Annotated in this window: 37 protein-coding genes; 33 read left to right on the plus strand and 4 right to left on the minus strand. The window is 68.1% G+C overall.

Translation table 11 applies throughout. The features are described 5' to 3' along the window. Nucleotides 1–255 precede the first annotated feature (255 nt). From I9P22_RS08280 to I9P22_RS08305, 6 genes are all read left to right on the plus strand, one after another. Nucleotides 256–984, plus strand: coding sequence for a PIG-L deacetylase family protein (locus tag I9P22_RS08280; protein WP_199259040.1), 729 nt, complete (start codon nt 256–258; stop codon nt 982–984). After that, a complete protein-coding gene (locus I9P22_RS08285; RefSeq protein WP_199259042.1) occupies nt 984–1,937 on the plus strand; it encodes a VOC family protein in 954 nt (317 codons plus the stop codon). Before I9P22_RS08280 ends, I9P22_RS08285 begins: the two co-directional genes overlap by 1 nt. Before the next feature lie 3 nt (nt 1,938–1,940). Then, a complete protein-coding gene (locus tag I9P22_RS08290; protein ID WP_199259044.1) occupies nt 1,941–2,612 on the plus strand; it encodes a 4-carboxy-4-hydroxy-2-oxoadipate aldolase/oxaloacetate decarboxylase in 672 nt (223 codons plus the stop codon). Beyond that, on the plus strand, nt 2,605–3,660 hold the full coding sequence (locus I9P22_RS08295; protein ID WP_199259046.1) for a 4-oxalomesaconate tautomerase: 1,056 nt from the start codon (nt 2,605–2,607) through the stop codon (nt 3,658–3,660). Before I9P22_RS08290 ends, I9P22_RS08295 begins: the two co-directional genes overlap by 8 nt. 184 nt (nt 3,661–3,844) lie before the next feature. Next, the gene (locus I9P22_RS08300) at nt 3,845–5,188 is read left to right on the plus strand and encodes an MFS transporter (protein WP_199259048.1); all 1,344 of its coding nucleotides are present in this window, start codon (nt 3,845–3,847) and stop codon (nt 5,186–5,188) included. 553 nt (nt 5,189–5,741) lie between these two features. After that, entirely contained in the window at nt 5,742–6,635 is an 894-nt protein-coding gene (locus tag I9P22_RS08305; RefSeq protein ID WP_199259050.1) for a helix-turn-helix domain-containing protein, read from the plus strand. 36 nt (nt 6,636–6,671) lie between these two features. Here the strand turns inward: I9P22_RS08305 and I9P22_RS08310 are convergent, their stop codons facing one another. Next, on the minus strand, nt 6,672–8,810 hold the full coding sequence (locus I9P22_RS08310) for a TonB-dependent siderophore receptor (RefSeq protein ID WP_199259052.1): 2,139 nt from the start codon (nt 8,808–8,810) through the stop codon (nt 6,672–6,674). Nucleotides 8,811–9,098: 288 nt separating this feature from the next. Between I9P22_RS08310 and I9P22_RS08315 the strand changes: the two genes are divergently transcribed. The 6 genes from I9P22_RS08315 (at nt 9,099) to I9P22_RS08340 (ending at nt 14,021) form a co-directional block, all read left to right on the plus strand. Further along, nucleotides 9,099–10,082: an iron-siderophore ABC transporter substrate-binding protein gene (locus I9P22_RS08315; protein ID WP_199259053.1), complete on the plus strand. Its 984-nt coding sequence runs from the start codon at nt 9,099–9,101 to the stop codon at nt 10,080–10,082. Beyond that, nucleotides 10,079–11,104, plus strand: a complete 1,026-nt coding sequence (locus tag I9P22_RS08320; RefSeq protein WP_199259055.1) for a FecCD family ABC transporter permease — start codon at nt 10,079–10,081, stop codon at nt 11,102–11,104. Before I9P22_RS08315 ends, I9P22_RS08320 begins: the two co-directional genes overlap by 4 nt. After that, nucleotides 11,101–12,126: a FecCD family ABC transporter permease gene (locus I9P22_RS08325; protein ID WP_199259057.1), complete on the plus strand. Its 1,026-nt coding sequence runs from the start codon at nt 11,101–11,103 to the stop codon at nt 12,124–12,126. The genes I9P22_RS08320 and I9P22_RS08325 overlap by 4 nt, the downstream gene beginning before the upstream one ends. After that, nucleotides 12,123–12,926: an ABC transporter ATP-binding protein gene (locus tag I9P22_RS08330; RefSeq protein ID WP_199259058.1), complete on the plus strand. Its 804-nt coding sequence runs from the start codon at nt 12,123–12,125 to the stop codon at nt 12,924–12,926. Before I9P22_RS08325 ends, I9P22_RS08330 begins: the two co-directional genes overlap by 4 nt. A gap of 277 nt (nt 12,927–13,203) precedes the next feature. Next, the gene (locus I9P22_RS08335; RefSeq protein WP_199259059.1) at nt 13,204–13,467 is read left to right on the plus strand and encodes a response regulator; all 264 of its coding nucleotides are present in this window, start codon (nt 13,204–13,206) and stop codon (nt 13,465–13,467) included. A gap of 215 nt (nt 13,468–13,682) precedes the next feature. Further along, nucleotides 13,683–14,021, plus strand: a complete 339-nt coding sequence (locus I9P22_RS08340) for a helix-turn-helix domain-containing protein (RefSeq protein ID WP_199259060.1) — start codon at nt 13,683–13,685, stop codon at nt 14,019–14,021. Nucleotides 14,022–14,184: 163 nt separating this feature from the next. Here the strand turns inward: I9P22_RS08340 and rhaI are convergent, their stop codons facing one another. Both rhaI and I9P22_RS08350 read right to left on the minus strand, forming a co-directional pair. After that, a complete protein-coding gene (gene rhaI, locus I9P22_RS08345; RefSeq protein WP_199259061.1) occupies nt 14,185–15,459 on the minus strand; it encodes an L-rhamnose catabolism isomerase in 1,275 nt (424 codons plus the stop codon). Between the two features lie 5 nt (nt 15,460–15,464). Further along, complete coding sequence (locus I9P22_RS08350; RefSeq protein ID WP_408635172.1) at nt 15,465–17,567, minus strand: bifunctional rhamnulose-1-phosphate aldolase/short-chain dehydrogenase; 2,103 nt, start codon at nt 17,565–17,567, stop codon at nt 15,465–15,467. Nucleotides 17,568–17,752: 185 nt separating this feature from the next. Between I9P22_RS08350 and I9P22_RS08355 the strand changes: the two genes are divergently transcribed. From I9P22_RS08355 to I9P22_RS08430, 16 genes are all read left to right on the plus strand, one after another. Further along, nucleotides 17,753–18,562, plus strand: a complete 810-nt coding sequence (locus I9P22_RS08355) for a DeoR/GlpR family DNA-binding transcription regulator (protein WP_199259062.1) — start codon at nt 17,753–17,755, stop codon at nt 18,560–18,562. 39 nt (nt 18,563–18,601) lie between these two features. Continuing rightward, complete coding sequence (rhaS, locus tag I9P22_RS08360) at nt 18,602–19,588, plus strand: rhamnose ABC transporter substrate-binding protein (RefSeq protein WP_408635173.1); 987 nt, start codon at nt 18,602–18,604, stop codon at nt 19,586–19,588. A gap of 61 nt (nt 19,589–19,649) precedes the next feature. Beyond that, a complete protein-coding gene (locus I9P22_RS08365; protein ID WP_199259064.1) occupies nt 19,650–21,203 on the plus strand; it encodes a sugar ABC transporter ATP-binding protein in 1,554 nt (517 codons plus the stop codon). Then, nucleotides 21,200–22,171 carry an ABC transporter permease gene (locus I9P22_RS08370; protein WP_199259065.1) on the plus strand — a complete coding sequence of 324 codons (972 nt, stop codon included), beginning with the start codon at nt 21,200–21,202 and terminating at the stop codon, nt 22,169–22,171. The genes I9P22_RS08365 and I9P22_RS08370 overlap by 4 nt, the downstream gene beginning before the upstream one ends. Further along, complete coding sequence (locus I9P22_RS08375; protein ID WP_199259066.1) at nt 22,168–23,160, plus strand: ABC transporter permease; 993 nt, start codon at nt 22,168–22,170, stop codon at nt 23,158–23,160. Before I9P22_RS08370 ends, I9P22_RS08375 begins: the two co-directional genes overlap by 4 nt. Further along, nucleotides 23,160–23,474 carry an L-rhamnose mutarotase gene (locus I9P22_RS08380; RefSeq protein ID WP_199259067.1) on the plus strand — a complete coding sequence of 105 codons (315 nt, stop codon included), beginning with the start codon at nt 23,160–23,162 and terminating at the stop codon, nt 23,472–23,474. Before I9P22_RS08375 ends, I9P22_RS08380 begins: the two co-directional genes overlap by 1 nt. Then, nucleotides 23,471–24,856 carry an FGGY-family carbohydrate kinase gene (locus I9P22_RS08385; protein WP_199259068.1) on the plus strand — a complete coding sequence of 462 codons (1,386 nt, stop codon included), beginning with the start codon at nt 23,471–23,473 and terminating at the stop codon, nt 24,854–24,856. The genes I9P22_RS08380 and I9P22_RS08385 overlap by 4 nt, the downstream gene beginning before the upstream one ends. Before the next feature lie 555 nt (nt 24,857–25,411). Then, nucleotides 25,412–26,389 (plus strand): Bug family tripartite tricarboxylate transporter substrate binding protein, encoded by a 978-nt coding sequence (locus tag I9P22_RS08390; protein WP_199259069.1) that lies wholly within the window; start codon nt 25,412–25,414, stop codon nt 26,387–26,389. 62 nt (nt 26,390–26,451) lie between these two features. Further along, nucleotides 26,452–26,910 carry a tripartite tricarboxylate transporter TctB family protein gene (locus tag I9P22_RS08395; protein ID WP_199259070.1) on the plus strand — a complete coding sequence of 153 codons (459 nt, stop codon included), beginning with the start codon at nt 26,452–26,454 and terminating at the stop codon, nt 26,908–26,910. A gap of 3 nt (nt 26,911–26,913) precedes the next feature. After that, the gene (locus tag I9P22_RS08400; RefSeq protein WP_199259071.1) at nt 26,914–28,419 is read left to right on the plus strand and encodes a tripartite tricarboxylate transporter permease; all 1,506 of its coding nucleotides are present in this window, start codon (nt 26,914–26,916) and stop codon (nt 28,417–28,419) included. Nucleotide 28,420: 1 nt separating this feature from the next. After that, on the plus strand, nt 28,421–29,188 hold the full coding sequence (locus I9P22_RS08405; protein WP_199259072.1) for an HpcH/HpaI aldolase family protein: 768 nt from the start codon (nt 28,421–28,423) through the stop codon (nt 29,186–29,188). Then, nucleotides 29,173–30,036 (plus strand): DMT family transporter, encoded by an 864-nt coding sequence (locus I9P22_RS08410; RefSeq protein ID WP_332909014.1) that lies wholly within the window; start codon nt 29,173–29,175, stop codon nt 30,034–30,036. Before I9P22_RS08405 ends, I9P22_RS08410 begins: the two co-directional genes overlap by 16 nt. 148 nt (nt 30,037–30,184) lie before the next feature. Then, nucleotides 30,185–31,099: an ABC transporter permease gene (locus tag I9P22_RS08415; protein WP_199259073.1), complete on the plus strand. Its 915-nt coding sequence runs from the start codon at nt 30,185–30,187 to the stop codon at nt 31,097–31,099. Between the two features lie 7 nt (nt 31,100–31,106). Next, nucleotides 31,107–32,027 carry an ABC transporter permease gene (locus I9P22_RS08420; protein WP_199259074.1) on the plus strand — a complete coding sequence of 307 codons (921 nt, stop codon included), beginning with the start codon at nt 31,107–31,109 and terminating at the stop codon, nt 32,025–32,027. Beyond that, nucleotides 32,020–33,651 carry an ABC transporter ATP-binding protein gene (locus I9P22_RS08425; RefSeq protein WP_199259075.1) on the plus strand — a complete coding sequence of 544 codons (1,632 nt, stop codon included), beginning with the start codon at nt 32,020–32,022 and terminating at the stop codon, nt 33,649–33,651. Before I9P22_RS08420 ends, I9P22_RS08425 begins: the two co-directional genes overlap by 8 nt. Then, nucleotides 33,648–34,595, plus strand: coding sequence for a 2-hydroxyacid dehydrogenase (locus I9P22_RS08430; protein ID WP_199259076.1), 948 nt, complete (start codon nt 33,648–33,650; stop codon nt 34,593–34,595). Before I9P22_RS08425 ends, I9P22_RS08430 begins: the two co-directional genes overlap by 4 nt. A gap of 224 nt (nt 34,596–34,819) precedes the next feature. On the opposite strand, the gene I9P22_RS08435 is transcribed toward I9P22_RS08430, so the two are convergent. Next, nucleotides 34,820–35,533: a GntR family transcriptional regulator gene (locus tag I9P22_RS08435; protein WP_199259077.1), complete on the minus strand. Its 714-nt coding sequence runs from the start codon at nt 35,531–35,533 to the stop codon at nt 34,820–34,822. A gap of 144 nt (nt 35,534–35,677) precedes the next feature. On the opposite strand from I9P22_RS08435, the gene araD reads away from it, so the two are divergent. The 5 genes from araD to I9P22_RS08460 all read left to right on the plus strand — a co-directional run. Further along, complete coding sequence (gene araD, locus I9P22_RS08440; RefSeq protein WP_199259078.1) at nt 35,678–37,411, plus strand: L-arabinonate dehydratase; 1,734 nt, start codon at nt 35,678–35,680, stop codon at nt 37,409–37,411. Nucleotides 37,412–37,420: 9 nt separating this feature from the next. After that, nucleotides 37,421–38,137: a ribonuclease activity regulator RraA gene (locus tag I9P22_RS08445; RefSeq protein WP_199259079.1), complete on the plus strand. Its 717-nt coding sequence runs from the start codon at nt 37,421–37,423 to the stop codon at nt 38,135–38,137. Nucleotides 38,138–38,328: 191 nt separating this feature from the next. Next, nucleotides 38,329–39,849 (plus strand): aldehyde dehydrogenase (NADP(+)), encoded by a 1,521-nt coding sequence (locus tag I9P22_RS08450; protein WP_199259080.1) that lies wholly within the window; start codon nt 38,329–38,331, stop codon nt 39,847–39,849. 7 nt (nt 39,850–39,856) lie between these two features. After that, complete coding sequence (locus tag I9P22_RS08455; RefSeq protein WP_199259084.1) at nt 39,857–40,759, plus strand: 5-dehydro-4-deoxyglucarate dehydratase; 903 nt, start codon at nt 39,857–39,859, stop codon at nt 40,757–40,759. Continuing rightward, nucleotides 40,756–41,072: dihydrodipicolinate synthase family protein (locus I9P22_RS08460; protein ID WP_199259081.1), on the plus strand; the 317-nt coding region annotated here is incomplete at its 3' end. The genes I9P22_RS08455 and I9P22_RS08460, both read left to right, overlap by 4 nt.

Here is a 41,072-nt window from a genome sequence, read left to right on the forward strand (position 1 = left end):
CGTGAGGTCATGGGCGGCCAGCGCCGCGGCGCGCGCGCCCCAACCGCCGGCAAAGGCCCGCGCCGCCTCGCCAAAGCCGATCATCGCAATGCCTGGCATCTGTTCTCCCTCCCTGCCATCCACCCGGCGCAGGATGCCATCACGGCGGCATGGTTTCCATCACCTATAGCCAGATCTTATGCCATGGACTGCGTTTCCGATTTGAACCGCGGGCTGCGGCGGCCGACATTGCCGGCAACCGGAACGGAGGAACCCATGTCCAGGACCGCCCTTGTCATATCCGCCCATGCTGCCGATTTCGTCTGGCGCTGCGGCGGCGCCATCGCGCTGCATGCCGAGAAAGGTTATGATGTCACCGTCGTCTGCCTGTCCTTCGGCGAGCGTGGTGAAAGCGCCAAGCTGTGGAAGGAACCGGGAATGACGCTGGATCGCGTCAAGTCGGCCCGCCGCAGGGAATCCGAAAAGGCCGCGCAGGCGCTTGAGGTTCACGACCTAGTCGAATTCGACCTGGGCGATTATCCCTTGCACCTGACGCAGGAAGACAAGTTCCGCCTGGTCGAGGTGATCCGCCGGGTGCAGCCCGATTTCATGCTGAGCCACAGCCAGTTCGACCCCTACAATACCGATCACATGTATGCCACGCAGGTGGCGCTGGAATGCCGGATGATCGCTCAGGCCTGGGGCCACAATCCGGGCGAAAAGGTGCTGGGCGCGCCGCAGCTCTACCTGTTCGAGCCGCACCAGACCGAGCAGATGGGCTGGAAGCCCGACACCTTCCTCGACATCACCCCGGTCTGGGACAGGAAGCGCGCCGCCATCGAATGCATGGAGGGGCAGGAGCACCTGTGGGATTACTATTCCCGCGTCGCCCAGAACCGCGCCAACCACTTCATGCGCAATTCCGGCGGCCAGTCGGGCGGGCGCAAGGCGCTTTATGCCGAGGGCTTCCAGTCGATCTTTCCGCGCACGGTGGATGAATTGTGATGGACCATATTCATGACATCGCCCATCTCGCCCATGTCGAGATGCTGACCGACCGCTTCGAGGACAGCCTGGACTTCTTCACCCGCATCTACGGGCTGAAGTTGTCCGGCCGGGACGAGACCAGCGCGTATCTGCGCGCCTGGGACGATTACGAACATGCCTCGCTGAAGCTGACGCGGGCAGACCGCACCGGCGTCGGCCATATCGCCTATCGCGCTGCCAGCCCCGAGGCGCTGGAGCGCCGGGTGAAGGCCATCGAGGCGTCGGGCTACAAGACCCACGGCTGGATTGACGGCGACCAGAGCCACGGCCGTGCCTTCCGCTTCGAGGATCCCTTTGGCCATGTCTTCGAGATCTATTACGACACCGTCTGGTATCAGCCGCAGGCCGAGGCCGAGCGCGCGGCGCTGAAGAACACCGCCAGCGCCTTCACCGGCGCGGCGCCGCGCCGGCTGGACCACCTGAACCTGCTGGCCTCGGACGTGACCGAGTTCCGCCGCTTCATGGAAACCTGCCTGGGCAGCCGCGTGACCGAGCTGATCCAGCTCGACAACGGCCGCATCGGCGGCTGCTGGTTCACCGTCAACAACAAGACCTACGACCTGGCCTGCACCGAGGAACATGGTGGCGGCGAAGGGCGGCTGCACCACGTCACCTATGCCACCGACCAGCGCGAGGATATCCTGCGCGCCGCCGACATCTTCCTGCAGAACGGCGTGCATATCGAGACCGGACCGCACAAGCATGCCATCCAGGGCACGTTCTTCCTGTATGTCTGGGAACCCGCCGGCAACCGGGTCGAACTGGCGAATGCCGGGGCGCGGCTGATCCTGGCGCCCGACTGGCAGCCGGTGGTCTGGACCGAGGCCGACCGCAGGAAGGGCCAGGCCTGGGGCCTGAAGACCATCGAGACCTTCCACACCCACGGCACCCCGCCGGTGCAGAAAGGCTGAGCCATGGCAAAAGTCGTCCAGAACATCCAGCGCGCCGATCCGGCGGTTATCGCCGGCCTGGCCGAGGCGGGCGTCGCCACCGTGCACGAGGCGCAGGGCCGCATCGGCTGCCTTGCCAGCCACATGCGGCCGATCTGGGCCGGGGCCCGCATCGCCGGCTCGGCGGTGACGATCAGCGCGCCGCCCGGCGACAACTGGATGCTGCATGTCGCCATCGAGCAATTGCGCGCGGGCGACGTGCTGGTCCTCGCCCCGACCAGCCCTTGCGACAACGGCTATTTCGGCGACCTGCTGGCGACCAGCGCCATGGCGCGGGGCTGCCGCGGGCTGGTGATCGACGCCGGCGTGCGCGATGTGCGCGACCTGACGGCGATGGGTTTCCCGGTCTGGTCCAAGGCGGTCAGCGCCCAGGGCACGGTCAAGGAGACGCTCGGCTCGGTCAACGTGCCCATCGTCTGCGCCGGCCAGAGAATCGAGGCGGGCGACGTGATCGTGGCCGATGACGACGGCGTCTGCGTGGTGCGCCGCACCGACGCGGACACCGTGCTGGCAGCCGCCCGCAAGCGCATGGAAGCCGAAGAGGCCAAGCGCGCCCGGCTTGCCGCGGGGGAACTGGGGCTGGACATCTACGACATGCGGCCAAGGCTGGAGGCCAAGGGGCTGAAATATGTCTGACGGCATCCCCTGCCTGTGGATGCGGGGCGGCAGCTCGAAGGCGGCCTGCTTCCTCGCTTCCGACCTGCCCGCCGATCCGGTCATGCGCGACGCGCTGCTCTTGCGGATCATGGGCAGCCCGGATCCGCGCCAGATCGACGGTATCGGCGGCGCCGATCCGCTGACCTCGAAGGTGGCGGTGCTGGCGCCGTCCTCGCGACCGGATGCCGATGTGGATTATCTGTTCCTGCAGGTCTTCGTCGATCAGGCGCTGGTCTCGGATGCGCAGGGCTGCGGCAATATCCTTGCGGCGGTCGGCCCCGCCGCCATCGAGCGCGGGCTGGTCGCCGCGCAACGGGGCGAAACCCCGGTGCGCATCCACATGCTGAACACCGGCGAGGTCGCGCTGGCCCGGGTGCAGACCCCGGCCGGGCGCGTGACCTATGCGGGCCAGGCCGCCATCGACGGCGTGCCCGGCACCGCCGCGCCGATCCCGCTGCTGTTCCAGAACATCGCCGGATCCATGTGCGGGGCGCTGCTGCCCTCGGGCCGGGCGGTGGATGTGATCGAGGGCGTGGACTGCACGCTGATCGACAACGGCATGCCCTGCGTCGTCATGCGCGCCGCCGATTTCGGTCTGACCGGGCAGGAAAGCCGCGAGGCGCTGGACGCCGATGCCGCGCTCAAGGCCCGGATCGAGGCGATCCGGCTCAAGGCCGGGCCGCGGATGAACCTGGGCGAGGTGGCAAAGAAATCCGTGCCCAAGATGGTGCTGGTCTCGGTGCCCGCGCAGGGCGGCACGATCAGCACCCGCAGCTTCATCCCGCATCGCTGCCACGCCTCGATCGGGGTGTTCGCCGCGGTCAGCGTGGCGACGGCCTGCACCCTGCCCGGATCGCCGGCTGCCGGGCTGGCGCAACTGCCGCCGGATGGCCGCTTCCTGGTCGAGCACCCGGCCGGCGCAGCCGAGGTGCTGCTGGAACGGGACGCGCAGGGCCGGGTCACCGCCGCAGGCACCATGCGCACCGCCCGCAAGCTCATGGATGGGATGGTGTTTCCCGCGCCCTAGCCAGAACTTATGCGGGCGGCGTGATTTCGAAATGGGCCGCCCGCCCGCGATCGGCGATGATCGCCCCACCGCCGGCCTGCCGCCAAGGAGGGAGGGCAGGCCGGATCGACAGCAACAGGATGGCAGGATGACCGGCGCGTTCCCGCGTCGCCGGGCCGCTGCCCTCTGCCTTGGGAGGAGACCCATGCAACAATCCGAAACCCTGGAAATCCAGGCCTTCATCGACGAAAGGCGCATGTCGGCGCAGCAATGGCTGCTGACCGCGCTGTGCTTCGCCATCGTCCTTTGCGATGGCATGGACGTGGCGGTGATGGGCTTCCTGGCCCCCGCGATCATCGAGGAATGGGATCTCTCGCGCGCCGCCTTCGGCCTGGTCATGGCCGCGGCACCCATCGGCCTGGCCCTGGGGGCGATCTTCGCCGGCTCGTCCTCGGATTTCTTCGGTCGTCGCCGGGTCCTGCTGGCCTCGGTCTTCGCCTTCGGGGTGCTGACCTGGCTGACGGCCGAGGCGCGGACCCCGGCGCAGATGGCCGCTCTGCGCCTGGCGACCGGGCTGGGGCTGGGGGCGGCGATGCCGAACACGACGACGCTGCTGTCGGAATATGTCCCGGCGCGCTCGCGCTCGTTCCTGCTGGCGACCATGTTCACCGGCTTCAACTTCGGCTCGGCGATCATCGGCTTCGTCGCGGCCTACATGCTGCCGCGCTGGGGCTGGCAGTCGGTCCTGCATTTCGGGGCGGCGATCCCGCTGCTGCTTTGGCTGGCGATGCTGTTCGTACTGCCGGAATCGGCGCGGTTCATGGTCGTGCGCGGCCATCCGGCCGAGAGGATCCGCAAGGTGCTGGCCAGGGTCAGCGGCGCCGACCTGTCCGGCATTGGCCGATTCGTGCTGCAGGAAGAAAGGGTCGCGGCCAGGCAGCCGGTGGCGGCGCTCTTCTCCTCCGCCTTCGCGCGGCGCACCTTCACGCTGTGGGTCTGCTATTTCATGGGGCTTCTGGTCATCTATCTGACGACGAGCTGGCTGCCGACGATGATGCGCAACGAGAGCATGTCCATCGACTATGCCGCGAATGTCACCGCGATGTTCCAGCTTGGCGGGACACTGGGGGCGATTCTGGTCGGGCTGGCCATGGACCGTTTCGGGGCCACGCGCTCGGTCGCCATCGCCTATATGGCGGGCGGGCTGACGCTGATCCTGCTGGGCGTCGGCGGGTTGCAGGCGGCGGTGCTGCCGCTGATCGTCGCGCTGGTCGGCTTCTGCATGAGCGGCGGGCAGACCGGGCTGAACGCCTATGCGCCGAACTGCTATCCGACGGCCATTCGCGCGACGGGCGTAAGCTGGATGCTGGGCGTGGGGCGGCTGGGCAGCATCCTTGGCTCTTCCATCGGCGGGGTGCTGATGGGCTTCGGCTGGAGCTTCACGACGATCTTCTGCGTCCTCGCCATTCCGGCAGGGCTGGCCGCCCTTGCGATCACGCTCAACGGCCGCGATGCGGAACGGGCCCGAGCCCAGGCGATCGGCGGCTGAGACCCGGGCGCTTCCGGCGGGCCGGGCGGAGGCTGCCTGCCGCCGCTTCTCCGGCCTGTCGCCCGGGGCGGCTTGCGCCGCGCTGAAGCGATTGCCTCGCCCAGTTTCGTCGGAAAGGGCTGGCGCATCGGGGTCGTCGAAAGCCCCCGGGTATTTCAACCGGATGCGGCGCTCGATCCGCCCTGGGGGCGAGGAGGGGTCGCAGACGAGGCCGGGCCTGGCAATCTGGCCGGGGCGCAGGGGGCCGCAAGGCTCGGGCCATGTCGATGGGGTGCCCGATGCCGAACGGTCGCGGGTCCCGGAAAAACGGCTCCCCTCGACCGCCAAGGGAAAGGCCCGCCTCGGGTCCGAACCGGGCTGCGTCGCGAAAATACACCAGCGCGGGCCGTTCGAAGCGCGGGCGCGGGCCGCCATATTGCCAAGGCGGGCCGTTTCCCGCATCATCCGTGACCGACAATGGATAGCTTCCCAGAGACGACGCCCCGCGCCCAGCCGCGCCGCGCCCGACAGGCATGCCATCTGGAATACTCAGCACCAGCGGGGCTTTCGGACGATGAGCTATCGGCATTCCATGATCTGCTATACCCAGGGCATCAGTTGCGTGTCGCCGATGCAGTGGCGCGGGCTGGACGGGCTGGTCAGCGTCTATTGGCAGGCCGAAGGCCAGGCCGGCGCGCATGGCTATTACCTGTCGCCGGACCCGCGCATCATGTTCTTCTTCGATGACGTGTCTTCGCATATCCTGATCTCGAACCGCGACGACCAGATGCGGCATAGCGGGCGGCCGATGATGCGGGCGCTCTATGTCCCGGCGGGCGTGCCGATGTGGTCGCGCTTTACCGGCCACCACGTCTTTGCGCATCTGGACCTGCATATCCACAAGGACCGGATGCTGCGCTTCCTGACGCCGACGCTGGGCGCATCGGCGGCGCTGGCCGCACTGCGCCGCCCGGTCGAGATCCAGGACGCCGAGGCGATCCACACCCTGGCCGGGCTTCTGGTCGGAGAGGTCACCCAGCCCTCGCGCCACGGGGTCTTTGCCGAAAGCCTGGTCGGCAGCATCGTGACCGGGCTTCTGGACATTCCGGGTGACGGGGCCGGGCGCGCCAGCGGCGGGCTGACCCCGGCGCAGATGAACCGCCTGGCCGCGCGTCTCGACGCGCAGGCCGATCACCGCCTGACCGTGGCCGAGATGGCCGCGACGGTGGGGCTGTCGGAAAGCTGGTTTGCGACGGTGTTCAAGCAGACCACCGGGCAGACGCCGCTGCAATGGCAGATGGGGCAACGCATCGCCCAGGCACAGAAGCTGCTGGTCGCGACCGATCTGACTGTGGCCGATATCGCGGCCCAGGTCGGCTTTTCCGACCAGGCGCATCTGACGCGGGTGTTCCGTCAGGTCACCGGGGAAACCCCCGCCGCCTGGCGGCGGATGCAGCTGGCCGGGTAGCGGCCCGGCCAACGCAATGGCGGCCGGGCTGCCAGCTTACCAGGTGCGGCGCAGCGTCACCGCGACGGTGCGGCCGGGATTGTAGTAATCCGCCGTGCCCCGCCCGACGACATGCTGCTCGTCCAGCAGGTTGCTGACATTGACGGCCAGGCTGGTGTTGTCCTGCACCTTGTAGGTGAAGGCCGCATCCAGCGTGACCGACGCATCGGCCCTGCCCGTATCGTTCGAGATCGCGTAATAGTAGGAACCGATATAGCGCGCGCCCAGGCCAAGGGTCATGTCGCCGCGGCTTTCATTGCCCGGCAGGGTATAGTTCAGCCACAGCGACGCCATGTGGTTGGGAACCTCGGAGAACTCGTTTCCTTCCACATCCACGCCCCGGATCGGCCCGGACCGCACGACCTCGGACTTCATGTAGGAATAGGACGCGATCAGGTCGAGATTGTTCGCCAGTTCCGCCTTGCCCTCCAGGTCGAAGCCGCGCACGCGCTGCTCGCCGACCAGTTCGCGGGTGATGCTGCCGTCCGGCTGGACCACGGCGACGGTGACATTGTTCTTGCGCAGGTCGTAGACCGAGGCCGAGATCAGCGCATTCGTGCCAAGCGGCTGATATTTCACCCCCAGCTCATATTGCTCGCCGCGTTCCGGCTCGACGCCGATGCCCGGAGGCGCGACGGATTCGACATAGCTGGCATAGGCCGAGATTTCGCTGTTGATCTTGTAGGTCAGCGCGCCGCGGATCGAGGTTTCCGAGAAATCGTCGGCGGAATGCACGCCGTTCAGCGTTTCCTCGATATCCAGCCAGTCGTGGCGCAGGCCCACGGTCGCGACGAGCCTGTCGTTGAAGGACAGGTTCTGCTGCGCGAACAGCGACAGGGTCCTGTAGTCGTTGTCGCGCAGCTCATAGGGCTCGGCCAGCGCGCCGGGCGCGCCCGAATAGGTCGGATCCGCCACGTCGATCGGCGTGTAGGGCCCATAGAACGGGGCGCTGGTGGTCGATGCGTCGCGGAACTCGATGCCGCCCAGGGTGCTGCTGTCGAAGCTTGCGAAGCTGCGGTCGTATTGCAGGACGACATTGCCGATCAGCTCCCTGGCCGTGGAATCGCCGCCGAAATACCAGCGATCCACCATGGTGCCGACACGCGCCGGGTTGTCCGACAGGTAGACATAGCCGAAATCGCTTTTCAGGTCGCTGTAGCGCAGGTTCGCGCGCAGGCTGAGGCCGCTTGCGAATTCATGCTCGAACAGGGCGCTGATGCTCGAGCGCTCCACGTTCTGATAGTTGAAATCCGGCTCGCCGAAGAAGTCGCCGCGGTCGTATTCGCGGTCCAGCGGATAGCCGCCGCTGTTGGGCGTGTTCTCGCGCTTCAGGTAATCCGCGATCACGCTGAGCTTGGTCGCCGTGGTGGGCTGCCAGGACAGGCCACCCATGACGAAGGTGGAATCGTTGCGCGAATGGTCATAGTCCCGCTCGCCGTCCTGCACCTTGGCGGTCAGGCGATAGGCCAGCGTCTGCTCGGCGTTCAGCGTGTCGCCCGCGTCGAAGCCGTATTCCGCGTTCCGCGGCGATCCGATCGAGCCATAGACCTCGCCGAAACGCTCGAAGCGCGGCTGCTTGGTCACGAAGTTGATCGTGCCGCCCGGATCCGAAGTGCCGAAGAGCGTCGAGTTTCCGCCGCGGATGACCTCGACCCGCTCATAGGCATAGGGCTCTTCGCGCGTGGCGCGCATCGAGCCCAGGGTCAGCCCGTCGCGATAGGTCGTCGCCTGGAAACCGCGCACCAGGTAATATTCGTTGCGGTCATCCGTGCCGTAATAATCGGTGTGGATGCCCGCCGAATAGCTCAGCACTTCTTCCAGCGTGGTGGCCCTGCGGTCGCGCATTTCCTTTTCGGTGATGACCGAAACCGAGGCCGGGGTGTCGAGGATGCTGGTCGCCACCTTGCCGCCGGTCCACAGTTCGCTGGCCACGATCGAATTTGCGTCATCGTCGAACGCGCCGCTGGCGTTGATGATGACCGGGGACAGGCGATAGGGCGAAGCCTCGGTGCCCGTCCCGACGGTCTCCGGGGCGGCGGGGTCCTGGGCAAGCGCAGGGGATACGGTCAAGGCGGTGCAGCCCAGCAGAAGGGCGGTCAGGTGGCGGCGCGGGCTGCGCCGGATGTCGTGTGCCATGGATCAAGGTCCCGCTGGATGTTGTCGTTGCTGCTGGCTGCCCGCGGATCGGAGAGGAACCGCGGCTGGCTGGTCCTGGAATGACGTGCGCCCCCCGCAGCTGGCGCTGGGGCAGGGGGCGTGGCGATCATGCTGGCGGCGCTTCTAGGGCCGATGGCGCAAGCCTGTCTTGTAGAATCCCACTTTTTTTGTCGGAATCTTTGGGAAAAAGCGGATCGCCTGTTCGGCACGGGTTGACGCATGCCCGCTTGCGCGGGAAATCCACGGGCGAACCTGCCAGGAAAGGCCATGACGATGCGGATTCTGTGCCCTGTGATGCTGGTCCTGATGCTGACCGCCGCGCCTGCGCTTGCGGATCAGGCCGGGTTTCCCGTCAGCATCCGGCACGCCTTCGGCACCACGACGATCGCGGAGAAGCCGCGGCGCGTGGCGACGGTCGCCTCGGGCAATCACGAGGTGCCGCTGGCGCTCGGGGTGGTGCCGGTCGGCATGGCGGCGGCGAATTACGGCGATGACGATGGCGACGGCGTGCTGCCCTGGGTTGAGGAAAGGCTGGCCGAGCTGGGCGCCGACACGCCGCCGCTGTTCGACGAGGGCGACGGTATCGACTTCGAGGCCGTGGCGGCGACCAAGCCCGACGTGATCCTTGCCGCCTATTCCGGGCTGACCCAGGCTGATTACGACACGCTGAGCCGGATCGCGCCGGTCGTCGCCTATCCGGATTCGCCCTGGACCACCGATTGGCGGCAGATGATCAAGATGAACAGCGCCGGCATGGGCATGGGTGCCGAGGGCGACGCGCTGATCGGGAAGATGGAGGCGCAGATCGCCGACACGCTGGCCTCGCATCCCGCCCTGCGGGGCAAGACCGCGATGTTCGTGACGCATCTGGACACCACGAATCTCAGCGTGGTGAATTTCTATACCGCCAACGACACCCGGGTGAAGTTCTTTCAGGACCTGGGCCTTTCCATGCCGAAAAGCGTCGTGGACGCCACGCAGCCGGGCAGGTTCGCCGGCTCGGTCAGCGCCGAGAATATCGACGCCTTCGAGGATGTGGACATCGTCGTGACCTATGGCAGCCTGCTGCTGCTGGCCGCGATGAAGGCCGATCCGCTGGTCAGCCACATGCCCGCCGTCGCCAATGGCAGCATCGTCATGCTGAAGAACGATCCGGTCGGGAACGCGGCGAACCCGACGCCCCTGGGCCTGTCATGGGTGCTGGACGATTATGTCGCCATGCTGGCCGAGGCCGCGCAGAAGGCCGAATGACCGGGGCCGCGATCCCCTTGCCGCGGCGGATCGCGCGGGCGCGGCTGCTGTGGCTGGCGGCGGTTTTGGCCGCGCTGGCGGCGATCTGCGCGCTGTCGGTGGCCATCGGCACCCGGCAGGTGGGGCTTGACGACATCCTGGCCGGCCTGCGCGGAGAAGTCGGCACGATCGCGCAGGCCGCCGTTTCCGCGCGCATCCCGCGCACGGTCCTGGCCGGGCTGGCCGGGGCCGCGCTTGGCCTGTCGGGCGCGCTGATGCAGGGCGTGACGCGCAATCCGCTGGCCGATCCGGGCATTCTGGGGGTGAATACCGGCGCGGCGCTGGCCGTGGTGATCGCGGTCGCGTGGTTCCGGATCAGCGCCGCGCACAGCTTCATCTGGGTTGCGATCCTTGGCGCCGGCGCGACGGCGGTCTTCGTCTATGCCGTCGGCTCGCTTGGCCGGGGCGGCGCGACGCCGCTGAAGCTGGCGCTGGCGGGCATGGCGACCTCGATCGCCTTCTATTCGCTGGTGGTGGCGGTGATGCTGACGCGCGGCGACATCGCCGGCGGCTTGCAGGCATGGCAGATCGGCGGTGTCGGCGGGGCGACCTTCGCGCGGATGCGGCATGTGCTGCCCTTCCTCGCGGTGGGGCTGCTGCTGGCGGCGGCCTCGGCGCGCAAACTGAACTCGCTGGCGCTGGGGGACGAGATAGCGGCAGGACTGGGCGAGCGTGTCGCACTGGCGCGGGCAACGGCCGCGCTGTCGGCGATCCTGCTGTGCGGGGCCACGACGGCGGTCTGCGGGCCCATCGGCTTTGTCGGGCTGATCGTGCCGCATCTGTGCCGGTTGCTGGTGGGCGTCGATCACCGCTGGCTGCTGCCGTTCTCGGCCCTGACCGGGGCGGCGCTGCTGATCGCCTCGGACGTGGTCGGCCGCGTCATCGCCCGCCCCGGAGAGCTGGACGTGGGCATCGTCACCGCCTTCATCGGCGCGCCCTTCTTCATCTGGATCGTCCGCCGCCAGAGGGTCCGGGAGCTATGATCGCCGATGCCGTCACCGCCGGGCGCCTGCGCCGCGCGCGCTATCGGGGCCGGGTGATCCGGATCGCGCTGGCCCTGCTGCTGGCGGGGTTCGCCGTCACGCTGATGCTGGGCCAAAGCTTTACCCCGCCGCAGGAGGTGCTGCGGGTGCTGGCCGGGCAGGAGGTGCCGGGCGCGTCCTTCACCGTCGGGCAGCTGCGCTTGCCGCGCGCGGTCATGGCGATCCTTGCGGGCCTGTCCTTCGGCCTTGGCGGCGCGGCCTTCCAGATCATGCTGCGCAACCCGCTGGCCAGCCCCGACATCATCGGCATCAGTTCCGGTGCCAGCGCCGCGGCGGTCTTTGCCATCGTCGTGATCGGCCTCGACGGCGCAGCGGTGTCGGTCTTTGCCGTCCTTGCCGGGCTTGGCGTGGCGGGCGCGATCTATGCGCTGTCCTTTCGCGGCGGCGTTGCGGGCACGCGGCTGATCCTGGTCGGCATCGGCGTGCAGGCGATGATGCAAAGTTTCATCTCCTACACGCTGTCGCGCGCGCCCTCGTGGGATCTGCAAGAGGCGATCCGCTGGCTGGCCGGCAGCCTGAACGGCGCGCAGCTGGCCCAGGCCCTGCCGGTGCTGCTGTCGCTGCTGGTCCTTGGCGGGCTGCTGATCCTGCGCACCCGGGATCTGGAGGCGCTGCGGCTGGGCGACGACGCGGCCGCGGCGCTTGGCACCGATGTCGGGTGGACGCGCGCGCTGGTGGTGGTCACGGCGGTCGGGCTGATCGCGGTGGCGACGGCGGTGGTCGGGCCGATTTCCTTCGTCGCCTTCCTGTCCGGGCCGATCGCGGCGCGGATCGTCGGGCCGAACGGATCGGCCCTGCTGCCCGCCGCGCTGGTGGGCGCGGCGCTGGTGCTGGCCGGCGATTACGCGGGGCAGTTCCTGCTGCCCGGGCGCTATCCGGTCGGCGTCGTGACCGGGGCGCTTGGCGCGCCCTACCTCATCTATCTCATCATCCGCGTCAACCGCAGCGGAGGCTCGTTGTGACCGCCCATACCCTTTCCGTGCAGCGGCTGTCGGCCGGATATGGCGACCGGCTGATCCTTGAGGGGCTGGACCTCGACGTGCTGCCGGGCCGGATGACGGCCATCGTCGGCGCCAATGCCTGCGGAAAATCGACATTGCTGCGGTCGATGTCGCGGCTGCTGGCGCCGCGCGGCGGGCAGGTGCTGCTGGACGGCAAGGCGGTCCATCGCATGGCGCCGCGCCGGCTGGCGCAGGTGCTGGGCCTCCTGCCGCAATCGCCTGTCGCGCCCGAAGGGATCACCGTGGCCGATCTGGTCGGCCGCGGCCGCCATCCGCATCACGGCGTCCTGTCCCGCTGGAACCGCGCCGACGATCTGGCCGTCGCCGCCGCGCTGGAGGCCACGCGCACGGCCGATCTGGCCGAGCGCGCCATGGACGAGCTGTCCGGCGGGCAGCGTCAGCGCGTCTGGATCGCGATGGCGCTGGCCCAGGAAACCGACCTGCTGCTGCTGGACGAGCCGACGACGTTTCTGGACATCGCCCATCAGATCGAGGTGCTGGACCTGCTGTCCGACCTGAACCAGCGGCGCGGCACGACCATCGTGATGGTGCTGCACGACCTGAACCTTGCCGCGCGCTATGCCGATCACCTGGTGGCGATGGCGGCGGGGCGGCTGCATGTGTCGGGCAGCCCGGACGAGGTGCTGACGGCGGAGAATGTCCGGGCGGTCTTCGGTCTGGAGAGCCGGATCATCCCGGACCCGATCTCGGGGCGGCCGATGATGCTGCCCATCGGGCGGCACCGGGTGGCAGGCGCCTGACCCGCCGCAGCAGGAGGGGTCGGATCTGCAGGATCGGCGGCGCGCCCGGCCCAGGGTGCCCACGATGGCGCGACGGCCGGAATGCCTGGAAGCGTGCGCCCGATCCAAGCGCAAGACATGGAAGCGGAAGAAGATGTGCGGTCGAAGGCGCCAGCGCGGCCCGCGGCCTGGCAGTGCCAGGGGCCTTGCGAGGGGCTATGAAGGCCGGTTTCGCTTGGCCATACCGGGAAACCCCAGGCTTCCGATGCTTGACCCGACTGCATCCAGGCCCGGCGCGATGCCTCGCCATGATCCCAGCCCGACCGGCGCGCCGGTCCAGACGCTCAAGACGGAACCGCCGCAGTGCATCCGCTTCGTCGAGGATGACCGCGAGCTCAGCGCGGTTCTGTGCTGTTGCTTCACCAAGCAGGGCGATCTGGTCGAGGTCGCGCATGGCGGGCCCGCGATGCGCCGGGCGCTGTCGGGCAGGGGCTTCGACCTGATGGTGCTGGAGATGGGCCTGCCGGGGCGCGAGCACGGCCATGCGCCGGCCCGCGAGTGAAGAAAGGGTGCGATACCGGCATCCTGTTCCTCTCGGCCCCGGCAGGAGGCGCTGGACCGTATCGTCGGGCTTGAAGATCGGCGCCGGCGGTTTCCTGGTCAAGCCCTTCGAGTTGCGCGAGCGTCTGGCCCGGATCCGCGCCATCCTGCGCCGCCTTTCCGCGGCCACGACCAGGCCGCAAAGGCGAGGTGGGCCGGATCGGTTTCGACGGCTGGTTGCTGGACCTGACCGTCAGCTGCAATTGGGCGCCCCATGACTGCTCGGTCGGCGTGATGATCGGCAAGATCCGCCGCAAGATCGGCGGTGTCGGGCCCGAGCCGTGCCGCATCCGCATCATCCGCGGCGCCGGCTGCATGTTCTTGCTCGAGCCCCGATCCGGCGCGGTGCCGGGGCGCAGGCAAGGCCGGTCCAGCACCGCCCGCGCGCTGCCGCCCTCGGCTTTGTCGATGCGGAAATCGCCGCCGCGCCCGACATGGTGCAGGGTGATCCGCGCCCGGTCCCGGGTCGCATCGCGCGCGTTGATCAGCAGGTTCACCAGGGCGGTGCCTCGATAGGATCATCTGTGGACGCCCCGAAGGAAGCAGGAGGGTTTCCAAGCGGCGGGCGCAGATGACCCCGGGATGCCGCGCTCGGCGGCAGGAGCGTCTGCCCGCGTGATCTGTTGGCTGAGCCTGGGGGAAGCCGTGCGTTCGGCCTTTGTGGCCGGATCGAGTAAAGTCAGACAATGCCTCCGCCGCCGGATGCCGTGCGGGGCCTCTTGGCGGCAACGCGGGCGCGATAGCGCGAGGCGCGGAAGGTCGCGACCGGATCGATCGCCGCGCCGGCGCGCAGCCGTGCCATTTGCAGGATCGGCTCGACATCGGTGCGGAAGGCCGCGCGCAGCGTCGCCGCCGCCATCAGCGCATCGTTTTCCGCCCGGAAGCCTTCCAGCGCCGCGCGGTCGACCAGGGAAGCCTGCACGAAGGCGCGCTGGATCTCGCCGGCCGAGACGATCAGGCTTTCGATCGGATCGGTGACATTGTGGCTCTGGTCGATCATATGGGCCAGGTCGAGGCCGGGCGTGCCCTCCAGCTCGATCAACTCATTGAAGACCAGGAACAGGCGGAAGGGCTCGATGGTGCCGCTGTCCAGGTCGTCGTCGCCATATTTGCTGTCGTTGAAATGGAAGCCGCCCAGCTTGCCGGCCCGCACCAGCCGCGCCACGACCATCTCGATATTGACGTTCGGGGCGTGATGGCCCAGGTCCACCAGGCATTGTGCCTGCGGGCCCAGTTCCTGCGCGGTCATCAGGCTGGTGCCCCAGTCCTGCACCACGGTCGAATAAAAGGCCGGCTCATAGATCTTGTGCTCGGAAAAGATCCGCCAATCCTCGGGCAGCCCGGCATAGATCGCCTTCATCGACTCGAGGTAGCGGTCGAATTGCCGCGACAGCGAGGTCTGGCCGGGAAAGTTCGAACCGTCGCCGATCCAGACGGTCAGCGCCCTGGATCCGATGGCCCGGCCGATCTCGATGCATTCCAGGTTGTGCTCGACCGCCTGCCGGCGCGTTGCCGGGTCGGTATGCGAGAGCGAGCCGAACTTGTAGCTGCGCGCCTGGTCCGGCTGGTCCTGGAAGGTGTTCGAGTTCATGGCGTCGAAGCCCAGCCCGACCTCCTCGGCCTTTTCGCGCAGCAATGCCGGGTCTTCCCTGTCCCAGGGGATATGCAGGCTGACCCGCGGCGTCGCGGCGGTCAGCTGGTGGATGGTGCCGCAATCGTCCAGCTTGTCCAGGATGCCGTGCGGCTCGCCCTCGCCCGGAAAGCGGGCGAAGCGGGTGCCGCCGGTGCCGGTCCCCCAGCTGGGAACGGCGACGCCAAAGGACATGGCGCGGGTGGTCAGGGCCTCGATGTCGACGCCGCGGCGCGCCAGGCGGGCGCCAAGGGCCTGGTAATCGGCCTGCAGATCGGCCTCGCGGGCGGCGTTTTCCACCTCGATCACGGTTGTCTCGATCATGGTCGTCACCGGGTGAAAGCCTGGACGTTGCCGGCGTCCACGTTCAGGATATTGCCGGTCGATTTCGCGGAAAGGTCGCTGGCAAGGAAATAGACGGCCTCGGCAATGTCCTCGGGCAGGACCGAGCGTTTCAGCATCGACCGCTGGCGATACATCTCCTCGAGCCCCTCCTTGTCGGTGCCATAGGTCGAGGCGCGCTGGTCCAGCCACTCGCCCTCCCAGATGCGCGAGCCGCGCAGCACGGCGTCGGGGTTCACCACATTGACGCGGATCCCCGCCTCGGCGCCTTCCAATGCCAGGCAGCGGGCCAGATGGATCTCGGCCGCCTTGGCGGTGCAATAGGCGCTGGCATTGGTGCTGGCCGCCAGCCCGTTCTTGGAGGCCACGAAGACCACCGAGCCGCCGATCTTCTGGATGCGAAACAGCCGGAACGCCTCGCGCGAGGCCAGGAAATAGCCGGTGGAGAGGATGTCCATGTTCTTGTTCCACAACGCCAGCGAGGTTTCCTCGACCGGGGCCGAGGAGGCGATCCCGGCATTCGACACCAGGATGTCGATGCCGCCGAATGCGACCGCCGTTTCGGCATAGGCGCGGGCGACCTGGCTCTCGTCGGTGACGTTCATCTGGACCGAGCGGATCATGTCCCTGCCGAAGGCGCCGGCCAGCCCGTCATGCGCGCGCCTGAGGGCATCGGCATCGATATCGGCCAGCATCACGCAGGCGCCTTCGCGCAGGAAACGCTCGGCCGTGGCGGCGCCGATCCCGCCCGCGCCGCCGGTGACCAGCGCCACCCGGCCGGCGAGCGATTTCGGCTTTGGCATCCGCTGCAGCTTCGCCTCCTCCAGCAGCCAGTATTCGATGTCGAAGGCTTCCTGCTCGGGCAGGCCCTGATAGGTGGACACCGCGCTGGCCCCGCGCATCACGTTGATGGCGTTGACGTAGAACTCGCCCGAGATGCGTGCCGTTGCCTTGTCCAGCGCAAAGGTGATCATGCCGACGCCCGGCACCAGATAGACCACGGCATTGGGGTCGCGCAGCGCGGGGCTGTCTGGATGTCTGCAGCGCTCGTAATAGGCGGTGTAATCGGCGCGGTAATCGGCGACGGCCTTTTCAAGGCCAGCGACGGTCGCGTCCAGATCCGGGTTGGCGGGGTCGAAATCGACGACCAGCGGCCGGATCTTGGTGCGCAGGAAGTGATCCGGGCAGGAAGTGCCCAAGGGCGCGAGCGTCTCCAGCATGGTCGAGCCGACAAACTCCAGCACCGCGGGCTGATCGTCGAAATGGCCGACCTTGTGGCGGTCCCGGGAAATCAGGCCACGGATCGCCGGCATCAGCCGGGCGGCGATCTCGCGCCGCTGTGCCGCGGGCAGGGTGGGGCGGCAGGCGCCGCCAAAGGCGGGCCTGCCTGCCGATTTCCGCTCCAGCCATTCGGCCGCTCGGTTGATCACCGACAGCGTGGTCAGATAGCATTCCCTGGCATCATCGGCCCAGGTGAACAGGCCGTGGCTTTCCAGCACGCAGCCCTTGGCCTGCGGGTTCTCGGCGGCAAATCGTTCCAGCCACAGACCCAGTTCGTAGCCCGGCTTCTTCCAGGGCAGCCAGCCGATCTCGTCACCGAAGACCTCGGCCGTCAGCGCCCTGGAATCGACCGAGGCCGCGATGGCGATGATCGCGTCGGAATGCACGTGGTCGACGTGGCGGCGCGGCACATAGGCATGCAGCGGCGTGTCGATCGAGGCGGCCCGCGGGTTCAGCCCGAAGGTGCAATGGGGCAGGTAGCCGACCATCTCGTCCTCATGCTCGGGGCCGCGATACTTGCCCTTCAGCGCACGCAGCCGGTCCATGTAGAGCGTGGCGAAACCATCCATCTGCATCGAGCCGATATCGCCGCCCGAGCCTTTGACCCAAAGCACCTCGACGGGTTCGCCGGTCAGCGGATCGGTCTCGATCACCTTGGCCGAGGTGTTGCCGCCGCCGTAATTGGTGACGCGCTTGTCCGAGCCGAGCAGGTTCGAGCGATAGAGCAGCTTTTCCGATTCGCTCATGGACGCCGCTCTGGTGTCGTCCCACAGGTTTTCCAAGCGGTTGGCGGTCATTGTCATGGTCATGCGATCCTCCCCTTGCGGGCGGCGGCTTGCCGCGCGGTCAGGATGCACATAACCCTGTGGCGGCCTTGTCGTCAATCATTTTCAATCATATTCGATCATAATCATGCATTAATCCAAAGTATTCGATCAAAATTGATTGACAATGCGCGTAAATGATGGAAACTGAGTCGCCAAGGGAGTGAGACATGCTGGAATCCGAGCGCCATCGCATCATTCTGTCCGCCGTGCAGGAACGGCCGGTCGTGACCGTCGCCGATCTCTGTGCGCTGACCGGCGCCTCCGAGGCGACGGTGCGGCGCGACATTGCCCAGCTGCATGTCGGCAAGAAGCTGCGGCGGGTGCGTGGCGGGGCCGAGGCCATCGCACCGCCGCAATTCGCCGGGATCAATGCGCGGCCCTTTGCGGTCGATCAGACGATCAATATCGCTCAGAAACGCGCAATCGCCCAGGCGGCGGTCGAGCTGTGCCAGGATGGCGACGCCATCATCATCAATGGCGGCACCACCACCTTCCAGATGGTGCATCCGCTGTCCACCCGGCGCCTGCAGGTCTTTACCAACAGCTTTCCCATCGCCGAGCACCTGCTCAAGCATTCCAAGAACACCGTGCTGGTTCCGGCGGGTGCCATCTATCGCGAACAGAACATCATCCTGTCGCCCTTCGACGAGGACGGCAGCAACCATTTCTATGCCCGGCTGATGTTCATGGGTTGCCGCGGCCTGGGGCCGCTGGGATTGATGGAGGGCGACCCGCTGCTGGTCCAGGCCGAGCAGAAGCTGATCGACCAGGCCGACGAGCTGGTGGTGCTGGCCGACAGCTCGAAGTTCCGCCAGCGCTCCAGCCTGCTGCTTTGTCCGCTGACGCGCATCCATACCGTTATCACCGATGACGGGATCGAGGACCGCGCCGCCAAGATGCTGGAGGCGGCCGAGATCCGCCTGATCGTGGTTGAGCCGGCAGCGGCATCGAACCGGAAGAAACGCGCCGAGGAGTAGGGCGCGACACCGCTCATAGGGGAGGAAGACATGAGCATCATGGGCAAGATCCTGACCACCGCCGCCGTCGCTGGCGCGCTGATGACCGGCACCGCCCAGGCCGAGAACCTGCGCATCGCGCTGGTGGCCAAGGCGCTTGGCATCGGCTTTTTCGAGGCGGCCAACAAGGGTGCCCAGGAAGCCGCGACCGAGCTCGGCGATGTCGAGATCATCTATACCGGCTCGACCGACACCACGGCCGAGGGCCAGATCGAGGTCATCAACAGCCTGATCGCGCAAAGGGTCGACGCCATCGCCATCAGCGCCAATGACACCGATGCGCTGGTGCCCACGCTGAAAAAGGCCATGCAGCGCGGCATCACCGTCATCAGCTGGGATTCCGGCGTCGCGCCGGCGGGGCGCCAGATGCAGCTGAACCCGTCCTCCGCGCCGCTGATCGGCAACACGATCATCAAGCTGGCCGCCGATCACCTGCCGCCCGAGGGCGGCGAGGTCGCGGTGCTTTCGGCCACCACCACCTCGACCAACCAGAACACCTGGATCGCCGAGATGAACAAGGTCGCGGGCGACTACCCGAACGTCAAGGTGGTGGGGACGGTCTATGGCGACGACCTGGCCGACAAGTCCTATCGCGAGGCGCAGGGCCTGATGCAGACCTATCCGAACCTCAGGGCGATCATCGCCCCGACCTCGGTGGGCATCGTCGCCGCGGCGCAGGCCGTCACCGATGCAGGCAAGATCGGCGAGGTGAACGTCACCGGCCTGGGCCTGCCGTCGGAAATGGCGGGGCACGTCAAATCGGGAGCATCGAAGAGCTTCGCGATCTGGAACCCGATCGACCTGGGCTATTCGGCGACCATGGCCGCCTATCACCTGGCCAAGGGCGACGCCAAGGCCGAGCCGGGCGCCACCATCCCGATCGGCCGCATGGGCGAGATCACGCTGGACGAGAACACCGAGGCCGCCATGGCCGACCCCTTCGTCTACGATGCCGGCAACATCGACCAGTTCAGCTCGATCTTCTGACCGCCGGAATGCCCCCGGTGCGCAGGGCGTGCCGGGGAACCCCGCCTTAAAGGATGTGATCATGCAGGCTGAGTATCGGCCGCAGGACGGCGCGGCCCCGGTGCTGTCGCTGCGCGGCATCGTCAAGACATTTCCCGGCGTGCGCGCGCTCGACGGGGTGCGGCTCGATCTCTACCCCGGCCAGGTGACGGCGCTGATCGGCGAGAACGGCGCGGGCAAGTCCACCATCGTCAAGATCCTGACCGGCATCTACCAGCCCGACGAGGGCGAGATCCTGGTGGATGGCCAGCCCGTCGCCTTTCCCACCGCCCAGGCGGCGGGCGCGGCGGGGGTGACGGCGATCCATCAGGAAACCGTGCTGTTCGACGAGCTGACGGTGGCCGAGAACATCTTCATCGGCCATGCGCCCCGCAACCGCTGGGGCCTGATCGACCGGCGCGCCATGCGCGCCCGCGCCCGCGCCATCCTGGCCGGCATCGGCGCCGATTTGAACCCGGCGGCGCGGCTGCGCGACCTGGGCATCGCCAGCAAGCACCTGGTCGCCATCGCCCGCGCCCTTTCCATCGACGCCCGCGTCGTCATCATGGACGAGCCGACCGCCGCGCTGTCGCACAAGGAGATCGCCGAGCTTTACGAGCTGGTGGACAAGCTCAGGGCGCAGGGCAAGGCGATCCTGTTCATCAGCCACAAGTTCGACGAGATCTTCCGCATCGCCGACCGCTGGACCGTGTTCCGCGACGGCCAGTTCGTCGACCAGGGGCAGATGGAGGATGTGACCGAGGCCGATCTGGTGCGGATGATGGTCGGCCGCCCGGTCGATCAGATCTATCCCAAACGCCCGGCCCGGATCGGCGAGCCGGTGCTGACCGTGGCAGGCTACAGCCACCCGACCGAGTTCGCGGACATCACCTTCACCCTGCGCCGCGGCGAGATCCTGGGCTTTTACGGGCTGGTCGGCGCCGGACGTTCCGAGGTGATGCAGGCGCTGTTCGGCATCACCCGCCCCTCGAAAGGCGCCTGCCGGATCGAGGGCAAGGTGCGGGTCATCCGCTCGACCGCGCAGGCCGTCGATGCCGGCATCGTCTATGTGCCCGAGGATCGTGGCCGGCAGGGTGCCGTGAAGGGGCTGCCGATCTTTCAGAACGTCACCCTGCCGTCGCTGGCGCGCACCAGCCGGGCGGGCTTCCTGCGGCTGGCCGAGGAATTCGCGCTGGCCCGGGAATACACCCAGCGGCTGGACCTGCGGGCGGCGAGCCTCGATCAGGACGTGGCGCTGCTGTCGGGCGGCAACCAGCAGAAGGTCGTCATCGCCAAGTGGCTGGCCACGCGGCCGCGCGTCATCATCCTGGACGAGCCGACCAAGGGCATCGACATCGGCTCCAAGGCCGCCGTGCATGACTTCATGTCCGAACTGGCGGCGCAGGGCCTGTCGGTGATCATGGTCAGCAGCGAGATCCCCGAGGTGCTGGGCATGTCCGACCGGGTGATCGTCATGCGCGAGGGCCGCATCGCCGGCGAGTTCGCGAGCGAGCGCATGACGCCGGAAAACCTGGTGCGCGCCGCGGTCGGCCTGGACCGCGACGCCCCGCGCCCCGGCGAAGGAGAGGCCGCATGAGCCTGCTGAAATCGCGCGAGACCATCCTGGCCCTGGCCATCCTGGCGCTGCTGGCCGCCATCGCCAGCCGCTTTCCCGGCTTCGTCGCGCCGCGCAATCTGGCGCGGGTGCTGACCGATACCTCGCCGCTGATCCTGCTGGCCCTGGGCCAGATGGCGGTGATCCTGACGAAATGCATCGACCTGTCGGTCGCGGCCAACCTGGCGCTGTGCGGCATGGTCGCGGCGCTGATGAACGGGGCCGGGGTGCCCCTGCCGCTGATCCTGCTGGCGGTGGTCCTGCTGGGCGCGGCGCTGGGGGCGGTGAACGGGCTTCTGGTCTGGCGGCTGGGCATTCCGTCCATCGTCGTCACGCTGGGCACGATGACGATCTATCGCGGCTCGATCTTCCTGATGACCGGCGGCGCCTGGATCAACGCCCATCAGATGAGCGACGCGTTCAAGGCATTCCCCCGCACCGTCGTCCTGGGCCTGCCGGTCATGGCCTGGATCGGCCTTGCCGGCATCGCGGCCATGGCGCTGCTGCTGACGCGGACGCCGCTGGGCCGGGCCTTCCATGCGGTCGGCGGCAATCCCCATGCCGCGGTCTATACCGGCATCTCGGTCGGGCGCACGCAATGCGCGGCCTTCGTGCTTTCCGGCGCGCTGGCCGGGCTGACCGGCTACCTGTGGGTCGCGCGCTATGCCGTGGCCTATGTCGATATCGCCGCCGGCTTCGAGCTGGACGTGGTCGCGGCCTGCGTGATCGGGGGCATCGCCATCGCGGGCGGCGCCGGCACCGTCGCCGGCGCGGTCATGGGCGCGCTGTTCCTGGGCATCATCAAGAACGCGCTGCCGGTCGTCGGCATCTCGCCCTTCTGGCAGATGGCGATCTCGGGAAGCGCCATCCTTCTGGCCATCGCCTTCAACGCCGCCAGCCGCCGCGATCCCGGCCGCATCATCCTGAAACAGGCGGAGCATCGGACATGACCACCGCGATCAACGGACGCCACATTCCCGACCGCCTGACCAGCCCCGCCGCCCGCGCGCTGAAAAGCTGGGAGGCGCTCCTGCTGGTCGTGGCCATCGCCATCTTCATCCTGAACGCGCTGGCCTCGCCCTATTTCCTGGATCCGTGGAACCTGTCGGACGCCAGCTTCAACTTCACCGAAAAGGCCATGATTGCCTTCGCGATGGCCATGCTGATCGTCGCCGGCGAGATCGACCTTTCCGTGGGCGCGATCATCGCGCTGGCCTCGACGGTGATGGGCCTGGCGATGACGGCGGGCGCCTCGACCCCGGTGCTGGTCCTGTTGGGGCTGGGGACGGGTCTGCTTTGCGGGGCGTTCAACGGGCTTCTGGTCGCGGGCTTCGGCCTGCCCTCCATCGTCGTGACCATCGGCACGATGAGCCTGTTTCGCGGCGTCAGCTACATCGTGCTAGGCGACGGCGCCTTCACCGGCTATCCCGAGAGCTTCGCATGGTTCGGGCAGGGCTATGTCTTCTGGGTCGTCACGGTCGAGCTGGTGATCTTCGCCTTGGCCGCGCTGGTCTTCGGCATCCTGCTGCACCGCACCAGCTTCGGCCGCATGGTCTATGCCATCGGCAACAACGCCACCGCCGCGCGCTTCTCGGGCATCCGGGTGGAGCGCATCCGCTTCGTCCTGTTCCTGCTCACGGGGCTGATGAGCGGCATCGCCGCGATCTGCCTGACTTCACGGCTGGGCTCGACCCGGCCCTCGATCGCCGCCGGTTTCGAGCTCGAGGTGGTGACCATCGTCGTGCTGGGCGGGGTCAGCATCCTGGGCGGCTCGGGCAGCGTCCCGGGCGTGGTGCTGGCGGCGCTGGTGATGGGGCTGGTGACCTTCGGCCTCGGCCTGCTGAACGTGCCCGGCATCGTCATGTCCATCGTCACCGGGGCGCTGCTGATCTCGGTCATCGCCCTCCCGCGGCTCTGGGCCATGGCGCGGAGGCGGTGATGCAGAAACATGCCTTCCGCATGATGCTGAAGCCCGGCATGGCCGAGGAATACCGCCGCCGCCATGACGCGATCTGGCCCGAACTCGTCGCTTTGCTGAAGCAGGCGAGGGTGCAGGATTATTCCATCCATCTCGACCCCCAGACCAATGCGCTGTTCGCGGTGCTCTGGCGCCCGGACGATCACGGCATGGACGATCTGCCGGCGCATCCGGTGATGCGGCGCTGGTGGGCGCATATGGCCGACATCATGGAAACCCGTCCCGACGACGAGCCGGTGGCGGTGCCCCTGATCCCGATGTTCCACCTGCCATGACCCATATCGCCGTCATCGACATCGGCAAGACCAATGCCAAGCTGGCGCTGGTCGATGGCGGGACGCTGGCCGAGATCGCCGTCGTCACCCGTCCGAACCGCCCCTTGCCCGGCCCGCCCTGGCCGCATGTGGATCTGGAGGGGCATTGGCGCTTCTTCCTGGCGCATCTGGCGGCATTCCAGGCCGAGCATGGCGTGGATGCGATCTCGATCACCACCCATGGCGCGGCGGCCGTGCTGCTGGATCGGCGGGGCCGGGTGGCGGCGCCGATGCTGGATTACGAACATTCCGGGCCGGATGCGCTGGCGGCGCGCTATGACGCGATCCGGCCGGATTTCGCGCTGACCGGCTCGCCCCGGCTGCCGCTGGGGCTGAACCTCGGCGCGCAGCTTCACTGGCTGCTGGCCACCGATCCCGATCTTGCCGGGCGCGTCGCGCATGTCGTGACCTATCCGCAATACTGGGGCTGGCGGCTGACCGGCGAGCTGGCCTCGGATGTGACCTCGCTGGGTTGCCACACCGATCTCTGGGATCCGTGGCAGGGCCGTTTCTCGCCGCTGGTCGAGCGGCTGGGGCTGGCCGGCCGCTTCGCCCCCGCGCGCCGTTCGAACGAGGTGCTGGGCGGGTTGTCGCCCGAGGTCGCGGGCTGGACCGGCATTCCCGCCGACACCCCGGTCGCGGTGGGGATCCACGACAGCAACGCCTCGCTTTTCCCGCATGTGCTGGAGCGACAGGCGCCCTTCGCCGTGGTTTCGACCGGAACCTGGGTGGTGGCCATGGCGGTGGACGGCACGGGCGAGCGGCTGGATCCGACGCGCGACGTCCTGGTCAATGTCAACGCGCTTGGCCGGCCCGTGCCCTCGGCCCGGTTCATGGGCGGGCGCGAGTTCGAGATCATCCGCGCCGGCAGCAGGGCCCGGCCTTCCGACGCGGACCGCGCCGCCGTGCTGGATGCCGGCCTGATGATCCTGCCGGCGGTCGAGCCGGGCTCCGGCCCGTTTCAGGGTCGCGAGGCGGAATGGATCGGCGCCCCCAGGGGCGCGGGGCAGCGCATGGTCGCCCTGTCCTGGTATCTGGCGCTGATGACGGCGACCTGCCTCGATCTGATCGGCGCCCAGGGGCCCACGATCGTCGAGGGCCCCTTCGCGCGAAACGGCGATTTTCTCGACATGCTGTCGGCCTTGCGCGGCGAGGGGGTCGAAACCGCGGCCTCCGCCACCGGCACTGCGGTCGGCGCGGCCCTGCTCTGCCTGCCCGATGCGGCGGCCGCGCAAAGCAGGCCACATCCTGCGCCCGCCAGTGCCGGGACGCTGCGCCGCTATGCTCTCGAATGGTCCGAAAGGGCGAATCTGCCGACACCAGCCGGCACTCCGGGACGGTGATCGCTGTTTCCTCCGCGGATTGCTGTCGCGCGCCGGGATCCGCTCCGACTGGACGGATCCGCTCTGCATAGTTGGCCACGAAGAAGGACCGGCATGGCAAGGACGCGAGACCGGCCGGACGGGATCGCCAGGAGGATCGCCAAGAGGCCGCGGCGGGTTGACCTGCCGCCATCGCAAGATCGCCGAACGTCCGCGCAGCCGGGCGGGCTGGTTTGCTGCGGGAAGGCGGCAATCCGGAGTTTGCCCGGCGCCGCCTTGGCCGGCACCGCTCCGGCGGTCCCGCGCCGCCCGCCATTGCCGCCCGTGCTGGAACATGGCCCGGGCTTGGGCTGTCGGGGCCCGACGGGCGTGTTTTTCCCTGCGCCGCTGCGGCCTGACCGAAGCGCAGCCCTGGACGGCAGCTTCGGCCTCCGGGCCAGGGAAGATGCTTTTTCACCCGGCACGGGCAGCTTTCATAAGTGTGGCCAGCTTTATTGACACTCTAATATTTTAGTGTATTTTTCGGCTCACGTCCCTGTTGAGCCATTGGCGACAGGAACGACTGGGAGGAGAAACATGAAAACCTTACGCATGATGGCGCTGGGCGGCGCCTTGCTGGCGACCGCGCTTGCCGGGCCCGCGACAGCGCAGGATTTCCCGGCAAAACCGGTGACGGTGATCGTCCCCTTCGCGCCGGGCGGTGCAAGCGATACCATTGCGCGGCTGGCCACGCAGGCCATGCAGCCGACCTTCGCGCAGCCGCTGGTGGTCGAGAACAAGCCGGGCGCCAATGGCGCGGTGGGTGCCGCGCAGGTCGTGCGCGCCAAGGCGGACGGCTATACGATCATGCAGGCCTCGATCGGCACCTATGGCATCAACCCGGCCTTGCAGCCGAACCTGCCCTATGACCCGCGCGCGGATCTCGAGATGCTGACCATCGCCGTGCGCACCCCCAACGTGCTGGTCACGCGCCCCACGCTCGAGGCGGATTCGGTCGATGCGCTGATCGCGGCGCTGAAGGCCGAGCCCGAGACGATGCTGTTTGCCTCGTCGGGGACCGGATCCTCGGACCACCTGACCTCCGAGCTGTTCTGGCAGGTCACCGGCACCTCGGGCATCCATGTCCCCTACAAGGGCGGCGGACCGGCGCAGATCGACATCATGGGCGGCCATGCCGACGTCTCGTTCCAGAACCTGGGCGCGGTCGCGGGCTTCGTGCGCGACGGCAAGATGAAGATGCTGGCGATCGCCGCCGCCGAGCGTTCGCCCGAATTTCCCGACATCCCGACCTTCAGGGAACTGGGGATCGAGGGGATGGAGGTCTATTCCTGGCAGGGCTTCTCGGCCCCCAAGGGTATTGATCCGGCGGCCAAGGAGACACTGGCCTCGGCGATCACCGCGGCTCTGAAGACCCCGGCCGTGGCCGAGCAGCTCAAGGGGATGGGGTTCGAGGTGCTGGCCAACAGCCCGGCCGAGGCCGACGCCTTTGTTGCGCAGGAGATCGACCGCTGGGCCGAGGTGGTCAAGGCCGGCAACATCACCCCCGAGCAGTAACCTTCCCGTGCGCCCGGCATTCCCGCCGGGCGCGCCTTTTCGTCATGGGCGGAGGAGTCCCGATGCAGGGAACCCGGACAAAGGACTTCTGGGCGGGCGTCGTCTATGCCGGCTTCGGGCTGGCGACGATGGTTCTGGCCCGCGACCTGCCGATGGGCAGCGCGGCACGGATGGGGGCGGGCTATTTCCCGACCATGCTGGGCGGGCTGCTGGCCGCAATCGGGCTGGCAGCGATGCTGCGCGGGCTGCGCAATCCGGGGGAGGCGGTGCCGCGCATCCACATCCGCCCGGCGGTGCTGGTGATCGGCGCCACCTTCTTCTTTGCGGCGACGCTTGGTTATCTGGGCCTGGCCGTGGCGCTGCCGACCGCGATCCTGATCGCCGCGGCCGCCAGCCGGAGCTTCCGGCTGGCCCCGGCGCCGCTGCTGGGCCTGCTGGGCTTCACTGCCTTCTGCGTGCTGGTGTTCCTGCGCGGCCTGGGCGTGCCGATGCCGATGATCGGCACCTGGTTCGGAGGCTGACCCGTGGACATCCTTTCCGACCTGCTGCTGGGCGCCCAGACCGCCTTTTCGTTCTCGAACCTTGCCTATTGCCTGCTGGGCGTGTTCCTGGGCACCGCCATCGGCGTCCTGCCCGGCCTTGGCCCGACCGCGACCATCGCCATGCTCTTGCCCGTTACCTTCGGGCTGGCGCCGGAAACCGCGCTGATCATGCTGGCGGGCATCTTCTACGGCGCGCAATACGGCGGCTCGACCACGGCGATCCTGGTCAACCTGCCGGGCGAAAGCTCGTCGGTGGTCACTGCGCTGGACGGCTACCAGATGGCCCGCAAGGGCCAGGCCGGCAAGGCCCTGGCGACGGCCGCCATCGGCTCGTTCGTTGCCGGGTCCATCGCCACGGTGCTGATCACCTTTTTCGCGCCGATGCTGTCCCATATCGCGCTGGCTTTCGGGCCGCATGAATATTTCTCGCTGATGGTCCTGGGGCTGATGGCTTCGGTCGTGCTGGCCAGCGGCTCGCTGCTGCACGCGGTGGGCATGATCATCCTTGGCCTGATCCTGGGCCTGATCGGCACCGACACCAACAGCGGCGAGATGCGCTTCACCTTCGGCATGTTCGAACTGGCCGACGGCATCAGCTTCGTCATCGTCGCGATGGGCGTCTTCGGCCTGGGCGAGATCCTGTCGAACCTCGAGGACGAGACCGAACGGTCCACGGTCAAGGCCAGGATCACCGGCCTGATGCCCAGGCGCGAGGATTTCCGGCGGATGATGGCCCCGGTCCTGCGCGGCACCGGCATCGGCGCGGTTCTGGGCATCCTGCCGGGCGGCGGCGCAATGCTGGCCTCGTTCGCGGCCTATGCGCTGGAGAAGAAGGTCTCGCACCACCCCGAGCAATTCGGCAATGGCGCCATCGAGGGCGTGGCCGGCCCGGAATCGGCCAACAATGCCGGGGCGCAGACCAGCTTCATCCCGATGCTGACGCTGGGCATCCCGTCGAACCCGGTCATGGCGCTGATGATCGGCGCGCTGATCATGCAGGGTATCCAGCCGGGCCCCTCGGTCATCCAGGAACAGCCGGTGCTGTTCTGGGGCCTGATCGTGTCGATGTGGGTCGGCAACCTGATGCTGCTTGTGCTGAACCTGCCGCTGATCGGGCTGTGGGTGAAGATGATCTCGATCCCCTATCGCTATCTTTATCCCTGCATCGTCGCCTTCTGCATGATCGGTGTCTTCAGCCTGAACAATGCCAGTTTCGACATCTGGCTGATGGGCCTGTTCGGCATCGCCGGCTATCTGCTGCGCAAGCTGGATTGCGAGCCGGCGCCGCTGCTTCTGGGCTTCGTGCTCGGCCCGATGCTTGAGGAACACCTGCGCCGCGCCATGCTGGTGTCCAAGGGCGATGCCACGGCCTTCCTGACCCGGCCGATCAGCGCGGTGCTGCTTCTGGTCGCGCTGCTGATGGTGGTCAGCATCCTGGCCCCCGCCGTCCGCGCCAAGCGTGCGGAAGCCTTTGTCGAGGACGAGTGACATGCGCCCCAACGCGATACGCGCCATCTGGGCCCAGGGCGGCTGCGCGCTGAACAGCTTCCTGGCCATCGGCGCGCCCTTCGCGGCCGAGGTGATGGCCGCGCAGGGCTTCGACGCGCTGACCGTGGATATCCAGCACGGCATGGTGGACGCCATGCAGGCGGTGGCGCTGTTCCAGGGAATGCAGGGCCAGCCGGTGATGCCGCTGGCCCGCGTGCCCGCCAACGATCCCGCCGTCATCGGCAAGGTGCTGGACGGCGGCGCCTATGGGGTGATCTGCCCGCTGGTCAATACCGCCGCGGATGCTGCGCGGCTGGTCGCCGCCTGCCGCTATCCACCGCTGGGCAATCGCAGCTTCGGCCCGGCCCGTGCGATCTATTCCGCCGGAGCCGACTACGGCGCGGCGGCGGAATCCCGGATCCTGACCTTTGCCATGATCGAGACCGCCGAGGCGATGGCGAATCTCGAGCCCATCGCCGCGACCGAGGGGCTGGATGCGCTGTATATCGGCCCGGCCGACCTGGCGCTTAGCCTGACCGGGCGTCGTTACCGCCTGGGCTTCGACCGCGAGGAACCCGAGATGATCGCGGCCATCCACCGCATCCGTGATGCGGGTCACGCGGCCGGCAAGCGCGTGGCGCTGCATTGCGGCAGTGCCGAATATGCCCGCCGGGCGCGCGACTGGGGCTTCGACATGGTCACCATCGCCAGCGACAGCCGCTTCATGGCGCAGGCCGCGGGGCAGGCGGTGGCGTGCTTTCGGCAATGATCCCGGCCCGCCGCCGGCAGGCCGTGGCGCTGATGCTGGCCGCGACGGTGCTGGCGGGCCTCGACGCGGTGATCGTGCGCAGCCTGGCGGGCGGCGTGCATCCGCTGATGATCGCCTTTTTCCGCGCCCTGTTCGGGCTCTTGGCGATCCTGCCCTGGATCGTGCTGCGGGTGGATCTGCGCGCTTCTCCTTATCGCGGGCTGCATGTGCTGCGCGCGGCACTGAAGCAGGCGTCGCTGGTGGCGATGTTCCTGGCCTTTACCCATGCACCGCTGGCCGATGCCACCGCCATCAGCTTCACCACGCCAATCTTCCTGACTCTGGGCGCCTGGCTTGTGCTGCGCGAACGGGTGGACGTCGCCAGGCTGGCCGGGGTGGCCGCGGGCTTTCTGGGCATCCTGGTCGTCGTCCGGCCCGCATCCGGCAGCTTCGATCCCTGGCTGCTGGCGGCGCTGGCGGGGGCGGTGCTGACGGCGCTGATCCAGCTGGTGCTGCGGCGGATGGCGCAACGCGACACCGCGCAGCGGCTGGTGGCCTGGAACCTGCTGGCGATGGCGCCGCTGGGCCTGGCCGGTGCACTGCCGGTCTGGGTCGCGCCGACGCCGCAGGAACTGGGCCTGCTGGCTGTACAAGGCGTGCTGGGGGCGCTGAACATGACCCTGATCACCCGCGCCTTCGGCCTGGCCGAGGCATCGCTGCTGGCGCCGCTGGACTTCCTGCGCCTGCCGGTCGTGGCGCTGCTGGCCTATGCCTTCTTCGCCGAACGGGTGGCGCCCGCGACCTGGCTGGGCGGCGCGTTCATCATCCTGGCCGCGATCCTTGCCGGATGGTCCGGCCGCCGTCGATGAGTCGGTTTTTCCTTTCGCAGAAATCCTAGAAATACTAATATATCAATATTGAGCCGATTCGGCTGTCGCGCCAGAGGAAGGGCCACAGCCGGAAAACGCAGCCCGGCGGGAAACGCCCCGCGGCCATACGTCAGGGAGGACGGGCCAAATGCAGTCATTCATCGGAAAACGGGCCCTTGCCAGCGCGGTGTCGCTGGTGGGGCTGGTGATCCTGGTCTTTTTCCTGTCCCGCCTGACCGGCGACCCGACCAATCTCTACCTGCCGCTGGACGCCACGACCGAGATGCGAGAGCAGTTCCGCGAGTTGCACGGCTTCAACGACCCGCTGGTGGTGCAGTTCGGCCGCTATGTCGGCGACCTGGTGCGGGGCGATTTCGGCGACAGCATCCGCCAGGCGCGTCCGGCGATGGAGGTGGTGCTGCAAGCCTTCGGCTGGACGCTGCGGCTGGCGGTCATCACCATGACCCTGGTCGCCATTGCCGCCGTCGTCATCGGCTCGCTGGCAGCGTTCCGCGTCGGAGGGATCTTCGACCGCATCGCCACCTTCTTCTCGCTGATCGGCGCCTCGGCTCCGGATTTCTGGATCGCCATCGTCGCCATCGTGGTCTTTGCCGTGAACCTGCACTGGCTGCCGACCTCGGGCACCGGCACGGCGCTGCACTGGGTGCTGCCGGTGGCGGTGCTGTTCATCCGGCCCTTTGGCCTGATCCTGCAGGTGGTGCGCGGCTCGATGATCTCGGTGCTGTCCTCGGCCTATGTCAAGACGGCGCGGGCCAAGGGCGTGCGCGCGCGGCCGATCATCTTTGTCCACGCATTGCGCAATGCCATGCTGCCGGTCATCACCGTGATCGGCGACCAGGCGGCGGCGATCCTGAACGGCGCGGTGGTGATCGAGACGATCTTCGGCTTTCCCGGCATCGGCAAGCTGATGATCGACTCGATCCTGCTGCGCGACTTCTCGGTGGTGCTGGCCGCGATCATGGTTTCGGCCCTGGCCATCTTTGTCATGAACCTGCTGATCGACCTGGCCTATGCCGCGCTCGATCCCCGCATTCGGTATTGAGATGAGCATGTCGGACACCCGCACCCTGACCGAACCCAAGGAGCGCGGCGCGGCATCGCGCTGGCTGAAGATGCTCTGGGTCGACAAGCCGGCGTTTTGCGCGGCCCTGTTCCTGCTGATCGTGGTGCTATGCGCGCTGTTCGGCCCCATGCTGATGGGCGACATGGCGACCAGGCAGAACCTGCGCGGGCGCAATGCGCCTCCCTTCGACCTGGCGCAGGGCTGGGCCTATGTGCTGGGCGCCGATGCGCTCGGCCGTCCGCTGCTGGCCCGTATCGCCGTCGCCGCCCAGAACACGATCATGGTCGCGGCGGGCGCCGTGCTGGGATCGGCCGTCATCGGCTGCGCCCTTGGGCTGGTCGCGGGCTATTCCCGCAAGCGCGCCGCGCAATGGATCATGCGGCTGGGCGACGTGATCATGTCCTTCCCGTCGCTGCTGCTGGCGGTGATCGTGCTTTACATGCTGGAGCCCTCGGTCGCCAATATCGTGCTGGTATTGGCGATCACCCGGATCCCGGTCTATCTGCGCACCACCCGCGCCGAGGTGCTGGAGATCCGCGAGCGCATGTTCGTGTCCGCCGCCCGCGTCATGGGCGCATCCGACCGCCGCATCGTGTTTCGCCACATCCTGCCGGTGGTGCTGCCGACGCTGGTGACCATCGCCACGCTGGATTTCGCCTTCGTCATGCTGGCCGAAAGCAGCCTGTCCTTCCTGGGCATCGGCATCCAGGCACCGGAAATCACCTGGGGCCTGATGGTCAGCCAGGGCCGGCAATACCTGACCACCGCCTGGTGGCTGTCGTTCTGGCCGGGGCTGGCGATCATCCTGACCACGCTGTCGCTGAACCTGCTGTCGAACTGGCTGCGCATCGCGCTGGACCCCGCCCAACGCTGGCGGCTTGAAATGGGGGGACGCCGCAATGGCTAAGCATCTGCTTGAGGTCCGCGACCTGTCGGTCGAATTCCACACCGCGGCCGGTACGGTGCAGGCGGTCCAGAACGTCAGCTGGCACCTGGACCGCGGCGAGACCCTGGCCATCCTCGGCGAAAGCGGATCGGGCAAGTCGGTCTCGGCCTCGGCGGTGATGAACCTGATCGACATGCCGCCGGGCAGGATCACCAACGGCCAGATCCTGCTGAACGGGCAGGACATGCTGGCGATGGGCGCAGAGCAGCGCCGCCGGATCAACGGCGCGAAGATCGCGATGATCTTCCAGGATCCGCTGGCGCATCTGAACCCGGTCTATTCTGTCGGCTGGCAGATTGCCGAGATGGTCACGACCCATGGCGGCAGCCGGGGCAGGGCGCGGGCCCGCGCGCTGGAGCTGCTGCGCCGCGTCGGCATCCCCGAACCCGAGGCGGCCATGTTCAGGTATCCGCATCAGTTCTCGGGCGGGCAGCGGCAGCGGCTGATGATCGCCATGGCCCTGGCCTGCAAGCCCGACATCCTGATCGCGGACGAGCCGACCACCGCGCTGGACGTCACGGTCCAGGCGCAGGTGCTGGAACTGCTCGAGGAATTGCAGGCCGAAACCGGCATGGGGATCCTGATCATCACCCATGATCTGGGCGTCGTGGCCGAGATCGCCGATCGCGTCGTGGTGATGAACGGGGGCCGCATCGTCGAGACGGGACGCGCGGCCGAAGTCTATGCCAACCCGCAGAACGCCTATACCCGCAAGCTGATCGACGCGGCGCCGGGCAAGGGCGCGATGCCCGAGGAACGCGACCGCAGCGACCAGCCCTTGCTGCGCGCCGAAGGACTGGAAAAGCACTACGGCGCCTTTCACGCGCTCAAGGGCGTCGACCTGACCATCATGCCGGGCGAGACCGTAGCGGTGGTCGGCGAATCCGGCTCGGGCAAATCGACGCTGGCCCGCGCCATCCTGCGGCTGGACGATCCCGACGCGGGCAAGGTGCTGTATCGCGGCAACGACCTGATGACGATGCCGCCGCGCGAGCTGTTCGGCCTGCGCCGCGACCTGCAGATGGTGTTCCAGGATCCGACGCAGTCGCTGAACCCGCGCATGACGGTGTTCCAGCTGATTTCCGAAGCCTGGGTGATCCATCGCGACATCCTGCCCCGTGCCCGGTGGAAAGATCGCGTGGCCGAGCTGCTGACCAAGGTCGGGCTGCGGCCGGAACATGCCGCGCGTTATCCACACCAGTTCTCGGGCGGGCAGCGCCAGCGCATCGCCATCGCCCGCGCGCTGGCGATGGAGCCGAAGCTGATCGTCTGCGACGAGGCGGTCTCGGCGCTGGACGTGTCGATCCAGGCGCAGGTGATCCAGCTGCTGGACGGGCTCAGGCGCGAATTCGGCCTGTCCTATCTGTTCATCGCCCATGACCTGCCGGTGGTGCGCGACTTTGCGGACCGGGTGGTCGTCATGCGCCAGGGCCGCGTCGTCGAGGAGGGCCCTGTCCGCCGGATCTTTGAAAGCCCCCGCGATCCCTATACGCAGGCCCTGCTGGCGGCCAGCCTGGATCCCGATCCCGCGGTGCAGGCCGCCCGCCGCATCGCCCGCGAGGCCCTGGAGACAATCCCCGCATGAAGCATTCCCCGACGAAGCCCGACGTTCTGGTCGCCTATCCGCTGCGCCCCCGTTTCATGGAGGCGTTGGAGGCGCGCTATAGCCTGCACCGCCTGGACCGCGACGGTCCGGGCGTCCTGGAGGCGGCGGGGCCGGTCTGCACGGCGATGGTGGCGAACGGCCATGTCGCCGTGGACAAGGCGCTGCTGGACCGGCTGCCGGTGCTGCAACTGGTTGCCTGCTCCTCGGCCGGGTTCGACCTGATGGACACCGCCGAGATGGCGCGGCGGGGCATCCGGCTGACCAATACCTCGGACGCGCTGGTGGACGAGGTGGCGAATATGGCGGTGCTGCTGGCGCTGGCCGCGCGGCGGCAGCTGGTGCGGGCCGACGCCTATGTCCGCTCGGGCGAATGGGGCGAAAAGGGCATGTTCCCGCTGACCCCCTCGACCGTGGGGCTGCGCACGGGGATCGTGGGCCTGGGCAATATCGGCCTGGCCATCGCCAGCCGCTGCCAGGCCCTGGGCCACCAGGTCGCCTATTTCGGCCGCAGCCGCAAGCCGGTGGACTACGAATATGTCCCGGATCTGGTGGCGCTGGCCGAGTGGGCCGACCTCCTGATCGTCGCCACCCCGGGCGGGGCCGCCACCCAGGGGCTGGTCGGGGCGCGGGTGCTGCGGGCGCTGGGTCCGGCGGGCACGCTGGTCAACGTGGCGCGCGGCTCGGTCGTGGACGAACCGGCGCTGATCGCGGCGCTGCGTGACGGCGGGCTGGGCTCGGCTGGGCTGGACGTCTATGCCAACGAGCCGTGCCCCGATGCCGCGCTGGCCGGGCTGAGCAATGTCGCGCTTTACCCCCACCACGCCAGCGGGACCGAGGAAACCCGCGATCGCATGGCGCAGCTGACCCTGGACAACCTGGCGGCCTTCTTTGCCGGCCAGCCCCTCCCGACCCCGGTGCTCTGAGCCGCGCCGGGCGACAGGGCAGGCCATGCCGGAAAGGTTCCGGCCGGGCGAGCATGCCCGCTGGAACCCGGGGCAGGCCACGCCCGCCGGGCATCGGACGAGGATCCGCGACAGGGGTCCGGGAGCGGCAGGGCAGGGCATGGCGCCCGTGCAGGGGCGGCGCGCCGGAACGGCTTTGACCCGCCGCCGGATCGGCCGCGGCCCGCGCGGGACCACAGGCCGGCTCACGCGAAGTAATGCGGGAATTCCTGGCGCATCGCCTCGACGCGCGAGACGGTCTGGCTCAGGTGATCGCGGATCGCGGCCATGGCCTGGTCGGGATCGCCAGAGACGATGCCGTCGACGATGGCGCGGTGTCCGGCCAGGATGTTCTTCACCTTGCCCTGTTCGGGAAGATGCAGGCGCCGGATCCGTTCCAGATGGCCCGAGCGTTCCCGCACGAGTTGATGCAGGCCGGTGCGGTTCAGGCCGGCGAACAGGGTCTGGTGGAACAGCTCGTCCAGCTCCTGGAAGATCGCCATCTGGCTGGGATCCTCGGCCACCGCCTCCTGCATGCGGATGATCGACCGCGCCCGCGTCACCGTTTCGGGTGCGCCGTCGGTCGCCAGCCGGCGGCAGACCTCGGTCTCCAGCGCCACGCGCAGGAAATGCGCCTCATAGACTTGCGGCACGTCGATGCGGGTCACCACGGTCTTGGACTGCGGATAGATGCGGACCAGCCCCTCCTGCTTCAGAAGCTGCAAGGCCTCGCGGATCGGGGTCTGGCTGACCTCGTAGGTGTCGGTCAGTTCGCCGCGCGACAGGGTGGTGTCGGGCGGCAGTTGCAGGGTGATCACCCGCCGCCGCAGATCCTCGTAGACGCGCTGCACCGTGCCGCCGGGCATGGCCTGGCTGTGCAGGTCCGCCAGTCCGAAGGTCGAGGCAAGCGAGGTGCTCATGATCCGCTCCTTTTTCTTGTTCCGAACATAGGGCGGCGAAAACTGCCGCACAAGAATACAAATATACTGGTTGATATAGTTGGTGAACTAAAATATTAGTTGAACCAGAGACACCGACTGATTCCGGTGCAGGAGGGGAAGAAGATGGCCGCCAAGACACCCGGCGCGTTGCGCTCGGCCCGTTGGTTCGCGCCCGATGATCTGCGCAGCTTTGGCCATCGGTCCCGGCTGATGCAGCTGGGCTATGGCGAGGAGGATTTCCGCGACAAGCCCGTCATCGGCATCCTGAACACCTGGTCCGAGCTGAACAGCTGCCATGCGCATTTCCGCGAACGCGCCCAGGATGTGCGCCGCGGCGTCATGCAGGCGGGTGGCTTTCCGGTGGAAATGCCGTCGCTGTCGGTCGACGAAAGCTTCACCAAGCCCACGTCGATGCTGTATCGCAACATGCTGGCCATCGAGACCGAGGAGATGATCCGCTCGCACCCGCTGGACGGCGTGGTGCTGATGGGCGGCTGCGACAAGACCACGCCGGGGCTGGTGATGGGCGCGATCTCGGCGGGGATTCCGATGATCTACCTGCCGGCCGGGCCGATGCTGCGCGGCAATTACGCCGGCAAGATCCTGGGCTCGGGCTCGGACGCCTGGAAATACTGGGACGAGCGCCGCGCCGGAAACATCAGCGATGCGGAATGGCTGGGGGTGCAGGGCGGCATCGCTCGTTCGGCCGGGGTCTGCATGACCATGGGCACCGCCTCGACCATGACCGCCATCGCCGATTCCATGGGGCTGACGCTGCCAGGCGCCTCGTCGATCCCGGCGGTCGATGCCAACCACCAGCGCATGGGCGCCGAATGCGGCCGCCGCATCGTCGCCATGGTGTGGGAGGATCTGACCCCCGACCGCATCGTGACCGAGGCCGCCGTCCGCAATGCCGCCGTGGTGGCGATGGCGACCGGCTGCTCGACCAATGCCGTCGTTCACCTGATCGCCATGGCGCGCCGTGCCGGGATCGAGCTGACGCTGGACGACCTGGATGCGCTGGGGCGGGTGACGCCGCTGATCGCCAACGTCCGGCCCTCGGGCAAGGACTACCTGATGGAGGACTTCTATTATGCCGGGGGCTTGCGCGGGCTGATGACCCAGATCGCCGACCGGCTGGACCTGTCCTGCCTGACCGTCACCGGCAAGACCCTGGGCGAGAACCTGCAAGGCGCCCAGGTCTATAACGACGACGTGATCCGGCCGCTGTCGAACCCGGTCTATCACGAGGGGTCGCTGGCGGTGCTGCGCGGCAACCTGTGCCCGGACGGCGCGGTCATCAAGCCCGCGGCCTGCGATCCGAAATTCCACGTTCACCAGGGCCCGGCCCTGGTCTTCGACAGCTATCCCGAGATGAAGAAGGCCGTCGACGACCCCGGCCTGGACGTGACGCCCGACACGGTCATGGTGCTGCGCAATGCGGGGCCGCAGGGCGGGCCGGGTTTTCCCGAATGGGGGATGCTGCCGATCCCCAAGGCGCTGATCCGGCAGGGCCATCGCGACATGCTGCGGATCTCGGACGCGCGCATGTCGGGCACCAGCTACGGCGCCTGCGTGCTGCATGTGGCGCCCGAAAGCTTTGTCGGCGGGCCGCTGGCCCTTCTACGCACCGGCGACATCGTCCGGCTGGACCTGCCGAACCGGCGGCTGGACATGCTGGTTCCCGAGGACGAGATCGCCGCCCGCCGCGCCGCCTGGCTCGCGCCGGAACCGCGGTTCGAACGCGGCTGGGGCTGGATGTTCCAGCGCCACGTCACGCAGGCCGATCAGGGCTGCGACTTCGATTTCCTGCAATCCGACTTCGGCCGTGCCGCCGGCGACCCCGATATCTTCTGAGGTGAACCCATGACGCTTTCCGACGAAACCCGCGCGAAACTGAAAAAGGTCTCGACCGCTTCGATCGCCACGGCGCTCTACAAGCGCGGCCTGCGCAACCAGTTCATCCAGGGCGTGGTCCCGGTTGCGCCCAAGGACGAGAACATGGTCGGCCCGGCCTTTACCCTGCGCTATATCCCCGCGCGCGAGGATCGCAACCCGATCACGGTGTTTCGCAACCCCGACCACCCGCAGCGGGTGGCGGTGGAAACCTGCCCGCCCGGCCATGTGCTGGTGATGGACGGGCGCAAGGATGCGCGGGCGGCCACGGCCGGCTCGATCCTGATCACGCGGCTGGCGCTGCGCGGGGCGGCGGGGGTCGTCACCGATGCCGGGATGCGCGACGCCGAGGGGATCGGCAAGCTGGACATGCCGGCCTATTTCGCCAGGGCCTCGGCGCCGACCAACCTGACGCTGCACGAGGCGCTGGACATCGACGTGCCGATTTCCTGCGGCGATGCGCCGGTCTTTCCCGGCGACATCATGGTCGGCGACAAGGACGGGGTGATGGTGATCCCCGCCCACCTGGCCGACGAGATCGCCGAGGAATGCACCGGCATGGAAAGCTTCGAGGATTTCGTGCTGGAGGAGGTGCAGGGCGGGGCGGCCATCATCGGCCTGTATCCCTGCACCAGAGAGGAGAACCAGCAGAAATACGCGGCATGGCGCGCCCGCACCGGCCGCTAGGCGGCACAGGCCCGGCGCCGCTTGCGCGGCGTCGCGCCGGGGCCCTCTCGCCCCCGGACCCGCCGAGGATCCTTGTGCAAGCAAGCAGCGGCCGGTGGCGCGGCCTGTCGCCGTCGCCGGGGCGCCTATGCACGGCAAGTCCGGGTCCGGGTTGCGCGGACCGTCACCTCTAACGTGAAAGGAGCCTTTCGATGGTCTTTCCCCCCCACGGCCGACACCTGATCGGTGGCGACTGGGTCGCGGGTGCGGCCCGCTTCCCCAACGAGCCCGCCTTCGGCCCGGTCCATCAGTTCAGCACCGGCACGGTCGAGCTGGTCAACCGCGCCTGTGCCGCAGCCGAGGATGCGTTCTGGAGCTATGGCTGGACCCCGCGCGAGACCCGCGCGGCCTTCCTCGAGGCGATCGCCGAGGAGATCGAGGCCCGCGCCGAGCCGATCACCGCCATCGGCGCCCAGGAAACCGGCCTGCCCGAGGCGCGGCTTATCGGCGAGCACGGCCGAACCACCGGCCAGCTGCGGCTGTTCGCGGATCATATCCGCAAGGGCGATTACCTCGACCGCCGCCACGACAAGGCGCTGCCCGACCGCCAGCCGCTGCCGCGCCCGGACCTGCGGCTGATCCAGCGCCCCATCGGCCCGGTGGCGGTGTTCGGCGCCTCGAACTTCCCGCTGGCCTTCTCGACCGCGGGCGGCGACACCGCCTCCGCGCTCGCCGCCGGCTGCCCGGTCGTGGTCAAGGGCCATTCCGCCCATCCCGGCACCGCCGAGATCGTGGCCGAGGCCATCCATGCCGCCATCGCGAAGACCGGCACGCATCCCGGCACCTTCAGCCTGATCCAGGGCGGAGACCGCAAGGTGGGCGAGGCGCTAGTCCAGCATCCGCTGATCAAGGCCGTGGGCTTCACCGGCTCCCTTGCCGGGGGACGGGCACTGTTCGACCTGTGCGCCGCGCGCCCCGAGCCGATCCCGTTCTTCGGCGAACTGGGCTCGGTCAACCCGATGTTCCTGCTGCCCGCCGCGCTGGCCGCGCACGCCGAACAGATCGGCAGCGGCTGGGCCGGGTCGCTGAGCATGGGTGCCGGGCAGTTCTGCACCAATCCCGGCATCGCGGTGGTGATCGACGGAGAGAATGCCGACAAGTTTGCGCAATCGGCACGGGCGGCCTTGGAAAAGGTCGGTCCCCAGACCATGCTGACCGGGGGCATCGCCCGCGCCTATCGCGACGGCCAGGCGCGGTTCGAATCGTGCAATGCGGTGACGCCGCTGCTTTCCACCGACAGCCACGGCCGCGCGGCCAGCCCGAACCTCTACGAGACCACGGCCGAGGCCTGGCTGCAGAACCACGCGCTCGGCGAGGAGGTGTTCGGCCCGCTGGGCCTGGTCGTGCGGGTGCGCGACATGGACGAGATGATGCGGCTGGCGCGCGGCTTCGAAGGGCAACTGACGGCGACGCTTCACATGGAGGAAGCCGACCTGCCGGCGGCGCGGCGGCTGCTGCCGGTGCTGGAGCGCAAGGCAGGGCGGGTGCTGGTGAACGGCTTCCCCACAGGGGTCGAGGTCTGCGACGCCATGGTCCATGGCGGCCCCTATCCGGCCAGCACCAATTTCGGCGCCACCTCGGTCGGAACCATGGCCATCCGAAGGTTCCTGCGCCCCGTCAGCTACCAGAACTGCCCACAAGGGCTCATGCCCCAGGATTTGAATGAAGGATAAATCCATGATTGCCCCCGACCACTTGCGTGACATCATTCGCACCGGGCTCCTGTCCTTTCCGGTCACGCCCTTCGACGTCGAGGACCGCTTCGACCCCAGGCCCTTCGCGGCGCATCTGGAATGGCTGTCCTCCTATCCCGTGGCCGGGCTGATCGTTGCGGGCGGCACGGGCGAGCTGTTCTCGCTGACGCCATCGGAAGTGGTCGAGGCGGTCAGGACCGCGCGCGGCGTTTCGGGCGGCGGCCCGGTCATCGCCGGCTGCGGCTATGGCACCCGCATCGCCTGCGACATGGCGCGCGAGATCGAGGCGGCGGGCGGCGACGGCATCCTGCTGCTGCCGCATTATCTGACCGAAGCCCCGGCCGAAGGCATTGCCGCGCGCATCCGCGCCGTCTGCAAGGCCACCAACATGGGCGTCATCGTCTATAACCGCGGCCAGGCACGGGTCAGCGCCGAACAACTGGCGCGGCTGGCCGACGAATGCCCGAACCTGATCGGCTTCAAGGACGGCACAGGCGACATCGACACCGTGCGCCGCGTCACCGTCATGCTGGGCGACCGGCTGTCCTATATCGGCGGGATGCCCACGCACGAGCTGTTCGCACAGGCCTACAAGGGCGCGGGGATGCCGACCTATTCCTCGGCCGTGTTCAACTTCGTCCCCGAGACGGCGCTGAAATTCCATGCCGCGCTGATGGTGGACGACAATGCCACCTGCGAACGGATGCTGCGCGAGTTCTATTATCCCTTCGCGGCGATCCGCGACCGCAAGGCGGGCTATGCGGTGTCGGCGGTCAAGGCGGGCGTGCGGCTGCGGGGCTTCGAAGCGGGCCATGTCCGCGCGCCCCTGACCGACCTGACCGAGGAGGAGGTCGCGATGATGCAGTCGCTGATCGACGGCGCAAGATGAGTCTGCGATCCGCCCTGGCCGGCGTCTCGGGCATCCTGGTGACGCCTTTCGATGCTGATGACCGGATCGCGCCGGCGCGGCTGGAGCCCATCGTCGACCGGGCGCTGGCCGCCGGGCTGCACATTCCGGTCGTGAACGGCAATACCGGCGAGTTCTACAGCCTGACCGTGGACGAGGCCGAGGCGATCTGCGCCGAGGTCTGCGCCATGGTCGGCGCCCGCGCGCCGGTGTTGGCGGGGGTGGGGCGCTCGGTCGGGGATGCCTGCCGCCTGGCCGCCGCGGCGGCGCGGGCGGGGGCCGCGGGGCTGATGGT

The organism is Paracoccus binzhouensis (genome assembly GCF_016446475.1).
Lineage (GTDB): Bacteria > Pseudomonadota > Alphaproteobacteria > Rhodobacterales > Rhodobacteraceae > Paracoccus > Paracoccus binzhouensis.

What these genes read in the sequence shown, in the direction of transcription:
- I9P22_RS08280 (WP_199259040.1), top strand. Translation starts at nt 256, where the DNA reads ATGTCCAGGACCGCCCTTGTCATATCCGCCCATGCTGCCGATTTCGTC.
- I9P22_RS08285 (WP_199259042.1), top strand. Translation starts at nt 984, where the DNA reads ATGGACCATATTCATGACATCGCCCATCTCGCCCATGTCGAGATGCTG.
- I9P22_RS08290 (WP_199259044.1), top strand. Translation starts at nt 1,941, where the DNA reads ATGGCAAAAGTCGTCCAGAACATCCAGCGCGCCGATCCGGCGGTTATC.
- I9P22_RS08295 (WP_199259046.1), top strand. Translation starts at nt 2,605, where the DNA reads ATGTCTGACGGCATCCCCTGCCTGTGGATGCGGGGCGGCAGCTCGAAG.
- I9P22_RS08300 (WP_199259048.1), top strand. Translation starts at nt 3,845, where the DNA reads ATGCAACAATCCGAAACCCTGGAAATCCAGGCCTTCATCGACGAAAGG.
- I9P22_RS08305 (WP_199259050.1), top strand. Translation starts at nt 5,742, where the DNA reads ATGAGCTATCGGCATTCCATGATCTGCTATACCCAGGGCATCAGTTGC.
- I9P22_RS08310 (WP_199259052.1), bottom strand. Translation starts at nt 8,810, where the DNA reads ATGGCACACGACATCCGGCGCAGCCCGCGCCGCCACCTGACCGCCCTT.
- I9P22_RS08315 (WP_199259053.1), top strand. Translation starts at nt 9,099, where the DNA reads ATGACGATGCGGATTCTGTGCCCTGTGATGCTGGTCCTGATGCTGACC.
- I9P22_RS08320 (WP_199259055.1), top strand. Translation starts at nt 10,079, where the DNA reads ATGACCGGGGCCGCGATCCCCTTGCCGCGGCGGATCGCGCGGGCGCGG.
- I9P22_RS08325 (WP_199259057.1), top strand. Translation starts at nt 11,101, where the DNA reads ATGATCGCCGATGCCGTCACCGCCGGGCGCCTGCGCCGCGCGCGCTAT.
- I9P22_RS08335 (WP_199259059.1), top strand. Translation starts at nt 13,204, where the DNA reads ATGCCTCGCCATGATCCCAGCCCGACCGGCGCGCCGGTCCAGACGCTC.
- rhaI (WP_199259061.1), bottom strand. Translation starts at nt 15,459, where the DNA reads ATGATCGAGACAACCGTGATCGAGGTGGAAAACGCCGCCCGCGAGGCC.
- I9P22_RS08350 (WP_408635172.1), bottom strand. Translation starts at nt 17,567, where the DNA reads ATGACCATGACAATGACCGCCAACCGCTTGGAAAACCTGTGGGACGAC.
- I9P22_RS08355 (WP_199259062.1), top strand. Translation starts at nt 17,753, where the DNA reads ATGCTGGAATCCGAGCGCCATCGCATCATTCTGTCCGCCGTGCAGGAA.
- rhaS (WP_408635173.1), top strand. Translation starts at nt 18,602, where the DNA reads ATGGGCAAGATCCTGACCACCGCCGCCGTCGCTGGCGCGCTGATGACC.
- I9P22_RS08365 (WP_199259064.1), top strand. Translation starts at nt 19,650, where the DNA reads ATGCAGGCTGAGTATCGGCCGCAGGACGGCGCGGCCCCGGTGCTGTCG.
- I9P22_RS08370 (WP_199259065.1), top strand. Translation starts at nt 21,200, where the DNA reads ATGAGCCTGCTGAAATCGCGCGAGACCATCCTGGCCCTGGCCATCCTG.
- I9P22_RS08375 (WP_199259066.1), top strand. Translation starts at nt 22,168, where the DNA reads ATGACCACCGCGATCAACGGACGCCACATTCCCGACCGCCTGACCAGC.
- I9P22_RS08380 (WP_199259067.1), top strand. Translation starts at nt 23,160, where the DNA reads ATGCAGAAACATGCCTTCCGCATGATGCTGAAGCCCGGCATGGCCGAG.
- I9P22_RS08385 (WP_199259068.1), top strand. Translation starts at nt 23,471, where the DNA reads ATGACCCATATCGCCGTCATCGACATCGGCAAGACCAATGCCAAGCTG.
- I9P22_RS08390 (WP_199259069.1), top strand. Translation starts at nt 25,412, where the DNA reads ATGAAAACCTTACGCATGATGGCGCTGGGCGGCGCCTTGCTGGCGACC.
- I9P22_RS08395 (WP_199259070.1), top strand. Translation starts at nt 26,452, where the DNA reads ATGCAGGGAACCCGGACAAAGGACTTCTGGGCGGGCGTCGTCTATGCC.
- I9P22_RS08405 (WP_199259072.1), top strand. Translation starts at nt 28,421, where the DNA reads ATGCGCCCCAACGCGATACGCGCCATCTGGGCCCAGGGCGGCTGCGCG.
- I9P22_RS08415 (WP_199259073.1), top strand. Translation starts at nt 30,185, where the DNA reads ATGCAGTCATTCATCGGAAAACGGGCCCTTGCCAGCGCGGTGTCGCTG.
- I9P22_RS08420 (WP_199259074.1), top strand. Translation starts at nt 31,107, where the DNA reads ATGTCGGACACCCGCACCCTGACCGAACCCAAGGAGCGCGGCGCGGCA.
- I9P22_RS08425 (WP_199259075.1), top strand. Translation starts at nt 32,020, where the DNA reads ATGGCTAAGCATCTGCTTGAGGTCCGCGACCTGTCGGTCGAATTCCAC.
- I9P22_RS08430 (WP_199259076.1), top strand. Translation starts at nt 33,648, where the DNA reads ATGAAGCATTCCCCGACGAAGCCCGACGTTCTGGTCGCCTATCCGCTG.
- I9P22_RS08435 (WP_199259077.1), bottom strand. Translation starts at nt 35,533, where the DNA reads ATGAGCACCTCGCTTGCCTCGACCTTCGGACTGGCGGACCTGCACAGC.
- araD (WP_199259078.1), top strand. Translation starts at nt 35,678, where the DNA reads ATGGCCGCCAAGACACCCGGCGCGTTGCGCTCGGCCCGTTGGTTCGCG.
- I9P22_RS08445 (WP_199259079.1), top strand. Translation starts at nt 37,421, where the DNA reads ATGACGCTTTCCGACGAAACCCGCGCGAAACTGAAAAAGGTCTCGACC.
- I9P22_RS08450 (WP_199259080.1), top strand. Translation starts at nt 38,329, where the DNA reads ATGGTCTTTCCCCCCCACGGCCGACACCTGATCGGTGGCGACTGGGTC.